The 57277-nt window shown below is 73.2% G+C and carries 49 protein-coding genes and 1 pseudogene (1 of these 50 cut by a window edge); 38 read left to right on the forward strand and 12 right to left on the reverse strand.

Translation table 11 applies throughout. The features are described from left to right. The first annotated feature begins 236 nt into the window (after positions 1 to 236). The 3 genes and pseudogenes from murC to AC067A_RS33765 all read left to right on the forward strand — a co-directional run. Complete coding sequence (gene murC / locus AC067A_RS33755; RefSeq protein ID WP_479246935.1) at positions 237 to 1637, forward strand: UDP-N-acetylmuramate--L-alanine ligase; 1401 nt, start codon at positions 237 to 239, stop codon at positions 1635 to 1637. A 17-nt stretch (positions 1638 to 1654) separates the two neighbouring features. After that, positions 1655 to 2062, forward strand: a complete 408-nt coding sequence (gene msrB / locus AC067A_RS33760) for a peptide-methionine (R)-S-oxide reductase MsrB (protein WP_479246936.1) — start codon at positions 1655 to 1657, stop codon at positions 2060 to 2062. A 30-nt stretch (positions 2063 to 2092) separates the two neighbouring features. Continuing rightward, a pseudogene (locus AC067A_RS33765) lies at positions 2093 to 2308 on the forward strand (SUKH-3 domain-containing protein); the annotation flags it as partial. A 216-nt stretch (positions 2309 to 2524) separates the two neighbouring features. On the opposite strand, the gene AC067A_RS33770 reads toward AC067A_RS33765, so the two are convergent. The 3 genes from AC067A_RS33770 to AC067A_RS33780 all read right to left on the reverse strand — a co-directional run bounded on the left by AC067A_RS33770 (position 2525) and on the right by AC067A_RS33780 (position 6012). Beyond that, positions 2525 to 3310 (reverse strand): SDR family NAD(P)-dependent oxidoreductase, encoded by a 786-nt coding sequence (locus AC067A_RS33770; RefSeq protein ID WP_479246938.1) that lies wholly within the window; start codon positions 3308 to 3310, stop codon positions 2525 to 2527. 132 nt (positions 3311 to 3442) lie between these two features. Further along, a complete protein-coding gene (locus tag AC067A_RS33775) occupies positions 3443 to 4705 on the reverse strand; it encodes an MFS transporter (protein ID WP_479246940.1) in 1263 nt (420 codons plus the stop codon). Then, positions 4702 to 6012 carry an ATP-grasp domain-containing protein gene (locus AC067A_RS33780; protein WP_479246942.1) on the reverse strand — a complete coding sequence of 437 codons (1311 nt, stop codon included), beginning with the start codon at positions 6010 to 6012 and terminating at the stop codon, positions 4702 to 4704. The genes AC067A_RS33775 and AC067A_RS33780 overlap by 4 nt, the downstream gene beginning before the upstream one ends. Positions 6013 to 6445: 433 nt before the next feature. Here AC067A_RS33780 and AC067A_RS33785 point away from each other — a divergent pair, with 433 nt between their 5' ends. From AC067A_RS33785 to AC067A_RS33870, 18 genes are all read left to right on the forward strand, one after another. Beyond that, on the forward strand, positions 6446 to 7600 hold the full coding sequence (locus AC067A_RS33785) for an ATP-grasp domain-containing protein (protein ID WP_479246944.1): 1155 nt from the start codon (positions 6446 to 6448) through the stop codon (positions 7598 to 7600). Positions 7601 to 7946: 346 nt separating this feature from the next. After that, complete coding sequence (locus tag AC067A_RS33790) at positions 7947 to 9086, forward strand: transcriptional regulator (RefSeq protein WP_479246946.1); 1140 nt, start codon at positions 7947 to 7949, stop codon at positions 9084 to 9086. Positions 9087 to 9164: 78 nt separating this feature from the next. Next, positions 9165 to 10073 (forward strand): phytanoyl-CoA dioxygenase family protein, encoded by a 909-nt coding sequence (locus AC067A_RS33795; protein ID WP_479246948.1) that lies wholly within the window; start codon positions 9165 to 9167, stop codon positions 10071 to 10073. A gap of 135 nt (positions 10074 to 10208) precedes the next feature. After that, entirely contained in the window at positions 10209 to 10712 is a 504-nt protein-coding gene (locus tag AC067A_RS33800) for a GNAT family N-acetyltransferase (RefSeq protein WP_479246950.1), read from the forward strand. Continuing rightward, complete coding sequence (locus AC067A_RS33805; RefSeq protein WP_479246952.1) at positions 10712 to 11641, forward strand: TauD/TfdA dioxygenase family protein; 930 nt, start codon at positions 10712 to 10714, stop codon at positions 11639 to 11641. Before AC067A_RS33800 ends, AC067A_RS33805 begins: the two co-directional genes overlap by 1 nt. 91 nt (positions 11642 to 11732) lie before the next feature. Continuing rightward, the gene (gene argE, locus AC067A_RS33810; protein ID WP_479246954.1) at positions 11733 to 12932 is read left to right on the forward strand and encodes an acetylornithine deacetylase; all 1200 of its coding nucleotides are present in this window, start codon (positions 11733 to 11735) and stop codon (positions 12930 to 12932) included. 63 nt (positions 12933 to 12995) lie between these two features. Beyond that, positions 12996 to 14438 carry a hypothetical protein gene (locus tag AC067A_RS33815; protein ID WP_479246956.1) on the forward strand — a complete coding sequence of 481 codons (1443 nt, stop codon included), beginning with the start codon at positions 12996 to 12998 and terminating at the stop codon, positions 14436 to 14438. Further along, entirely contained in the window at positions 14435 to 15691 is a 1257-nt protein-coding gene (locus AC067A_RS33820; protein ID WP_479246958.1) for a hypothetical protein, read from the forward strand. The genes AC067A_RS33815 and AC067A_RS33820 overlap by 4 nt, the downstream gene beginning before the upstream one ends. Positions 15692 to 15693: 2 nt before the next feature. Continuing rightward, positions 15694 to 17004: a cation:proton antiporter gene (locus AC067A_RS33825; RefSeq protein ID WP_479247028.1), complete on the forward strand. Its 1311-nt coding sequence runs from the start codon at positions 15694 to 15696 to the stop codon at positions 17002 to 17004. 44 nt (positions 17005 to 17048) lie between these two features. Further along, complete coding sequence (locus AC067A_RS33830) at positions 17049 to 17789, forward strand: hypothetical protein (protein WP_479246960.1); 741 nt, start codon at positions 17049 to 17051, stop codon at positions 17787 to 17789. Between the two features lie 81 nt (positions 17790 to 17870). Continuing rightward, positions 17871 to 19637, forward strand: coding sequence for a hypothetical protein (locus AC067A_RS33835; protein WP_479246962.1), 1767 nt, complete (start codon positions 17871 to 17873; stop codon positions 19635 to 19637). Between the two features lie 48 nt (positions 19638 to 19685). Continuing rightward, positions 19686 to 21332, forward strand: a complete 1647-nt coding sequence (locus AC067A_RS33840; protein ID WP_479246963.1) for an AMP-binding protein — start codon at positions 19686 to 19688, stop codon at positions 21330 to 21332. Beyond that, positions 21332 to 21928: a GNAT family N-acetyltransferase gene (locus AC067A_RS33845; protein ID WP_479246965.1), complete on the forward strand. Its 597-nt coding sequence runs from the start codon at positions 21332 to 21334 to the stop codon at positions 21926 to 21928. The genes AC067A_RS33840 and AC067A_RS33845 overlap by 1 nt, the downstream gene beginning before the upstream one ends. Before the next feature lie 53 nt (positions 21929 to 21981). After that, positions 21982 to 22740 carry an alpha/beta hydrolase gene (locus AC067A_RS33850; RefSeq protein WP_479246966.1) on the forward strand — a complete coding sequence of 253 codons (759 nt, stop codon included), beginning with the start codon at positions 21982 to 21984 and terminating at the stop codon, positions 22738 to 22740. 5 nt (positions 22741 to 22745) lie between these two features. Next, entirely contained in the window at positions 22746 to 23702 is a 957-nt protein-coding gene (locus AC067A_RS33855) for a cupin-like domain-containing protein (RefSeq protein WP_479246967.1), read from the forward strand. Between the two features lie 50 nt (positions 23703 to 23752). Then, positions 23753 to 24958: an ATP-grasp domain-containing protein gene (locus AC067A_RS33860; RefSeq protein WP_479246968.1), complete on the forward strand. Its 1206-nt coding sequence runs from the start codon at positions 23753 to 23755 to the stop codon at positions 24956 to 24958. Next, positions 24955 to 26214, forward strand: a complete 1260-nt coding sequence (locus AC067A_RS33865) for an MFS transporter (RefSeq protein WP_479246970.1) — start codon at positions 24955 to 24957, stop codon at positions 26212 to 26214. The genes AC067A_RS33860 and AC067A_RS33865 overlap by 4 nt, the downstream gene beginning before the upstream one ends. 117 nt (positions 26215 to 26331) lie before the next feature. Continuing rightward, positions 26332 to 27555, forward strand: coding sequence for an ATP-grasp domain-containing protein (locus tag AC067A_RS33870; protein WP_479246972.1), 1224 nt, complete (start codon positions 26332 to 26334; stop codon positions 27553 to 27555). Between the two features lie 160 nt (positions 27556 to 27715). Here the strand turns inward: AC067A_RS33870 and fusA are convergent, their stop codons facing one another. Further along, positions 27716 to 29722: an elongation factor G gene (fusA, locus tag AC067A_RS33875; RefSeq protein ID WP_479246974.1), complete on the reverse strand. Its 2007-nt coding sequence runs from the start codon at positions 29720 to 29722 to the stop codon at positions 27716 to 27718. A 273-nt stretch (positions 29723 to 29995) separates the two neighbouring features. Next, positions 29996 to 30403, reverse strand: a complete 408-nt coding sequence (locus tag AC067A_RS33880; RefSeq protein WP_479246976.1) for a VOC family protein — start codon at positions 30401 to 30403, stop codon at positions 29996 to 29998. A 178-nt stretch (positions 30404 to 30581) separates the two neighbouring features. Here AC067A_RS33880 and AC067A_RS33885 point away from each other — a divergent pair, with 178 nt between their 5' ends. Then, positions 30582 to 31217: a nucleoside/nucleotide kinase family protein gene (locus tag AC067A_RS33885; RefSeq protein WP_479246977.1), complete on the forward strand. Its 636-nt coding sequence runs from the start codon at positions 30582 to 30584 to the stop codon at positions 31215 to 31217. On the opposite strand, the gene AC067A_RS33890 is transcribed toward AC067A_RS33885, so the two are convergent. Continuing rightward, entirely contained in the window at positions 31214 to 31957 is a 744-nt protein-coding gene (locus AC067A_RS33890) for a CTP synthase C-terminal region-related (seleno)protein (RefSeq protein ID WP_479246978.1), read from the reverse strand. The genes AC067A_RS33885 and AC067A_RS33890 overlap by 4 nt on opposite strands. A 95-nt stretch (positions 31958 to 32052) precedes the next feature. On the opposite strand from AC067A_RS33890, the gene AC067A_RS33895 reads away from it, so the two are divergent. The 4 genes from AC067A_RS33895 to AC067A_RS33910 all read left to right on the forward strand — a co-directional run bounded on the left by AC067A_RS33895 (position 32053) and on the right by AC067A_RS33910 (position 35698). Continuing rightward, entirely contained in the window at positions 32053 to 32577 is a 525-nt protein-coding gene (locus AC067A_RS33895) for a tetratricopeptide repeat protein (protein WP_479246980.1), read from the forward strand. Between the two features lie 12 nt (positions 32578 to 32589). Continuing rightward, positions 32590 to 33471, forward strand: coding sequence for a LysR family transcriptional regulator (locus AC067A_RS33900; protein ID WP_479246981.1), 882 nt, complete (start codon positions 32590 to 32592; stop codon positions 33469 to 33471). A 49-nt stretch (positions 33472 to 33520) separates the two neighbouring features. Beyond that, the gene (locus tag AC067A_RS33905; RefSeq protein ID WP_479246983.1) at positions 33521 to 34480 is read left to right on the forward strand and encodes a DUF1444 domain-containing protein; all 960 of its coding nucleotides are present in this window, start codon (positions 33521 to 33523) and stop codon (positions 34478 to 34480) included. Positions 34481 to 34555: 75 nt separating this feature from the next. Further along, positions 34556 to 35698: an aminopeptidase P family protein gene (locus AC067A_RS33910; RefSeq protein ID WP_479246985.1), complete on the forward strand. Its 1143-nt coding sequence runs from the start codon at positions 34556 to 34558 to the stop codon at positions 35696 to 35698. Positions 35699 to 35752: 54 nt separating this feature from the next. Here AC067A_RS33910 and treZ read toward each other — a convergent pair whose 3' ends face one another. Continuing rightward, positions 35753 to 37504 carry a malto-oligosyltrehalose trehalohydrolase gene (gene treZ / locus AC067A_RS33915; protein ID WP_479247030.1) on the reverse strand — a complete coding sequence of 584 codons (1752 nt, stop codon included), beginning with the start codon at positions 37502 to 37504 and terminating at the stop codon, positions 35753 to 35755. Between the two features lie 61 nt (positions 37505 to 37565). Continuing rightward, entirely contained in the window at positions 37566 to 38573 is a 1008-nt protein-coding gene (locus AC067A_RS33920; protein WP_479246987.1) for a GNAT family N-acetyltransferase, read from the reverse strand. Positions 38574 to 38708: 135 nt separating this feature from the next. On the opposite strand from AC067A_RS33920, the gene AC067A_RS33925 reads away from it, so the two are divergent. From AC067A_RS33925 to AC067A_RS33935, 3 genes are all read left to right on the forward strand, one after another. Then, a complete protein-coding gene (locus AC067A_RS33925; RefSeq protein WP_479246988.1) occupies positions 38709 to 39257 on the forward strand; it encodes an FHA domain-containing protein in 549 nt (182 codons plus the stop codon). A gap of 139 nt (positions 39258 to 39396) precedes the next feature. Continuing rightward, positions 39397 to 40554, forward strand: coding sequence for a cytochrome P450 (locus tag AC067A_RS33930; RefSeq protein ID WP_479246989.1), 1158 nt, complete (start codon positions 39397 to 39399; stop codon positions 40552 to 40554). 102 nt (positions 40555 to 40656) lie between these two features. After that, on the forward strand, positions 40657 to 41145 hold the full coding sequence (locus AC067A_RS33935; RefSeq protein WP_479246991.1) for a hypothetical protein: 489 nt from the start codon (positions 40657 to 40659) through the stop codon (positions 41143 to 41145). A 69-nt stretch (positions 41146 to 41214) separates the two neighbouring features. On the opposite strand, the gene treY is transcribed toward AC067A_RS33935, so the two are convergent. Next, a complete protein-coding gene (gene treY, locus AC067A_RS33940; protein ID WP_479246993.1) occupies positions 41215 to 43596 on the reverse strand; it encodes a malto-oligosyltrehalose synthase in 2382 nt (793 codons plus the stop codon). A gap of 90 nt (positions 43597 to 43686) precedes the next feature. Between treY and AC067A_RS33945 the strand changes: the two genes are divergently transcribed. After that, complete coding sequence (locus tag AC067A_RS33945) at positions 43687 to 44922, forward strand: MFS transporter (protein ID WP_479247031.1); 1236 nt, start codon at positions 43687 to 43689, stop codon at positions 44920 to 44922. Here AC067A_RS33945 and glgX read toward each other — a convergent pair. After that, entirely contained in the window at positions 44891 to 47011 is a 2121-nt protein-coding gene (glgX, locus tag AC067A_RS33950) for a glycogen debranching protein GlgX (RefSeq protein WP_479246995.1), read from the reverse strand. The two genes, AC067A_RS33945 and glgX, sit on opposite strands and share 32 nt — an antisense overlap. A gap of 190 nt (positions 47012 to 47201) precedes the next feature. Here glgX and AC067A_RS33955 point away from each other — a divergent pair, with 190 nt between their 5' ends. The 4 genes from AC067A_RS33955 (at position 47202) to AC067A_RS33970 (ending at position 51586) form a co-directional block, all read left to right on the forward strand. Continuing rightward, positions 47202 to 48005 (forward strand): Tat pathway signal sequence domain protein, encoded by an 804-nt coding sequence (locus AC067A_RS33955; protein WP_479247033.1) that lies wholly within the window; start codon positions 47202 to 47204, stop codon positions 48003 to 48005. Positions 48006 to 48059: 54 nt separating this feature from the next. After that, the gene (locus tag AC067A_RS33960) at positions 48060 to 49394 is read left to right on the forward strand and encodes a copper amine oxidase (RefSeq protein ID WP_479246996.1); all 1335 of its coding nucleotides are present in this window, start codon (positions 48060 to 48062) and stop codon (positions 49392 to 49394) included. 110 nt (positions 49395 to 49504) lie between these two features. Next, entirely contained in the window at positions 49505 to 50773 is a 1269-nt protein-coding gene (locus AC067A_RS33965) for an SAV2148 family HEPN domain-containing protein (RefSeq protein WP_479246998.1), read from the forward strand. An 87-nt stretch (positions 50774 to 50860) separates the two neighbouring features. Then, the gene (locus tag AC067A_RS33970; RefSeq protein ID WP_479247000.1) at positions 50861 to 51586 is read left to right on the forward strand and encodes an exonuclease domain-containing protein; all 726 of its coding nucleotides are present in this window, start codon (positions 50861 to 50863) and stop codon (positions 51584 to 51586) included. Positions 51587 to 51888: 302 nt separating this feature from the next. Here the strand turns inward: AC067A_RS33970 and AC067A_RS33975 are convergent, their stop codons facing one another. Together AC067A_RS33975 and AC067A_RS33980 are read right to left on the reverse strand one after the other, a co-directional pair. After that, positions 51889 to 52719 (reverse strand): alpha/beta fold hydrolase, encoded by an 831-nt coding sequence (locus tag AC067A_RS33975; protein WP_479247001.1) that lies wholly within the window; start codon positions 52717 to 52719, stop codon positions 51889 to 51891. 45 nt (positions 52720 to 52764) lie between these two features. After that, positions 52765 to 53622, reverse strand: coding sequence for a phosphotransferase enzyme family protein (locus tag AC067A_RS33980; protein WP_479247002.1), 858 nt, complete (start codon positions 53620 to 53622; stop codon positions 52765 to 52767). 143 nt (positions 53623 to 53765) lie between these two features. On the opposite strand from AC067A_RS33980, the gene AC067A_RS33985 reads away from it, so the two are divergent. The 4 genes from AC067A_RS33985 to AC067A_RS34000 all read left to right on the forward strand — a co-directional run. Beyond that, positions 53766 to 54710, forward strand: a complete 945-nt coding sequence (locus tag AC067A_RS33985) for a carbohydrate ABC transporter permease (protein WP_479247004.1) — start codon at positions 53766 to 53768, stop codon at positions 54708 to 54710. Further along, positions 54707 to 55549: a carbohydrate ABC transporter permease gene (locus AC067A_RS33990; protein ID WP_479247005.1), complete on the forward strand. Its 843-nt coding sequence runs from the start codon at positions 54707 to 54709 to the stop codon at positions 55547 to 55549. Before AC067A_RS33985 ends, AC067A_RS33990 begins: the two co-directional genes overlap by 4 nt. After that, on the forward strand, positions 55546 to 56838 hold the full coding sequence (locus AC067A_RS33995; protein ID WP_479247006.1) for an ABC transporter substrate-binding protein: 1293 nt from the start codon (positions 55546 to 55548) through the stop codon (positions 56836 to 56838). The genes AC067A_RS33990 and AC067A_RS33995 overlap by 4 nt, the downstream gene beginning before the upstream one ends. A 140-nt stretch (positions 56839 to 56978) precedes the next feature. Continuing rightward, positions 56979 to 57277 carry the 5' portion of a DUF1697 domain-containing protein gene (locus tag AC067A_RS34000; protein ID WP_479247007.1) on the forward strand. The gene runs 256 nt beyond the window's last position, so only the first 299 of its 555 coding nucleotides appear in the window; the start codon lies at positions 56979 to 56981; its stop codon lies beyond the right edge, outside the window.

The raw sequence follows: 57277 nt of genomic DNA on the forward strand, positions 1-57277 counted from the left end.
CCGGGGCCCACCCCCTCCCGGGCCCCCCCCGCCCCTATGGGCCCTGGCGCTCCCGGCCCGCCCCCCCCCCCCCCCGCCCCCCCCCCCCGGGGGGGGCCCCCCCCCCGGGGGGGGGGCCCCCCCCCCGCCCGTCCGCCCGTCCGGGCGGGCGGACGGCGAGCCATTAGGGTGGGACCTGCCTGTTGCGTGCGCAACAGACGGACACGAGACGCAGACGCACCCGGGGAGAGAACCGCATGGCACCCGCCATTCCCGCCGCCATGGAACGGCCGCACTTCATCGGCATCGGCGGTGCCGGAATGTCGGGCATCGCGAAGATCCTGGCCCAGCGCGGCGCCAAGGTCGCCGGCAGCGACGCCAAGGAGTCCCCCACCGCGGAGGCGCTGCGGGCGCTGGGCGTGACCGTGCACATCGGGCACGCGGCCGAGCACCTCGCGGACGACGCCTCGGCCGTCGTCGTCTCCAGCGCGATCCGCGCCGACAACCCGGAGCTGGCCCGCGCCGCCGAACTCGGCATTCCCGTGGTGCACCGCTCCGACGCGCTCGCCTCCCTCATGGACGGGCTGCGCGCGATCGCCGTCGCCGGTACGCACGGCAAGACGACGACCACCTCGATGCTGGCCGTCGCGCTCACCGAGCTCGGTCTCGACCCGTCGTACGCCATCGGGGGCGACCTCGCGGGCCCCGGCACCAACGCCGCGCACGGCGCCGGCGAGGTCTTCGTCGCCGAGGCCGACGAGAGCGACCGCAGCTTCCAGAAGTACGACCCCGAGGTCGCGATCGTCCTCAACGTCGAGCTGGACCACCACGCGAACTACGCCTCCCTGGACGAGATCTACGAGTCCTTCGAGGCCTTCACCGCCAAGATCCGCCCCGGCGGCACCCTGGTCGTCGGCGAGCACGCGGGCGCCCGCGAACTCGCCCGCAGGGTCGCGGACCGCGACGGCCTGGACGTCGTCACGGTGGGAGAGTCCGAGGACTCCGACGCCCGCATCCTGAAGATCGTCCCGAACGGGATGAAGAGCGAGGTGACCGTCGCCCTCGACGGCGCCGAGCACACCTTCACCGTCTCCGTCCCCGGCCGCCACTACGCCCACAACGCCGCCGCGGCCCTCGCCGCCGGCGCCCGCGTCGGCATCGACCCGGCCGAGCTCGCCCAGGCCCTCACCGCCTACACCGGCGTCGGCCGCCGCCTCCAGCTCAAGGGCGAGGCGAACGGCGTCCAGGTCATCGACTCGTACGCGCACCACCCCACCGAGATGACCGCCGACCTGGAGGCCATGCGCGGCGCCGCCGGGGCCTCCCGCCTCCTGGTCGTCTTCCAGCCCCACCTGTTCTCCCGCACCCAGGAGCTGGGCAAGGAGATGGGCGACGCGCTGGCCCTCGCCGACGCCTCCGTCGTCCTCGACATCTACCCGGCCCGCGAGGACCCGATCCCGGGCATCACCAGCGAGCTGATCATCACGGCGGCCCGTGCCGCGGGCGCCGACGTGACGGCCGTCCACGACAAGGACGCCGTGCCGGACGCCGTCGCGGGAATGGCGGGCCCCGGCGATCTCGTTCTCACCATGGGCGCGGGCGACGTCACGGACCTCGGTCCGAGGATCCTGGACCGGCTCGCCCGCCCGTCGAGCTGAGCCGAGGGAGCGGAACGATGGCGTACGAGGTCGAGAAGACCGACGAGGAATGGCAGGCGCAGCTGAGCCCGTCGGAGTACCAGGTGCTCCGGCTGGCCGGCACGGAGCCCGCCTTCCGCGGTGAGTACACGGACACGAAGACCCAGGGCGTCTACTCCTGCCGGGCCTGCGGAGCGGAGCTCTTCACCTCGAACGAGAAGTTCGAGTCCCACTGCGGCTGGCCGTCCTTCTTCGACCCGAAGGACAGCGAGGCCGTCGAGCTGATCGCCGACACCTCCCACGGCATGATCCGCACCGAGGTGCGCTGCGCCCGCTGCGGCTCGCACCTGGGCCACGTCTTCGAGGGCGAGGGCTACCCGACCCCGACGGACCAGCGCTACTGCATCAACTCGATCTCGCTGCGGCTGGAGCCGAGCGAGGGCTGACGCCGCAGGAGAGCGGGCCCCGTGCCGCGCATGGAGACCGCGCAGGACGTCGACGCCTGGTTCGGGGAGCACGGATGGTTCCCCGGCCGGGACGTCGCCGGTCTCGTACCGGCGATCCTGGCGGAGGTCACCGAGGACTCCCGGCGGAAGGGCTTCCCCCTGGAGCCGTTCCCTTCCGCCACGGACTTCCTCACCGAGCACGCGGGCCTACGGCTGACCATCGACGCCCGGCGCGGCGACCACCTCCACCCGGCTCGACACCCTCAGCGTAGGCATCCACGGCAAGACCACGGGCAAGTCGACGAAGGCCGGCACCGTGCGCCACCACCGCACCGACCCCTCGACGTCAGCCACCTCACCCCCGAGCAGCGGCGCGAGACCCTCGTCCAGGAGGCCCGCCACCTCGCCGACCGCACGCGCCGAACGACCCGGCCTGATCCGACGGGAAGGGTCGGACGGGCCCTAGTGGACGGAGAAGCCGCCGTCCACGAAGAGGGAGTGGCCGGTGATGTAGGCGGAGGAGGGGCCGGCGAGGAAGACGGCGGCGCCGGCGAAGTCGCCGGGGAGGCCGTTGCGGCCGACCATGGTGCGGGCGGCGAGGGCGGCGACCTTCTCGGGGTCGGAGGAGAGGCGGCGGTTGAGCGGGGTCATGACGAAGCCGGGGACCAGGGTGTTGGCGGTGACGCCGTACGGGGACCAGGCCTCGGCCTGGGAGCGGGCGAGGGACTCGAGGGCGCCCTTGGAGACCCCGTACGCGCCGCTCTGGACGAAGGCGCGGTGCGCCTGCTGGGAGGTGATGTGGATGATCCGGCCGAAGCCGCGCTCGGCCATGCCGGGGCCGAACCGCTGACCGAGGAGGAACGGTGCCTCCAGGTTCACGGTCATCGTGGTGTCCCAGACGTCCTCGCCCAACTCGCCGAAAGGGGGCCGGAGGTTGACGCCGGCGGAGTTGACCAGGATGTCGGGCTCGCCGAAGACGGCGGCCGCCGCCTCCGCCCCGGCCCTGATCCCCTCGCGGGTGCTCAGGTCGGCGCTCACCCAGGCCGCCCGACAGCCCTCGGCCGTCAACTCGTCCACCGTCGCGACGAGCTCGTCCTCCCCGCGCGCCAGGACGACCACCGAGGCCCCGGCCCGGGCCAGCGCCCCGGCGACGGCCCGGCCGATGCCGGAACTGCCACCGGTGACGAGGGCGATGCGCCCGTCGAGCGAGAACAGCTCGGAGAGGTGGAGGGCGGGGGTGGCGGTCATCGTGTCGCTCCTGGTGTCGTACGTCACCGGCCCGTCCGTGTGCGGTGGAGGGCCGGTCCCGCATCTTGACACAGGGGCCCACGGACCGCGGACCTGCCCGGCCCGGAGGCGGCCGGCGGGGCGGAACGGACGTCAGGGGGAGAGGGATTCGGGGGCGAGGTCGTCGACGGGAGTGGGGCGCGGGGCCCGGTCGAGGAGGGTGATGACGGGGCGGACCAGGGCAGCGGCGAGGACGAAGAAGACGGCGAGCCCGATCCAGCCGATCCGGCCGGTGCCGATGACGACGGTGGTGACGATGCTGGGGCCGATGATGCCCTGGCCGGTCGAGCCGAGGTTGAAGACCGAGAGGTAGGTGGCCTTCTGCTCCTCGGGGGCGTAGAGGTAGGAGAGCTGCCAGCCGCCGACGGCCTGCCAGAGCTCGCCGAAGGTGAGCAGTACGCAGCCGGCGGCCAGTACCCCGACCGCCACGACGGCGCTCGTCCCCTGGGCCAGCGCGAAGGCGATGCAGCAGCCGGCCAGCGCCAGCCCGCCGCGCCACAGCGCCCGCCCCGCTCCGGTGGAGTCGTCGGCCCCCTTGGAGAAGGGGACCTGGAGGAGGACCGCGAGCACCGTGTTGGTGAACACCAGGATCGGGACGATCGCGGCGGGTGCCTTGGTGGCCTGGACGGTCCACAGCGGGATGCCGACCGAGAGGATGGTCATGTGCAGGGAGAGCGCGCCGTTGAGTCCGGCGAGGGTGACGTAGCGCCAGTCGCGGAAGCCGCGGATCGCGCGCAGTGCGCTGCGCGAGGAGCGGGCGACGGCACTCTTCGGCAGTCGCAGCCGCAACAGCAGCCCTGCGGAGATGAGGAACGCGAGCGCGTTGCCGAGCACGATGCCCCGGTACGCGGTGGTGCTGGAGGCGGACAACAGGGGAGCGGCGAGCAGCGCGCCGAGCGAGAAGCCGACGTTGCGGACGGTGCGGATGATCGCCATGGTGCGGACCCGGTCCTCGGGGCCGGTGGTCTCGGCGACCACGGCCTGGGTGAGGGGCGGGGTGGAGCCTTCGGCGGCGGCCATGCAGGAGGCGACGACGACGAAGGACAGCGGTCCGTCGACGAAGACCAGGCCGACGAAACAGCCCGCTCGCCAGAGTTGGGTGCCGATGAGCGTGCGGTGCGCCCCGAAGCGGTCGCCGATGACGCCGACCGGGACGGTGGCGAGGAAGCCGAAGCCGGCGGCGACGGCGAGGCCGAGGCCGATCTGGGCGTTGCTGAGGCCGACGTAGCGGATGAAGAAGACGGTGGAGCCGGCCAGGAAGAGGCCGGTGCCGACCGAGCTGATCAGCGCGGTGAGGGCGAAGGTCCGCCCGGCGGGGGTGGCCGGGACGTAGTCGGCGACGGAGGGCAGCTTCACGACCGGTCGCCCTCGAAGGCCGTGGGAGCGGAGCCGGAGACAGGAGCGGGCGCCTCCACCGAGCGGACGGTGATGCGGTCGGCCGCGGCCAGCGCGTGGGCGGCGGCCTCGGGCCCGTCCGCGCCGGTGGCGATGATCTGTCCGGCCCGCTCCCAGGAGCTGGTGGTGGGCCTGACGGTGTCGCCGGCGGCGACGGCCAGCTGGACCTGGTGCACGCCCTTGGCCTGCCGCGCCTCCTCCTCGCCCTGGACGGCCTCGACCAGGCCGGGGGCGGCGCTGAGGAAGCGCACCGCCGCTCCGGCCACCGGCTCCCGCGACGGGACCGGCCCGTGGCCTTCGAGCAGTCCGAGCAGGTCGCCGACGAAGTTGCCGCCGTAGGCGAGCGAGATGAGGACGGAGATGCCGTCCCCGGGCAGCCGGGCCGCGCACTCCACCAGGTAGGGGCCGCCCTCACCGAGTATCCACTCGGCGTGCAGCACGCCGTCGCGGAAGCCGGCGGCGGTGGCGAGCTGCTGGACGGCGTCGTGCAGCGCGGTCTCGGTGGCGGCGGGCAGTCCGGCGGGGACGGCGTGGGCCAGTTCGACGGGGTGGCGGGAGCCCTGGACGGTCTTGGCGGTGATGTTGCGGAAGCCGACCACGCCCTGATGGACGAGGGCCTCGACGCTGACCTCGGGCCCGTAGACGCGCTGCTCGACCAGGTAGCGGTCGGCGCCTTCGTACTGGGCGCGCTGGCGGGTCTCGCTGGCCCCGGCGGTGTGCTCCCAGAGGGCGTGGGCGTCGTCCTCGGGCTCGAGCAGCTGAACGCCGAGGCTGGCCTGGCGGTTGGCCGGCTTGATCACGCAGGCGGCGCCGTGCTCGGCGCGGAAGCGCTCCACCTCGTCGGGGCCGTGGACGGAGGCCCACCGGGGCTGGGGGATACCGGCCTCGTCGGCGACGGTGCGCAGCCGGGCCTTGTCGCGGAAGACCCGGGCGGCGGTGAGCCCGGCCCCGGGCAGACCCCAGGAGTCGGCGAGCGCGGCGGCGGCGACCACGGTGTACTCGACGGCGGGGATGACGGCCTGCACGTTCCGCGGCCGGGGAAGGGCGGCGACGAGCCGTTCCGGGTGTTCCTCGTCCTGGACCGGGGCCTCGATCAGGGCGGCCACGCAGCGGAATCGGGCGGCCAGTTCGTGTGCGCCGCGGGCGGCGATGACGCTCGGCTCCTCAAGGATCAGCACCGACCGCTCCGGGAGGCGTTCCTCGAGCTCGGGCAGGATCCAGGCGCCGTAGCCGACCAGTACATGGGTGACGGTGTCGCTCAGGGACATCAGGAGTGCCTCGGTCACTGGGAGGAAGGGCGGAGATCGGTGAGGAGCGGCTGTCACCACGCCGAGACGAACAGGAGTGGAGCAGCGCAGGGCGCGAACACTGCGGCAAGAGGGATTGCTGCGTCTCGGACGTGACGGTACGCCGGATGCGCCCCCGCGATCGTCCAGGACGGTACCTGAAACGGTCCGACCTCGACCAGGTTCGGTCAAGTCTGTCAGGTGTGCCCCCCGCCTCCGCCGCGTATCGGTGGAGCGCGCGGATCGCGTGGACTCCCGGGCTTCCCTGGAGAGGCCGGCGGTCGTTGACACCCGCTCCGCGCCACTGCTCTCATGACGCCGCGTCAACGGCTTCGAGCGATCGCTCGGCCGGACGGATCTCGAGAAAGCGTGTGTGGGGGATGTTTCGCAGTGCCCGAACCCGGAGGGTGTCGCCGTGACCCTGATCGTCATCGGGGCCAACCCGGAGGTCGCCCGGGCAGCCGAGACGCTGCCGGGTGACGTTGTTCACGTCCAGCTGCCCGGTACTCCCGCGCGGGAGGGGAGCGTGCCGTTCCTCACCGTCGACTTCCGACGGGATTCGGACTTTCGCGCGTTCGTGGATTCGACGCTCCGACCGCTGGCTCCGACCGCCGTGGTCTCGCTGACCGAGCTGGGTCTGGAACCGGCCGCGGTCGCGAACGAGCGGCTCGGCTGCCGCGGCTTCTCGCCGGCCGTGGTGCGCGCCACCAGGGACAAACTGGAGATGCGGCGCATCCTCGAGCGCAGGGCGCCGCACCTGAACCCGGCCTTCGCCGCCGGCGACGACGCCGAAGCGGTGGCTCGGCTGTTCGCCGGGCACCCGCTGGTGGTGGCCAAGCCGGTGGACGGCGCGGGCTCGATGGCGATCCAGCTGCTGGAGCGCTCCGAGCAGCTCGCGCCGGAGTGCCGCACCGGCGGGACCCTGCTGGAACAGTTCGTCGGCGGGCGTGAGTTCAGCGTCGAGGCCTTCTCCGAGGGCGGTCGGCACACCGTGGTCGGGATCGCCGAGAAGGGCACGACGGACGGCTTCGTCGAGGTCAGCCACCTGATGCCGGCGCCCTCGCTGGACGCCGCCGGCCGGCGGTCGGTGGAGCGCGCGGTGGCCGAGCTGCTGGACGCGGTGGGTCTGACGGACGGCCCGAGCCACACCGAGGTGAAACTCGACGGTGAGCAGGTCGTCGTGATCGAGACGCACAACCGGCCCGGTGGCGACGGCATCGCCGAACTGGTGCGGCTGACCACCGGGATCAACTGGCGGCGGACCGCGCTCGGCTGGCCGCTCGGCGAGGGCCTGCGCCGCGAGGAGGCCGCCGCGGCCGCCGCGGCCAAGGTGTTCTTCACCGCGGCGCCGGGCCTGGTGGAGCGGGTCGCCGAGCAGCCCGAGCTGGGCTGCGGCCGGGTGGTGGACTGGGAGGTCTCGGTGTCGGTGGGGGACCTGGTGCAGCCGCTGCGCTCCTCGGCGGACCGGCTCGGGGTGGCCACCCTGGCGGCTGACGGGGTGGCCGAGTGCGCCGCCGCGGTGGCCGAGCTGACCGCGGTCCAGGTGGTCACCACCCGACCGGTGGAGTGACTCGTCGGTAACAGATCAGGCTGAAAGCCGACTTGACGTTGTCTTGAACTCGGGCCTGCGCGGGTGTCGGTGTGCAGGATATGGATGTAGATCTCGACAACACCCGCACGAGAGAAGAACATGTGCAGGCTTCGTGCTTGTCGCGTGGGACTGGGGTGCGGGCCGATCGGCAGCCGGACAGCGCCACGCGACGGGGTGTGCCGGTCAGTTCCTCGACTCGTATGACCCGTCGGGCCCACAAGGCCCGGCGGGCGCAATCCCGCAATCGGCGGAAGAAAGGCGACAGCAATGCCGTGCCCGGAACTTTCGTGGCATCCAGCCCGTACCGACTCGCGGGGTGCGTGAAATGTCGCAGTCGCGCGCCGGGGCGCTCGTTCCGGCCTCTCTCGCACCGACGGGTCGTCAGGCCGCCGTCGCCGCACTGGCCGAGGTGCAGGCGGCGAGGGTGACCGCCGTCCCGGTGTCCGCACTGTTGCCCGGTGAGTCGCCGCGCTCGGACGGGCTCGACCGGGAGCACGCGCGTCGGCTCGCCGACGTGGACGGGCCGCTGCCGCCGATCCTGGTGCGCCGGTCCGACATGCGCGTCATCGACGGCATGCACCGCCTGCTGGCGGCCTGCGTCCGGGGGCAGGAGACCATCGACGTCGAGTTCTTCGAAGGGTCGGCCGAGGACGCCTTCCTGCGTGCCGTGGAAGCGAACACCGCGCACGGCCTGCCGCTCTCGCTGGCTGACCGGCGGGCGGCGGCCGAGCGGATCATCGCCTCGCACCCCCGGATGTCCGACCGTGCGATCGCCCGGGTGTCCGGGCTGGGCGCCAAGACGGTGGCCGGCATCCGGCTGCGTTCAACTGACGCAGATCCGCAGTTGAACACCCGCGTCGGGCGCGACGGGCGGGTCCGACCGCTCAGCAGCGCCGAGGGCAGGCGGCGGGCCGCCGAGTTCATCGCCGAGAACCCGCACGCCTCACTGCGGGAGATCGCCCTGGTCGCAGGGATCTCCCCGGCCACCGCGAGCGACGTGCGCAAACGCCTCCAGGCCGGCCGTCTGCCGGCCGGCGACGGCGAAGCGGGCACCGCGTCGCGCAGCGGCGGACCGCGGGACGAGGCGTCGGACCGCCCCGTGCCGACAGCGCTGCGGCCGAAGGACGCCTGGGTGCTCCGGGCGGCCCCGGCGCCGGTGGCGCTCGCCCCGGCCGCGCCCGCGCTGCCCCCGCCCACTCCCGCCCAACTGCTGGAGAAGCTGCTGCGCGACCCCTCGCTGCGGCTGAAGGAGGAGGGCCGGCACCTGCTGCGCCTGCTCCAGCAGAACGCCGCCGCCGAGTGGTCCGGACTGAGCTCCGCCGTCCCGCCGCACCGCGCCACGCTGGTGGCCGATCTGGCGTGGCAGTACGCCGCCAGTTGGCTGGAGTTCGCCCAGCAGTTGGCTCCTGCCCGTCCGGCCGACGATTTCCGAAAAATGCAGCGTCCGGGGGGGTTCCGGGATTAAACACGGAATCTTTCGTTCCCGTTGGGTCCGCTGATAATGTCGCGGAAGCGCCGGAAAAAAATTGGACGGGGAGCGGTCATGATCAACCCAGACTTCGCGATCAGCGACGAGGACGTAGAAAGCTTCAGGGAGCACGGATTCCTGAAGCTCAAGGGAATCTTCTCCCAGGAACTCGTCGAGCACATGCGGAGCCTCAGCGGTTCCCAGGTGACGTCGCCGACCGACAACTACGGCGCCGGCTTCAGCAAGCTGAAGTACGACATCGGGAACGACGACCCGACGATCCTCTCGCTCATGGGTGACCCGGCCTTCTCCGCCGCGATGAAGCAGCTCACCGGTGCGCAGCTGTTCTTCACCCAGGGCCTCGGATTCGAGCTGGAGAAGAACAAGAGCACCGGTTTCCCCTGGCACGTCGGAACCCAGAGCTTCGGCTTCCAGCGCCGCGAGGACCTCGGCTTCACCATCTGGACCCCGCTCACCGAAATCCGGGCCGATGAGCAGGCCGGCGGCATGAAGTACGTCTCCAAGAGCGTGTTCTCGGGCGAGTTCGTCTACCAGCACATCAACATGCTGCCGGACTTCATGCGCAACGAGATCGAGGCCGGCAAGGAAATCGGCTACGACGACTTCCACAAGCTGAAGAACAACCTCCTCAACTCGCCGGAGATCAAGCCGCTGCTCGACTTCTCCGCGGTCGAGGACGACTTCGCGCCCGGTGACGCGCTGATCTTCGACAAGTACGTGCTGCACCGCAGCGTCCCGCTGGGCGAGGGCCCCATCTCCTCCCGGCTGGCCTACGCGCTGCGCTTCTCCTCGATCGACGCCCGCTGGGACCAGTCCCGGGTCGAGGCGCTCGCCTTCCCGCGGGTGACCTTCGACTACAACGTGGGCAGCGACTTCAACGAGATCGTCGGCAAGGCGGACGGCGACCGGGTCTACGAGAGCCCGCACTTCGACGGCACCCGCGAGGCCCGCACCCTGGCCTGAGCCGCACCTCCCGCACGGGCATCGGGATCCCCCTCGGACCCCGATGCCCGTGCGGGCCGTCGCGCTGCCCGGAGAACGCCGCGAAACGTCGCCGAACACCGCGGACCGCCCCCAGAGACAAGGACTGGAAGACCCATGGCAAGCGTCGGGAACGGCACCCGGATCACGCTGCGACCGGCTGTGCCTGCCGACGGCGGGCAACTGGCCGAGATAGCGCGCGAGGCGTACGGGAAATACCTGGCCGAGCTGGACGAGCCGCCGGCGCCGATACTGCTCGACTACGAGAAGGTCGCCGCCGCGGGCCGCACCTATCTCGCGGTGGAGGCGGACGAGGTGCTCGGAATGGTGACGGTGGAGCCCAGTGATCCGCATCTGATCCTGCGCAATCTCGCCGTCCGGCCGGCCCATCAGGGGCGCGGAATAGGTCGGCGGCTGGTTTCCCTGGTCGAGGAAATGGCGCGGGACGAGAATCTGCGCGGGGTCCGGCTGTGGACCCGCGCCGAAATGAGCGACAACATAGCCTTTTATAAAGGGCTCGACTACGTGTACACGCATTCCGAGGAGACCGTGAATGCGCGTCGCGTCTTCTTCATCAAAGACCTGAACCCGGCTGCCGACCGAAACGGGAGTGCACAGTAGTGGCCCTCGAACACACGCCCATAGCGAACCGCCTCGCCGCCACCTTCGCCGCGGAGGTGAAGTCTCCGAACCTCACCTCGGAGACCATCCGAGAAGCGGGTCGGGCGATCTACGAGACGTACCTGGAGCACAAGGTCCTGGTGTTCCGCGCCCAGGACATATCGGCCCGCACTTTCGCCGAATTCGGCACCATCTTCGGGCGCCCGGAGGAGCACCACGTGCTCAAGCTCCGCCACCCCGAGGAGCCGACCCTCACCTGGCTGTCCAACCAGAACGAGCCGGGCCGGAACAAGGAGATGAAGACCTCCGGCCAGGGCTGGCACTCGGACTACTCGTACAAGCTGGTGCCCGGCAGCGCGACCATGCTGCACGGCCTGGAGATCCCCGACACCGCCGGCGGCGACACCCTGTTCGCCGACGCCGAGGCCGCCTTCGCGGCGCTGCCGGAGGAGCGCAAGGCGTACCTGCGCACGCTCCGGGTGCGCCACCAGTACCGCTGGTCGCCGGACCGCGAGGACCCGTGGGCCCGCTGGAAGTACATCGGCCCCGAGGAGCGCAAGCAGACCCCGGAGATCACCCACCCGCTGGTGCGCCGGCACCCGGACACCGGGCGCGAGACGCTGTTCATCCAGCCGCGCATCATCGGCAGCGTGATCGGCATCGAAGGCCTGCCGGAGGACGAGAGCACCGCGCTGATCGAGGAACTGATCGCCCACATCACGAGCGACGACTTCGTCTACCGCCACAGGTGGAGCCCCCTCGACGTGGTGGTCTGGGACAACCGCTGCGTGCTGCACTCGGCCACCACCAAGGACCTCGACGAGAAGCACGTCCGGCGGCTGCTGCGGCTGACCACGTCCGGTTCCGCGGTCACCCCCTCGCTCCCCGAGGTGGGCCACAGCCGGCGCTCGCCGAACTCCTCCGACTGACGGTCCGTCGGTCACCCCTGCGGGGCGCCCGGTTCCGGGCGGGTGCCCCGCTCCCCTCCTCAGTCCGTCCTCCACGCGTCAGCGAGTCATCATGTCTTCGGGATTCCCGGTCAAGTGCACCGACAACGAGCTGTACGACCGCATGCTCGGCATCCTCGAGCGGCTGGTGGGCTTCGACACCACGAGCCACCACTCCAACCTGGAACTGATCGGCTACGTCCAGGACCTGCTGTCGGCCAACGGCATCGAAAGCCACCTGCACTTCGACGAGGACCGGTCCAAGGCCAACCTGGTGGCCACGGCCGGCCCGGCCGGTGACGGGCGGCGCGGCATCGTCTGGTCCGGCCACACCGACACCGTCCCGGTGACCGGGCAGGCCTGGACGGCCGACCCGTTCACGCTGCGGGTGACCGAGGACCGGGCGATCGGCCGCGGCACCGCCGACATGAAGGGCTTCCTGGCCTGCTGTCTGGCGCTGCTGTCCACCGTCGACCAGCAGGCGCTGCCGATCCCGGTCACCCTGGTCCTCACCTACGACGAGGAGGTGGGCTGCGTCGGCGCTCGCAGCCTGGTCGAGGAGATGCGGACCTGGACCGGCGAGGTGACCGGCTGCGTGGTGGGCGAGCCCACCGGCATGCGGGTGGTGGTCGGCCACAAGGGGAAGCAGAACTACCGGCTGCGGCTGACCGGCGAGCCCAAGCACGCCGCGCTCGCCTCCCAGACCGCCAACCCCATCGTGTCGGCCGCCGAGTTCATCGGCTTCGCCGAGTCGCTCAACGAGCGCTTCCGCGACTCCGGTCCGTACGACGAGCGGTTCTCCATCGGCCACTCCTGGATCAACGTCGGCCGGATCGACGGCGGCCTCAAGGCCAACATCGTGCCGGGCGGCTGCACCGTGGAGCTGGAGATCCGCAACGTGCCCGACCACCCCTGCGCGGACATCGCCGAGGAGCTGCGCCGGTACACCGAGGGCGAGTTGCTGGCCGCGATGCGCAAGCGCTACGCGCCGGCCGAGGCCGAGCTGGAGCAGCTCTCCGACACCCCCTCCTTCGCGATGGAGCCGGACCACGCCTTCATCGCCCGCGCCTCGGCGGCGGCCGGGCAGGACACCGCGCCGGAGTACGTGCCGTTCGGGACCGAGGCCGGGCTGATCCGGGGCATCGCCGGGCTGCCGACCGTGGTGTGCGGCCCGGGCTTCATCAGCGAGGCCCACACCGCCGACGAGTTCGTCCCGCTGGATCAGCTGCGGCGCTGTCTGGCGCACCTGCAGGCGATCGCGGCGACTCCCTGAGCGGAGCCCCCGCGCCGTACCCCGGTGCCCCGTACCGCCAAGCCGACCGAGAAGAGAGCCCCCATGACCCAGCCTTCGCACGCCCCGCTCGTCCCCCGTTCCGGGCTGGGCGCGGACTACCTGGCGCACCTCGCCCGGCATGGCGCCGGCCCCGAGGAGCTGATGCGGCAGGTCGTCGCCGACGAGCTGGTCGCGGTCGCCTACCGGGGCCGTTACCTCCCCGCCCCGGTCTTCGTCTCGGCCGCCGAACGGGCCCGGCTGGCCGCCGACCTGGGCACCGTGCACACCCTGCTGACCCAGCTCCCCGAGCGGCTGTTCGGCGGCGACGCCGGCGCCCTGGCCCGCGCGGTCGGGATGACCGAGACCCAGGCGTCGGTGGTCGAGCGGGCCACCAAGGCCGGGCAGCCGCTGCTCCCGTTGGCCCGCTCCGACTGCTACCGCGACGCGGACGGCTTCAAGCTGCTGGAGCTCAACATCACCAGCGCGCTCGGCGGCTTCGAGAACGCCGACATCTGCCGGGCGATGCTGGCCCACCCGGCGCTGGCCGAGTTCGCCGCCGAGCACCGGCTGGACTACGTCGACACCCTGCACGGCATCGTGCAGACCCTGTTCGCCGAGTGCGCCGCGCACATGGGCGACGGCAGCCGTCGGCCGGTGGTCGCGCTGGTCGACTGGCCGGAGAGCTTCAAGAGCTACGAGCCGCGGCTGAAGGTGATGGCGGCGCTCTTCGACGGCTTCGGCATCGACGCCGTCCCCTGTCACGTCGGGCAGATCACCGAGCGCGGCGGGCGCTTGGAGGTGCACGGCCGGACCATCGACGTGGCCTACCGCTTCTTCCTGGTCGAGGAGATCGCCACCCCCGCCGACGCGGAGCTGGTCGCCCCGGTGCTCCGCGCCTTCGAGGAGGGCAGGATCGGCATGTTCAGCCGCCTCGACGCCGAGCTGTACGGCAACAAGGGCGCGCTGGCGATGCTCTCCGACGACGAGAACCGGCACGCCTACTCGGCCCAGGAGCGGGAGGTCGTCGACCGTTTCCTGCCCTGGACCCGGCACGTGCGGCGCACCGCCACCGACCAGGCCGGCCAGGAGATCGACCTGGTGGCGCACGCGGTGGCCGAGCAGCACGACCTGATCCTCAAGCCGACCCTCCTGCACGGCGGCACCGGCGTGGTGCCCGGCTGGACGGTCTCCGCCGAGGAGTGGCGGGCCCAGCTGGCGGCCGCCGTGGACGGCCCGTACGTGGTGCAGCGGCGGATCCGCCCGGTGCCCGAGCTGTTCCCCGCCAACGAGGGCAGCGGCTCGCAGGAGCTCTACCTCAACTGGGGCGTCTTCGCCACCGACCCCCAGGTCACCGGCGGTGACGGCTACAACGGCTGCCTGGTGCGCGGCAGCACCAACCCGGAGGTCGGCGTGGTCAGCATGAACGGCGGGGCCCGGGTCGCCTGCTCCCTGTTCCAGAAGGGTGACGAGGACGAGTCCTCGGAGCCGGGCGGGCCGACGTCATGAGGATCGCGGTCGTCGACGGCTACTCGACCGGACGCGCGCTGGTGTCCGCGCTGCGCAACCGGGGGAGCGCCTGCGTCCATGTGCAGAGCTCGCCGCAGATGTCGGAGTACTTCACCCGGGGGTTCGAGCCCGGGGACTACGAGGCCACCCTGGCCGGCGACGGCGAGCCGTCCGAGCTCGCCGCCGAACTGACCCGGTTGGGCGTCGGCAGGGTGGTGGCGGGCACCGAGTCCGGGGTGATCCTGGCGGACACCCTCGCCCACCTGATGGGCTTGCCGGGCAACCGCCACGAGACCATCGCCGCCCGCCGCGACAAGGTGCTGATGGGCCGGGTCGCGGCCGCCGCCGGGGTGGCCACCCCGCTCGGCGAGGCCTTCGACGACGCGGCCGAAGCCGAGGCCTGGTACCTGGAGCGCGGCCTGAGCGAGGCCGTGGTGAAGCCGCCGAGCAGCGCCGGAACCGACAACGTCCGCTTCTGCCGCACCCCGGCCGAGGTGCGCGAGGCCTGCCGGGTGGTGCTCTCCGCCGCCAACCTCTACGGGCAGCGCAACGCCGTGGTGCTGGTCCAGGAACGGGTGCGCGGCGTCGAGTACTACGCCAACACCGTCTCGCACGAGGGCGTGCACCGGGTGGCCGAGCTGTGGCGCTACACCAAGCGGACCGGCGGCTCCGGCTTTCCGATCTACGACTACGAGGAGCCGGTGCCGGTCGGCTCGGCCGAGGCCGCGCCGCTGCGCGCCTTCGTCGCCGCGGCACTGGACGCGCTGGGCGTGGTCTCCGGGGCCGCCCACACCGAGGTGATGATGACCGCCCGCGGGCCGGTGCTGATCGAGACCGGCGCCCGGCTGGGCGGCGGCACCTCGCCCGCCCTGGTGGAGAAGTTCTCCGGGACCTCGCAGACCGCGCTCTTCGCCGACTCGCTGATCGACCCGGACCGGCTCGCCGCCTTCGACGACAGCGCCGTCACCTGGTCCCGCGCGGTGCGCAACGTCGCCCTGATCAACCACGAGGCGGGGGAGGTGCGCTCGCTGGACTGGACGGCGGAGCTCGAGGCGCTGCCCACGCTGGTCGGCCTCACCCACGGCGTCCGGCCCGGTGCGCTGCTGGAAGCCACCACCGACCTGATCAACTCGCCCGGATACGTCTACCTCGCCGCTGAGGACCCGGCGGACGTGGACCGCGACTACCACGCGCTGCGGGCCTTGGAACAGGGCGGCCTGTACCTCGGCGCGCCGGTGCGGAGAGGGGTGTGACGATGCTCGCCATCGCGCCTGTTCCCGGCATCGACCACCACCACATGCTGGTGCTGCTGCTGCAGATCGGCCTGTTGCTCGGGGTGGCGACCGGCCTCGGCCGGCTTGCCGTCCGGATCGGCCTGCCCGCCGTGGTGGGCGAGCTCACCGCCGGTGTGCTGCTCGGCCCCTCGCTGCTCGGCAACCTGGCCCCCGGCTTCTCCGACTGGCTGCTGCCCCGCGACCCCGGCCAGATGCACCTGCTGGGCGCGGTCGCCCAGTTCGGCGTGCTGCTGCTGGTGGGGATCACCGGCGCGCACATCGATCTGGGGCTGCTGGTCCGCCGTCGGCGGGCGATCGCCTGGGTGAGCGCCGGCAGCGTGCTGCTGCCGCTGGCGCTCGGCTTCGGCCTCGGCTTCGTGCTTCCCGCGGCGATGCTGGGGAACCCGGGGGACCGGCCGACCTTCGCGCTGTTCATGGGCGTGGCGGTCGCGGTCAGCGCCCTTCCGGTGATCGCCAAGACCCTGCTGGACATGGGGCTGCTGCACCGCAACGTCGGCCAGATCATCATCGGTTCGGCCGCGGTCAGCGACATCGTCGGATGGCTGCTGCTGTCCGTGGTCGCGGCGATGGCCACCTTCGGGCTGCGGATGAGCGTGGTCGCCGAGTCGGTCGGCTACCTGCTGCTGGTGCTGGCCGTCGCCGCCTTCGTCGCCCGCCCGCTGATCCGGCGGATCCTGCGCCCGGTGGAGCGCGCGGCCGGGCGGGAGCTCAGCGTCGCGGTCATCGTGGTGCTGATCGTGCTGTCCTCCGCGGGCACCCACGCGCTGGGCATGGAGCCGATTCTCGGCGCGTTCCTGTGCGGCATCGTGATCGGTTCGCTCGGCACGGAGAGCCGCCGCTCGCTGGACTCCATGCGCACCTTCGTGATGGCCGTCCTCGCCCCGATCTTCCTCGCCACCGCCGGCCTCCAGGTGGACCTCTCGGCGCTGCGGGACCCGCAGGTGCTGCTGGCCGGCGCGGTCACCCTGCTGGTCGCCATCGGCGCGAAGTTCGCCGGCGGCTACCTCGGCGGCCGGGCCGGACGGCTCGACCGCGCCGAGTCGCTGGCCGTCGGCGCGGGGCTGAACGCGCGCGGCGTGGTGGAGATCGTGCTCGCCTCGGTGGGCCTGCGGATCGGCGTGCTCACCTCGGCCTCCTACAGCATCGTGGTGCTGGTCGCGGTGGTCACCTCCGTGATGGCGCCGCCGATCCTGCGCCGCACCACAGGCCGGATGGCCAAGACCACCGCCGAGATCGAGCGGGAGCGGGAGTTCACCGCCCAGCCCGCCTGAACATCCGTCGGACCCACCCCCCGCCTGCAAGGAGCCGTGACCCCGTGACGGTCGAGGACATCGCGTACGTAGAGCTATACGCCAAGGACAAGGTCCGGGCGGTCCGGCACCTGGTGTCGGCGCTGGGGTTCACGCGGGTCGCCGACTGCGTGGAGGTGGACCGCAGTTCGGTACTGCTCCGGCAGGGCACGGTCCAACTGGTCGTCACCTCCGGCCGGGGCACCTGGCGGTTCCTGTCCGAACACGGGGAGGGCGTCGCCGACATCGCCCTGACCTGCCGCTCCGTCGGCGCCGTCCAGAGCGCCGTGCTGGCGGCCGGCGCGAGCGTGCGCCGCTCGGCGCACGGCAACGCGGTCGTGGCCGGAGCCGCCGTCTTCTCCCACACCCTGCTCCCGGCGAGCCCGGACGGCGGCCTCACCCTGCCCGCCGGGCGGCGCTGGGCCGCCACCCCGGGCGCACCCGCCCACCCGACCGGCCCGGTGCACGGGCTCGACCATCTGGCGATCCGCTGCCCGGCCGATCGCCTCGAAAGCTACGCGGCCTTCTGCGAAGGGGCGCTGGGCCTCGCCCGGACCGCCCCGGCGGAGCGGGACGCCGCCGGTTCCACCGTGCTCACCGGCGGCTCCGGCCGGGCGAGCCTCGTTCTCGGCGTCGCCGACTGGAGCGAGCCCGGAGTCCACCGGATCGTCTTCAGGAGTGCACCTTCCGATCTTTCGACTCCACTGGAAGGCAGGGAAAATGGTGACCTCTGGAGTTACCTGTTCGAGCACCACGCGCTTGTCTAGTCTCGTCGTCGTGGCCGACCGCAGCGCGGCCGGTCCTTCCACCGATACGCCTGTCGGACCACACGCACGGGGAGGAGGGTCGTGATTCCGACGACCTCCGGGGACGCCCTCACCGCCGTCTCGCCGGCAACCGCCACACTGCTCGCCGAACTCACCAGGAACGGACGGATACCCCTCCGGCTCGCCTGGTCCCGGCTGACCGCCTGGGAGTCGATCCTGGTGCAGCACGTGCTGGGCCGGTCGGACGTCGAGTTCGTCGCCACCGCCGAGCCGCCCGCACCGGGCCTGGTGCCGGTCACCCGGTCACCGTTGGCCGGACTGAACCTCTGGGGGCCCGGCGAGCTGCCCGAAGCGGGTGCCGAACGCCTCGGCGGCCTGCGGGTGCCGCAGGAACTCCTCGACATGGTGGCCGAAGAGGCCCGGGTGGTCGAAGCCCGGGAAGCCGCCGACCGTGCCGAGGTCGAGGCGCTGCTGCGCGAGTGGGAGAAGAACGGCGAACTCGACGGCCGCCTGGCCCGGCTCGCCGACTGGGTCGAGCGGGTCGAGACGGTGTACATCCTGATCGGCCGCGAGGTCTTCTCGAAGTCCGACGCGGGAACGAACACCCTGACCAGGGAAGGCCTGCTGGCGAATCTCCGGGAATGTCCGGTCGACACCTGGCGACCGGCCGACCGGCTGTTCGTCGTCCTGGCCCACGCGCTGTTCCTCAGCGGCCGGGCGGTGCGGTTCGAGGAGTTCAACGGACGTCAGCTCTCCGCCACCGGAGTGCGGGAGTTCCTGCTCAACCGCAACGCCCAGTACTGCGCCGCCCTGGAGCGCGATCCCGGCAACCCCGCTGCCCTGCCCCTGCTGGAACTCGCGGAGCTGATACGCGAGTTGATGTACGAAGTCGACCGCTCGCAGCTGATGCGCTACCGGCGCATCAACGGCCTGACCTTCGTCAAGAACGAGCACATGCTGGAGTTCCCGCTCCCGCGCGACCCCCAGGTGATGCCTGATCTCATCGCCCGGCACGGTCGGTTGAATCTCGGCATCACGCCGAGCGGCAATGTCCGCGAGGACCTGCGGGCGATGACGGTGGCCGCTGTCGCCCTCGACGCCGACGCCGCGGCCGAGGAGGACAGCCGGGAGCACAGCACGGTCGGCGAACTGCTGGGCGCGATCGTGCTGTCGGCGATCGTGACCACCGAATCCGACTACGGCATGAGCAGCTCGGTGCGCGACCTGAACGGGCTGCGCGGCGCGCAGCCGGGCGGACCGGACGGCGTGCTGGCGCTGAAGAAGAACGACTTCTTCTGCTGCTGCCTGCCGAGCCCCACCCGGATGGCGCACGTCGGCGAGGAGACCACCCCGATCATCTGGCGGGCCGCCCAGCGGATGATGTACAACCGCTGGCACTTCGCGCCCGGCGAGTACGACCGGACCGAGATCCCGGAGAAGCGGCACTACTTCTTCCCGCCGCAGATCCCGGACATCGCGGAGCACTCCGAGTTCCACCACGGGGGCCACGTCGCCTCCCGGGTGCGCCACACGCTCCGCGCGCCCGGCGCGCAGGTCTGGCACCCGCCGTTCAGCGTGTTCGGCCGCGGCTACCGGGGCTGCTACGACATCCGGCTGGTCCGGATGGAGGGCCCCCCGTTCACCATGACCGAGCTCGTCGACGCCGTCCGGCACTGCTCGCTGGTCGACGAGATGTGGCGCACGCTCGCCCAGGGCCTGCAGGACGGCACCCTGCCGGTCGGCCCGGTCGGCGGCTTCGACAAGGCCTGGTACGCGTCGCAGGCCTGGGAGCGGCTGCGCCCGTACGCGCTGGCCGCCGGCGACCTGGCCGGTGTACCGGCCGCCTGACCGCAGCACCGACCCATCCTCTCCCCACCCTCCAGGAGGACCAGCACCGTGGCCGATCAGAGCGCGGGCTCCACTCTCGACCTCACCGCGCCCGTCCCCGACACGCTCAACACCGTCGCCATGACGGAGTGCCGGGACGGCGTGCACCGGATCAGGTTCCGGGCCGGCGACGAGATCCGTTCGCTGACCCTCGCCGAACTGGACCGCGGCGCGGCCCGGGTGGCCTGCCACCTGCACGCCGCCGGGGTGAAGGCCCGCGACCGGATCGGGATCATGTCCCGCAACCGGATCGAGTGGGTGCTGCTCGACCTGGCCGCGGTCAAGCTCGGCGCGGTGGTGGCCGGCCTTGAGCCCGGCCGCTACCGGCCCGAGCAGGTGATCGCCGACTTCGGTCTCACCCTGCTGTTCGCCGAGAACGGGCCGGAGGAGGGCGGCGTCCGGGACATCGCCACCGTGGCGGCCTGGGCCGAGGACGCCGGGGCCGACCCGGCGTCGCTGCCGGCCCGCCGGCCGTACGATCCGGCGGACGTCTTCGCGATCAAGCAGACCTCGGGCTCCACCGGCGTGCCCAAGGGCATCGAGGTGACGGTCGCCAGCGTCAACCGGTCGATCGCCGCCGTCCAGGAGATGTTCGATCACCGCGACGGCGACAACGTGCTGGTCTTCCTGCCGGTGCGCTTCCTCCAGCAGCGCTACTGGATCTACTCGGCGCTGGCCCACGGCCACGACCTGACCCTGGCCGACCGGGCCGACGTGATCGAGGTGGCGCAGGCCACCGGCCCGACCGTGATCATGGGCGTTCCGGGCTTCTACGAGCAGGTCAAGGCCCGGCTCGAGGCAGCCGGCGTGCCCGCCGACCCGGACGGCCGACGGGCCGCGGTGCAGGCCGCACTCGGCGGCCGCATACGCTACCTGTGGACCGGCTCGGCGCCGGCCGGCCGGGCCGTGCTGGACTTCTTCAACGACTGCGGCGTCCCGCTCTACGAGGGCTACGGCCTCAACGAGACCTGCATCGTGGCCAAGAACCACCCCGGCGCGTACCGGGTCGGCAGCGTCGGCAAGGTGCTGCCGCACAAGCGGATCCGCTTCGACCAGGACGGCATCCTGATCGTCGGCGGCCTCGACCCGGTGAACACCCGCTACACCTGGTGCGGGCCGGGCGTCAACGAGAAGACCTACCTGCCCACCGGCGAGGTCAAGACCTTCGACATCGGCCACGTCGACGAGGACGGCTTCCTCTACATCGACGGCCGGGTGGACGACATCGTCACCCTCAGCGGGGCGCTGAACATCCTCGTCCCGGCGGTCGAGGAACGGCTGCGCGAGCTGCCCGAGGTCCACGACTGCGCGGTCTTCGGCGACGGCAAGCCGTACCTGACCGCGGTGGTCTCGCCGGCCACCGCCGACACCGACCCGCAGGCGCTGGCCGCCGCGGTCGGCCGTCTGAACGACGAACTGCGCTACGAGCAGCGGATCTACGGCGTGGTGGTCGCGGGGGAGCGGTTCTCCGTCGACAACGGCCTGCTGAACGCGCAGTTCAAACTGGTACGCAAGGAGATCGGCCGGGTGTACGGCGACGATCTCGACCTGGTGTACCGGAAGCACACCGTGTACAACGACGGCACCGAGGACGGACTGCCCGTCCTGGTGACCGCCGCGGTCGGCCGACCGCGCACCGACAAGTCGGAGGAATGATGGGCTGGGAGAAGCTGGCGGACACGGTGCTGTCCAACGACCGGGTGACGCTGCGGCGGGTCCGGATCGGTGACGTCGAGGAGTTCTCGCGGATCGTCTACGAGCCCGAGACCTGGGAGTACTTCGTCACCCGGATCGCCACCCCGGAGGACCTCGACGGCTTCGTGGAGGCCGCGGTCAAGGACAGCCTGAACGGCACCCGGATCGTCTACGCCATCGTCGACAACGCCACCGGCCGGATCGTCGGCTCCAGCGCGTACGGCAACCTGGCCAAGGCGGACCGCCGGATCGAGATCGGCTGGTCCTGGGTCTGCTCGGCCGCCCGGCGCACCGGGATCAACCGGTCCGCCAAGCTCGCCCTGCTCGACCACGCCTTCGGCGAGCTCGAGTGCGAGCGCGTGGAGTTCAAGACGGACGTGCTGAACACCGGGGCCCGCCGCGGGCTGGCCGGGATCGGCGCGACCGAGGAGGGCGTGCTGCGCAGCTTCAACTACATGCCCGGCGGCCGGCGCCGCGACGTCGTCTACTACAGCATCCTTCGCGACGAGTGGCCCACCGTGCGCAGCGAGCGCTTCGGCGGCCTCACCCGGGGCTGACCCGGCTCCTGCCAGACATCTCACCGCAGTTCACCGAGGGGGACGAGCACACCGTGGACACCGAGGACTTCGTCTTCGAGGGCAACGGCCAGAAGCTGGCCGCGACCCGGACGGCTCCGGCCGACGGCTCGCGACCAGCCCTGCTGGCCCTGCACGGCCTCGGCGCGACGTCGAGCCGCCACCGGATCCGCTACCTGCTGGAAGACCTGGAACCGGCCGGCCTCGGCTGGCTCAGCTTCGACTTCTCCGGCAACGGGGACAGCACCGGACTGCTGCGTGAGTCCACCCTGCGCGGGCGGCTGGCGGAGACCCGGGCCGCCGCCGCCCACCTGGACCAGGACCGTGCGCCCGTGCTGATCGGCACCAGCATGGGCGCGCACCTGGCCGCCACCCTGACGCCGCAACTGCGTCCGCGCGCACTCGTGTTCTTCTGCCCCGCGGCCTACCCGGCGTCCGCCGCCGACTCGCCCTTCGACGGCAGCAGCCTCGCCCGGCCCGGCAACCACCCCGACTCGCCGGCCTACGCGGGCCTGGCCGAGTTCGACGGCGACCTGCTGATCATCGGCGCCGCCGAGGACCAGGTGGTCGCCCGGACCGTGGTCGAGGGCTACCTGGACAGCGCCGAGCGGGCCCGCTCGACCGAGGTCCTCTGGCTGGAGGGCTACGACCACTTCGTCCACCGCCGGCTGCCCGACGAGCCCGCCGACCGGGAGCGCGTGGTGCGGACGATCGCGCGCGTGCTGTCGGGCTCCCCCTCGATCCCGGCGCCCAGGCCGGCGACCGACCCGGCAACCGACCCGCAGAGGAGCTGACCACGATGGCGACCGAACCCAACTACCTGAAGCGGCGAGACCTGGACAGCCTTCGGGCGGTGGAGGCGGCGTTCACGTCCGGACCGCTCGCCGACGCACTGGAGAGCGCGCCCGACATCGAGCGCCGCACCGGTCTCACCCCCGAGGAGTTCGCCGCCGAGTACCGCGCCAAGGGCCGCCCGGTCGTCCTCGAGGGTTACGCCGCGAACTGGCCGTCGGTGCGCAACTGGACCTTCGACAACCTCGCCGAGCGCTGCGGTGACGTCCCCGTCGTGGTCGACAGCTACAGCAGTGCGGCGGCGAGGAAGGCCACCTTCGCCGAGTTCGTCACCATGCTCAAGGAGAGCGCCGGCACCGGCGCGGCCCCGATCTACCTCCAGGAGTGGTACTACAAGACCAGCACCCCGGAGCTGGCCGAGGACATGCCCGAACTGGACATCGCCCAGTACGACTTCCGGCGCAGCCTCTACGGCGACGCGGCCTCCACCAACCACCAGCTGTGGCTCGGTCAGCAGGGCGGCATCACCCGGCTGCACCAGGACTCGTACTCCGTCGACGTGCTGCACGCCCAGATCGTCGGCGAGAAGCTCTGGTACGTCATGGGCCCCGACGCCGAGCTGCTCCCCGGTCCGGACGGCGAACTCGACGTCCGGTCCCTGCTCGACTCGCCGGCCACCCGGCTCACCCGCTTCGTGCTCAAGCCGGGCGACGTGCTCTACCTGCCGGCCTGGTGGTTCCACCGGATCGTGCTGCTGAGCGACTCGATCGGGCTCGGCCGCAAGGCCCTGGACGAGGCCAACCTGCGCCTGCACGTCCGCCAGCGGATCGGCGAGCTGCTCGCCCTCGCCCTCAACCCCGAGGAGCTGAAGGTGACCCACTCGGAGCTGTTCGACGTGGTGATGGCACGCGGCCGGGCGCTGGCGCACCAGATGGACATCGACCTCTCCCGCCTGCGCCAGTAGGACCCGGGATCCCGAAATCCGAGTAGTCGAGTTCCGGAAAGGCGGTTCCCGTGACGGGACGACACGTACTGTTCGTCGGCGGGCCCGGGCACGAGGTGCCCAAGGCCCGTCGGCTGGGTCTGCGTTACTCGATGATCCAGATCCCCGAGCGGGACGACGCCGACCACCGGGCGGGCGCGGAGAACTATGCCGTGCTCGACTACCGGCAGTGGGAGGAGATCCTGCCGGTGGTCCGGGAGTGGCACGCCGCCGACCCCTTCGACGCGGTGCTGTCCTTCACCGAGTACGGCCTGGAGCCGGCCTCCCGCTGCGCGATCGAACTCGGCGTGGCCGGCGACAACCTTCAGGCGGTCCTGGCGACCCGGGACAAGACCCGCACCCGGGAACTGCTCGACCGCCACGGCCTCAGCCCGGTCCGCCACCGGGTGTGCACCGATCCGGCCGAGGCCGGCGCGTTCATGGCCGCCCTCGGCGGCGGACCGATCGTGCTCAAGCCCACCGCCGGCGGCCTCAGCGAGGGCGTGTACCTGGTCACCGAGGACAGTCAGGTCGCCGAGCGCTGGACCTGGACCACCCGCTGGACGGACGGGCCGGTCCTCGCCGAGGAGTACCTCGACGGGCCCGAGTACAGCGTCGAGTCCCTCTCCCGGGACGGCAAGCACGAGATCGTCATGGTGACCGAAAAGCTCACCACCGGCGCCCCCGGCTTCGTGGAGCTCGGCCACCAGCAGCCCGCCCGGCTCGCCCCGGACGTGCGCGAGGCGATCGACGCGCTGGTGCTGCGCTTCCTCGACCTGATCGGGCAGCGCACCGGCCCGGTCCACACCGAGCTGCGGGTGACCGCGGCGGGCCCCCGGCTGATCGAGGCGCAGACCCGGGCCGGCGGAGACCAGATCTGGGAGTTGACCGAACTGGTCACCGGCGTGGACGTGATCAGTGAGACCTTCGCCGGTCTGCTCGGCCTGCCCGCGCCCGCCCGCACCCCGCGCGCCCAGGGTGCCGCGATCCGCTTCCTCGCTTTCGAGCACACCACCGTCGGCGAGGTCCACGGGATCGAGGACGCCCGGCAGGCACCCGGCCTGGTCCGCCTGGTCTCCACCCTGACGCCCGGCCGGGTGCTCACCGACCTGGCCTCCTCGGACGCCCGGCAGGGCTACGTGATCTGCCGGGGCGAGTCCACCGCCGACGCGGTCGCCAAGGCCGAGGCCGCCCGCGACCTGGTCCGGGTCGAGCCCGCCGCGCAGCAGGCCGTATGAGCGAGCCGACCCCCGCCGACGCTGCCTCCGCGGCCCGCAGCAGCACCCGTTCCATCACGCTGCACTACTTCATGACCAACATGGGCCTGTTCGGCCTGCTCTCCACGCTCGCGGTGTCGCTGACGGCGGCCGGCTTCAGCGGCGGGCGGACCGGCTTCCTGATCCTGGTCTTCACCATCGCCAACAAGGTCTCCAAGGTGCCGCTGGCGCGTTGGCTGGACCGGATCTCGGCGGCCCTGTCGGTGCTGCTCGGCTGCCTCACCGCGGCGGTCGGCTTCACCGGACTGAAGATCGCCGACGGACTGCCCGCCACCGCCGCCACCCTCGCGCTGGCGGGCCTGGGCGTCTCGGTCAACGCCCTCGCCAGCAAGCAGCTGGCCGCCGAGGCCAGCGACCGCAGCGGGGACCGCGCCCGGCTGTTCTCGCTGGTCAACATCGCGGTCAACGTCGCCTCCGCACTGGCCGCCCCGGTGGCCCTGCTCTTCGTCCAGCGCCACCAGCACGGCCTGGTGCTCAGCGGAGTCTCGGCGGTCTACTGCCTGGCCGGCCTGACCACCTTCCTCAACTACCGCCGCCTGCGGATGGACAGCCGGGTCCGCGCCCCCGACTCCTCGCTGCGCGGCTACCTCGACATCCTCGCGCTGCCCGGCATGCGCTCGTTCATGCTGATCAACCTGCTCGGCTGGTGCTGCTACGGCCAGCTCTTCAACGCGCTGGCCCTGCACGTCTCCTCCGACACCAGGGCCACCGACCGCCTCGGCTGGCTGTACACGCTGAACGCGCTGCTCATCGTGGTCGCCCAACTCGGCGTCACCCGGCTGGCCGAGAAGCTCTCCAAGGGACGACAGACCGTCACCACGGTCGCCGCCTACAGCACCTTCGCGCTGGCCTTCACCACCGTCTACCTGATCCCCGGTTACCCCGGCGCGGTGGTCGGCGTGGTGCTGTTCACCATCGGCGAGATGATGTTCGTCCCCACCATGGACGTGCTGCTGCTCCGGCTGCTCGGCGACCGGAGCCGCGCCCTCGGCTACGGCGTCTTCTCGATCGGCAACGCCCTCGGCGAAGCCGTCGGAGCCGGCCTCGGTGTGGCGGTCTACCGTTGGCTCGGTGACGGCGGGCACGGCGCCGACTTCTGGCTGCTCGCCGCGGGGCTCGCCCTGGCCTCCGCGCTGCTCACCCAACGGCTGCGGGTGAGCAGCCCCGGCCTGCGCGCGCTCGCAGGCGACACGAAGCCCGCGGCGGCCGTCGACTGACGATCCGTCCGGGGCGGGCCGTCCGGGGCGGCCCGTCCGGGGTGAACGGCCGGCTGATGTTCCACCGGTTCCCGCCCCCCGCGGCACCGAACAGCTCCACAAGGCGAAGGACGCGAGATGCGAGTACTGGTGGTGGGCACCAACCGGATGTGCCACGACCGACTGCACGACCTGGGACACGAACTGGTCCTGCTGATGCCCCGTGACCGGGCCCGCCCCGAGGACGCCACCGGTGCCTACCGGCACACCGTCGTTCTCGACGCCGCCGACCCCGAGCTGTGGGTCGCCGTCGCCGAAGTACTGCACGTCGCGGCCCCGTTCGATGCCGTGGTCGCCTTCAACGAGCACACCTACCGGATCGTCAGGGCCGTCGCCGACCGGCTCGGCATCCCGACGGTGGTCGACGTCGAACTCTTCGACCGGGTCCTCGACAAGTCCCGCACCCGGGAGATCCTCGACCGGCACGGTGTCCCCGGCTGCCGTCACCGGCTCGCCCGCGACCACGAGTCGGTCCGCACCGCGGTCACCGCGGTCGGCTTTCCCTGCATCGTCAAGCCGGTGGACGGCGAGGCCAGCGCCGGCGTGGCCCGGATCGACACCGCCGACGACCTGGACGCCGCCCTGCAGCGCCTCGGCGGACAACTGGAGCGCGGTGTCATCGTCGAGGAGTTCCTGGTCGGCGAGGAGTTCAGCGTCGAGGCCGTCTCGACCGGCACTCGTCACCACATCCTCGCGATCACCAAGAAGTACAAGGACGCCCGGACCTTCGTCGAACGCGGCCACCTCGTCCCCGCCCCGCTCGCCCCGGCCGCCGAGGCCGCGATCACCGAGTACGTGCAGCGGGTGCTGGACGCCCTCGGCTTCCACGACTGTCCCTCGCACACCGAGCTCGTGCTCACCGCCGACGGCCCGCGGGTCATCGAGACCCACAACAGGATCGGCGGTGACTCGATCATGGACCTGGTCGAGCTCGCCACCGGCGTCGACGTGCACGAGCTGGTGGCCCGTCAGGCAATCGGCGAGGACGTGTCCCCGCTGTTGGCCGCCGCCGGCACCGAAGCGCGCGCGGCCGCCGTCTGGTTCGCCGACCCGTCCGGACCCCCGAGCAACACCCTCACCGAGATCCAGGGCGTGGAGGAGGTCCGCCGCCTGCCGCACGTCCACCGGGTCGACCTGCTCAAGCGACCCGGCAGCCCGCAGACCACCGTCCGGCAGAGTTCCGACCGCTCGGCCGCCGTCCTGACCGTCGGCGCCACCGCGGCCGAGGCCCTGCGACACGCCCAGGACGCGGTCGCCGCCCTCCGCTTCCGCTACACGTGGACGCCCGAGGCGAACGACTGACCCTCCGTACGCCGGGGGCCGGGGCCGGACCGGAACCGGGCGGTCATGGCCGGCCCCGAGGGCGACGCGTTCCGCGTCATGCGCACCCTGGCGGCGCGGAGCGGGGCCGCCGCACGTTCGGCCCGCACCCTGGGCGCGGGCCGAACGGCGTCGGACGGTCCTACGGGGCCGGGGCGTACCCCGCCGGCCGGGTGGTGAACGTCCCCCGGCCCTGGGTGCGGCCGCGGAGGCGGGTCGCGTAGCCGAAGAGCTCGACCAGCGGGACGGTCGCCGAGACCACGGCCGTACCGGAGCGGGTCGTGGAGTCGGTGACCCGGCCGCGGCGGGCCGCGAGGTCGCCGAGGACGGAGCCGACCGACTCGCCGGGCACGGTGACCGTCACCTCGGCCACCGGTTCCAGGAGGGCCATGACACTCGCGCGGAGCGCCTCGCGCAGGGCGAAGCGGCCCGCCGTGCGGAACGCCATCTCCGAGGAGTCCTTCGGATGGGTGGCGCCGTCCGTGAGGGTGACGCGGACGCCCGTGACCGGGTGGCCGCCGAGGGGGCCGTCCAGGAGGGCGTCCCGGCAGCCCGCCTCGACCGCGCGGACGTACTCCTGGGGGACACGGCCGCCCGTGACGGTGGAGCGGAACGCGAACTCCTCGTCCGCGTCGGACCCCAGCGCTTCGACGTCGATGACGACGTGGGCGAACTGGCCCGCGCCGCCGTCCTGTTTGACGTGGCGGTACAGCAGGCCGGTGACGCCCTTCGTCACCGTCTCCCGGTAGGCGACCTGCGGACGGCCGACGGTCACCTCCAGACCCCGGTCGCGCCGCAGCTTCTCCACCGCGACCTCCAGGTGGAGTTCGCCGAGGCCGGACAGGACCGTCTGGCCCGTCTCGGGGTCGGACCGCACGACCAGCGACGGGTCCTCCTCCGTCAGCCGGGCGAGGGCCGTCGCGAGGCGGCCCGTGTCCGTGCCGCGGCGGGCCTCGACGGCGACCGAGACCACCGGTGCGGCGGTCGAGGGCGGTTCGAGGACGAGCGGCGCCTCCGGGGCGCACAGGGTCGCGCCGGCGCGGGCGGTCTTCGGCCCGACGACGGCGACGATGTCACCGGCGCGGGCCGAGTCGAGCTCCGTCGCCCGGTCGGCCTGGACCCGCAGGATGCGGGCGATCCGCTCGGTGCGGCCCGCGGTCGTGTCCAGCACGGTGTCCCCCTTCCCGATCGTGCCCGCGTAGACGCGGAGGTAGGTCATGCGGCCGGTGGCGGTCGCACTCACCTTGAACGCGAGCGCGGTGAACGGAGCCTCCGGGTCCGCCGGCACCTCGCCGCGCACGGGAGGCATGTCCGACGGCGCCGGGAGGTACGCGACGACGGCGTCGAGCAGCGGTTCGACGCCCCGGTTGCGGTACGCCGAGCCGCACAGGACGACCACGGCCTCGCCGGAGAGGGTGAGGTCCCGGAGCGCGCCCGTGAGCGTCTCCTCGGTGAGCGTGCCGCGCTCGCAGAACTCCTCCAGGGCGCCCGGATGCAGCTCCGCGACCGTCTCCTCGAGGCGTCGCCTGCGGTGGCGGGCCTCGTCCCCGAGGTCGTCCGGGACCGGCTCGTCCGTGTACGAGTCGGCGCCGTCGGCCCACACGTACGCCCGCGTCCGGACCAGGTCCACGACGCCGGTGAAGCCGTCCTCGCGTCCGATGGGGAGCTGGACGGGGAGCGGAACCGTGCCGAGGCGCGTCCTGATCGACTCGACGGCGGCGTCGAACTCGGCGCCCGCCCGGTCCAGCTTGTTGACGAACGCGAGGCGCGGTACGCCGTGCCGGTCGGCCTGCCGCCACACCGTCTCGCTCTGCGGCTCGACGCCCGCCACGGCGTCGAAGACGGCGACGGCGCCGTCGAGGACGCGCAGCGAGCGCTCGACCTCGTCGGAGAAGTCGACGTGGCCGGGCGTGTCGATCAGGTTGATCCGGTGGCCCGCCCAGTCGCAGCTGACGGCCGCCGCGAAGATCGTGATGCCCCGGTCCCGCTCCTGCGGGTCGAAGTCGGTGACGGTCGTGCCGTCGTGGACCTCGCCGCGCTTGTGGGTGGCGCCGGTGAGGTACAGGACGCGTTCGGTGACGGTGGTCTTGCCGGCGTCGACGTGGGCGAGGATGCCGAGGTTGCGGATGCCGGAAGTGGTGGTACGCACGGTGTCGTGCCTTTCGCTGCTGCGTGGAGTACGGGGCAGCGCGATTCCCGGACGTCCCTCAGGAAGAGCGGTACGTCACGGGTCGGCGATGGCGGGCGCGCAGCCGCCACCGGCCGGCACGAGAGGCGAGGATCACGTCGAAGCGGCGGGCACGGGGAACGGACGGGCGGCAACGCACGGTCGGCTCCCCTCGGTCGATGTGACGGCACGGCCCACCGGTCGGTGCGCCGTGCCGCGAGTGTAGGGAGCGCCGCCGCGCGGGCGACACCGAATTTACGCCGCCGGCTGGAGGAGGTCCCAGCGGTTGCCGTAGAGGTCCTCGAAGACGGCGACGGAGCCGTACGGCTCGTGGCGCGGTTCCTCCAGGAACTTCACACCGGCGGCCGTCATCCGGGCGTGGTCGCCGGCGAAGTCCTCGGTGTGGAGGAAGAAGCCGACACGGCCGCCCGTCTGGTTGCCGACCGAGGCGGACTCGGCGTCGTTCTTGGCACGGGCCAGGAGCAGGCCCGCGTTGCCGAGGCCGCCGACGCCGGCCGCACCGGGCGGCCGGACGACGACCCAGCGGCTTCCGTCGCCCCGGTCGGTGTCCTCGACCAGGTCGAAGCCGAGGGCGTCGGTGTAGAAGGCGAGGGCCTCGTCGTAGTCGCGGACGACGAGGGTCACAAGTGCGATGGACGGCATTACCCCAACGTAATACGCGGAACCGGTGGGAACTATCCGAGTCGACCCGCGTCGCGGCCGGCCGGACCCTCGGCGTATCGAGGGTCGGATGGAGGGTCGGGGGAGGGGCGCGGGAGAGGGTCCGGAGGTCTTGCGGGGGCGGGCCGGGCGCTGCCGCAGCCGGGCGCGCGGTGCGACAATGCCCCGCATGGACGCACAGGGGTTCGACCGGCTCGTGGCCCGCGCGCGGGCCCTCGCCGAGCCCGGCGGTCGTCGTGTCCTCGGCCTGGCCGGTGCGCCCGGTGCCGGGAAGTCCACGCTCGCCGGACGGCTCGTCGCGCGTCTCGACGGGCTCGCGGTGCTCGTCCCGATGGACGGCTTCCACCTGGCGCAGGCCGAGCTGGCACGCCTCGGCAGGGCGGGCAGGAAGGGCGCGCCGGACACCTTCGACGCCGCCGGGTACACCGCGCTCCTCGCCCGCCTCCGGCCGCCCGTGCCCGGCACCACCGTCTACGCCCCGGCCTTCGACCGCGCCCTGGAGGAGCCGGTCGCCGGGTCGATCGCGGTGCCGCCCGACGTGCCGCTGGTGATCACCGAGGGCAACTACCTCCTGCACGACGAAGGGCCCTGGGCCGCCGTCCTGCCCCTTCTCGACGAGGCCTGGTACCTCGACCTGGACGCCCGCCGCCGAGTCCCCCGGCTGATCGAGCGCCATGTCCGCTTCGGCAAGGACCGGGACCGCGCCGAGCGCTGGGTCCACGACTCCGACGAGGCCAACGCCCGCCTGGTGGCCCGCGGCCGGGACCGCGCCCACCTCGTCGTGACCATGAGCTAGGGGGTGCTTCCCGCGTGCTCCGTCGCCGCGACGGCCAGGGCCCGGATCAGGGGGTGCGGGCGGGTGCCGTCGCCGGCGAGCTCGGGCTGGAAGAGGGTGGCGAGGAAGAAGGGGTGCGAGGGGAGTTCCGCGACGCGGACGCGGCCCTCCTCGTCGGCGCCCGTGAACCGCAGGCCGTGGGCGCGGAGGGTGTCGAGGTGACGGCTGTCGGGGCCGTAGCCGCAGTGATAGCGCTCGGTGGTGCGCTCCGCGCCGAGGGCCCGCTCGGCGAGCGAGCCCGGGGTGACGCGTACCGGACCCTCGTGGCCGACCAGGGAGCAGGAGAGCGGGGCGATGAGGAGGTCGCCGGGGTCCGCCGCCGGGTCGTTCTCGGCGTGCGCGGCGCGCTCCAGGCCGCAGACGTTCCGGGCGTACTCCAGGAGGGCGTGCTGGAAGCCGCCGCAGGTGCCGAGGAAGGGGACGCGGTCCTCGCGGGCGGTACGGATCGCGGCGAGCGCCCCCGCCTCGCTGGCGTACGGGCTTCCCGGCAGCACCCACACCGCGTCGAAGCCCTTCACCGCGCCCGGGGCCTCCGCGTCCCCGGTCGGGATCCAGTAGGCGTCGAGGGCGAGGCCGTCGCGCTCGGCGAGGGCGTCGAGGAGGACGGGGATCCGGACGTGCGACCTGAAGTGCGGGGAACGGTCGCCGACCAGGGCGATCCGGGGGGTGTGGGACGCGGGGAGCGGGGGGTTCGTGGTCATGCGCTCATGCTGGGCGGCGCCCGGGGTTCACGTCCAACGATGATTCCTGCACCGGGCATCACGAATGCTTATGCCCGGCTGGATAGGCTGGCCGCATGACGAACGATCAGGACTGGGAGCGCCGCGTCGCCGCGCTCTGGGAGCGGCTCGACGACCACGAACCCGCCGCGTTCCGGGCCCGGGTCGCCGAGCTCGCCGCCGAGCGGCCCGAGGACGACGCGGCCGCGCTCTTCGAGCAGGGCGCGGCCCACGACTCCACCGGTCTGCCCGAGGAGGCGGTCGTGCTCTACCGGCGCGCGCTCGACCGCGGTCTCACCGGGCTGCGCCGCCGCCGGGCCGTCATCCAGCTCGCCAGCAGCCTGCGCAACCTCGGCCGGCCCGACCGCAGCGTCGAACTGCTCACCGCCGAGCGGGCGATCCCCGCCGGCCGGCTCGACGCCGACGAGGCCGCCCTCGCCGGAGCCGTCGACGCGTTCCTCGCGCTCGCCCTCGCCGACACCGGCCGTGACCGCGAGGCCGCCTCCCTCGCCCTCGGCGCCCTCGCCCCGCTGCTGCCCCGCTACAACCGCTCCCTCGCCCACTACGCCCGCGCCCTGCTCACCGCCCCCGACGGGTCCTGAGCCGCGCCCCCCATGGACCCGCACCTGCTCCGCACGTACGTCGCCGTCGCACGGCTCGCCTCCTTCTCCGACGCGGCGCGCGAACTCGGCTACACCCAGTCCGCCGTCTCCCAGCACGTCGCCGCCCTGGAGGCCGACCTCGGACTGCCGCTGCTCACCCGGCGGCCCGTCGCGCCCACCCCGGCGGGCGAGCGGCTCCTCGAACACGCCGGGGCGCTGCTGCTCCGCCTCGACGCGGCCCGCGCCGACCTCGACCGGTTCGCGGCCGCGCCCCGCGCGACCCTGACCGTCGCCGCGTCCCCGCTCGCCCTGCACCCCCGTACCCTCGCCGCGCTCCCCGCCACCGGCGTCACCCTGCGCGCACTGCCCCGCGACCGGGTGCCCGCCGCCGTCGCCACCGGCGAGGCCGACGCCGGGCTCGTCGACGGGATCGCCGCACCCAGCGACCCCCTGCGGCTGCCCGACATCGCGCCGCTCGCCGCGACGGGCGTCGCCGAGGAACCGCTCGCGGTCGTCCTGCCCGCGACCCATCCGCTCGCCGGACGCGCCGGGGTCCGCCTCGACGACCTCGTGGACGCCCGGTGGCTCGACGCCCCCGCCGCCGGAGTCCCCCTCGGCGAGCTGCGGGCCGTCCACGGCGGCCCCGCGGGCCGGGGCTTCCGCACCGCCCTGCGCTACGAGGGCACCGACACCCGCACCCTCGCCGCGCTGGCCGCCGCCGGCCACGGCCTCGCGCTGCTGCCCCTCCCCGTGGCCGGCGGGGTCCCCGGCGCCGCGGCCGTCCCGCTCGTCGCACCCCGGCTCGTGCACCGCACCGAACTCCTGCTCGCGGCCGGCACCCGGCGCGAAGCGGCCGGACCCGTGGCCGAGTTCAGCCGACGGCTCAGGAGCTGACACCCGCACTCGCTACCCTGTGCGCAACGGCGACGGAAGGCGGGCGGGCGTGGGGTGGCTGCGACGAGGACCCAGGCGGGACGGCGACGACGCACCGAGGGACCCCGGGTTCGCGTACTTCTCCCAGCGCGAGGCCGCGGTCTTCCGGGGCCGGGTCCGTGAGACCTTCGCCGAGCTCGGCCTGGAGGTCACGGTCTACGCCGACCACGTCGTCGACGACAAGGGTCGGCGGTTCGGTCTTGGAAACCTCGCCGCCGTCTGCCACCAGGACCGCCGCGGCCCGCGCGTCTGGCCCGGCATGATCCACCGGCACATCGGCCTCGTCGTCCGCGCCATGGACGGCCCGTCCGCCCTCGACACCCTGCCGCCCGAGCAGATCCGCGCCCAGCTCTACCCCCGGGTCGTCAGCGGCGACGGCATCGACGCCGGAGCCTTCGGCTACGCCAGGACCGTCGCCCCCGGGCTCTACGAGATCCTCGCCCTCGACCTCCCGGAGAGCGTCATGATGCTCACCGACGAGGCGCTCGAACGGCTCGGCGACCACGCCCAGCTCCGCGACCGGGCCCTGCGGAACCTGCGCGGGCTTCCCGTCGAGGAGCACGAGACCGTCCGCGACGCCGACGGCATGTGCTTCGAGATCATTCTCGGCGACTCCTTCTACACCGCGAGCCGCGTCCTCGACCTCGACGGCGTCGTCCGGCGCGTCACCGGCCTGCCGCTCGGCGAGCACGGCGCCCTCGTCGCCCTGCCGTTCCGGCACCAGCTCGCCTTCCACCCCATCCGGGACACCTCGATCATCCCGGCCCTCGGCGCGATGGCCTCCTTCGCCGCCGCCGGGTACGAGGACGTGCCCGGCGCCATCAGCCCGTACGTCTTCTGGTGGCGCGACGGCACGCTCACCCAGCTCAGCGAGCACGACGCGGAGGAGGGCGACCTGCGGATCGTCGTCGGCGACGACTTCCACGAACTCCTGGAGCGGCTCATCGCCCAGGGCCCGGACCGCCGCTGATCCGGTCGCGGCCCGTGCCGGTGCCCGGCAGGATGCTGTACGACGCATCGGACGAGGACGCCGAGGAGAAGCCCCATGCCGAGCAGCCACGCCCCCGACGAGGTCGTGCCCTTCACCGCGGACGACTACCGGGCGCGGATGGCCCGAGCCGCCGAGTCCGCCGCCGACGCCGGGCTCGCCGGGGTGCTCGTCGCCCCGGGCCCCGACCTGGTCTACCTGACCGGCTACCAGCCCACCGCCGTCACCGAGCGGCTCACCGTCCTCGTCCTCTCCGCCGGACAGGACCCGGTCCTCGTCGTCCCCACCCTGGAGGCGCCCGACGCGGAGCGGGCCACCGGGGCCGCCGCGCTCACCCTGCGCGACTGGACCGACGGCAAGGACCCCTACGCCGTCACCGCCCCGCTCCTCGACGCCGACGGCCGCTTCGGCGTCAGCGACAACGCCTGGGCCATGCACCTCCTCGGACTCCAGCGGGCCCTGCCCGGCACCACGTACGTCTCCCTCACCGAGGCGCTGCCGATGCTCCGCGGCGTCAAGGACGCGCACGAGCTGGCCCGGATCGCCGCCGCGGGGGCCGCCGCAGACCAGGCGTACGGCGAGATCCTGGGGGTCCGCTTCGCCGGCCGCCGGGAGACCGAGGTCGCCGCCGACCTCGCCCGGCTGCTCATGGAGTTCGGGCACTCGCAGGTCGACTTCACCGTCGTCGGCTCCGGGCCCAACGGCGCCAACCCGCACCACGAGGCCGGCGACCGGGTCATCGAGCGCGGCGACATGGTCGTCCTGGACTTCGGCGGCCTCAAGCACGGCTACGGCTCCGACACCACCCGTACGGTCCACGTCGGCGAACCCACCGACGAGGAGCGGCGCGTCCACGACCTCGTACGCGAGGCCCAGCAGGCCGGCTTCGAGGCCGTCCGCCCCGGCGTCGCCTGCCAGGACGTCGACCGCGCCGCCCGCAAGGTCATCACGGACGCCGGCTACGGCGAGTACTTCATCCACCGCACCGGCCACGGCATCGGCGTCACCACCCACGAACCCCCGTACATGATCGAGGGCGAGGAACTCCCCATCGTCCCCGGCATGTGCTTCTCCATCGAACCCGGCGTCTACCTCCCGGGCCGCTTCGGCGTCCGCATCGAGGACATCGTCACGGCCACGGACGACGGCGCCGGCCGCCGCTTCAACAACACCCCGCACGAGATGGCGATCGTCGAGTAGCCCCGGGGGCGCCCTGCCGGTCGGGCCGGGCCCGGTCGCCCCCTGACGGCCCGGTCAGCCGTCCGTGAGGACGATCGCGGACTCGCCGGGCAGGCGCAGCAGACCGTCCGCGCCCGGCGCGTCGATCGGATCCCAGGAGGCGAGGACCCGGTCGCGGCCGTTGGTGCCGAGCGGGATGGCGGCGGGCTCCTTGCCGAGGTTGACCGCCACCCGCAGGTCGCCGCGGCGGAACACCAGCCAGCGGGCCTCCTCGTCGAAGGCGACCTTGACGCCCGCCAGGTCGGGATCGGTGAGGTCCGGGTGGGTGCGGCGCAGCGCGATCAGTTCGCGGTGCCAGGCGAGGAGCCGCCGGTGGGGGTCGCGTTCGCGTTCGGCGCGGTCCAGCACGGAGCGGTCGCGGGTGGCGGCCTCCTGGGGATCCGGTACGTCGTTCTCGGCCCAGCCGTGCGCCGCGAACTCCCTCCGCCTGCCGCGCCGTACGGCCTCGGCGAGCTCCGGGTCGGTGTGGTCGGTGAAGTACTGCCAGGGCGTCGTCGCCCCCCACTCCTCGCCCATGAACAGCATCGGCACGGACGGCCCGGTGAGGACCAGGGTCGCCGCGCAGGCCAGCAGGCCGGGGGAGAGGGACGCCGAAAGGCGGTCGCCCAGGGCCCGGTTGCCGATCTGGTCGTGGGTCTGGGAGTAGCCGAGGAAGCGGTGGGCGGGAGTGCGCTCGCGGTCCACCGGCCGGCCGTGGCGGCGGCCCCGGAACGAGGAGTAGGTGCCGTCGTGGAAGAAGACATGGGTGAGCGTCTTCGCGAGCGCCGCCATCGGGGCCCGCGCGAAGTCGCCGTAGTAGCCCTGGGACTCACCGGTCAGCGCGGTGTGCAGCGCATGGTGGAAGTCGTCGTTCCACTGGGCGTGGACGCCGAGACCGCCGAGCGTGCGCGGCGTCGTCATCCGCGGGTCCGCGAGGTCGGACTCGGCGATCAGGAAGTGCTGGCGGCCCTGCTCCTTCGCCAACTCGTCGACGGCGGAAGACAGTTCCTCCAGGAACGTGAGGGCGCTCGTGTCGGCGAGCGCGTGCACGGCGTCCAGCCGCAACCCGTCGATCCGGTAGTCCCGCAGCCAGGCGAGCGCGCTGCCCAGGAAGTACGCGCGGACCTCGTCCGAACCCGGCGCGTCGAGGTTCACGGCCGCGCCCCACGGCGTGTGGTGGGTCTCCGTGAAGTACGGCCCGAAGGAAGGCAGATGGTTCCCCGAGGGGCCCAGGTGGTTGTGGACCACGTCGAGCACCACGCCCATGCCGAGCCCGTGCGCCGTGTCGACGAACCGCTTCAGCGCCCCGGGACCGCCGTACGGCTCGTGCACGGCCCACGGCGCCACCCCGTCGTACCCCCAGCCCCGCACCCCGGGGAACGGGCACAGCGGCATCAGCTCCACATGGGTGACGCCGAGGCCCGCGAGCTCCCCGAGGCGCGCGGCCGCCGCGTCCAGGGTCCCCTCCGGGGTGAAGGTGCCGACGTGCAGCTCGTACAGGACGGAGCCGCGCAGCCTGAGGCGGGGCGACTCGTGGCGCCAGGTGTACGCGGAGTGGTCGACGACCGCGCTCAGGCCGTCCGGTCCGTCGGGGAGCCGGCGCGAGCGCGGGTCGGGCAGCACGGGCCGGTGGTCGAGGGCGAAGCCGTACCGGTCGCCGTCCTCGGCGGGGACGGTACCGGTCCACCAGCCGTCCCGCCCGGTGTCCCTCTCCAACGGGTGGTCGGTGCCGTTCAACGCCAGCACCACCCGGTCACGGGCGCTCGGCGCCCACACCTCGAAGAGCACGGGAATCCCCTCGTCGACGGACCAGCCACTCACCGCATGACTACCGCGTCCATCCTGGCAGTCAGGACCCCGACGCGCCCGGCACGTCCCACACGTAGTTGATCGCGCGCTCGAACGTGACATAACCCGTCCGGGCGAACGCCGCCGCCATCGGCACGTTCCCCAGGTCCGTCGCGGCCCGGACGCGGGGGACGCCCTCGGCGGCCAGGACCCGGGTGCCCTCCGCCAGGATGTCGTCGACGTGGCCGTGGCCCCGGTGGGCGGGCAGCACGCCGATGTACGCGATCGTGTGGTGGTAGTTGTTGCGCGCCGGGACGACGAAGCCGACGGGCTCGCCGCCCCCCGGCAGCCGGGCCACCCGCCACCACGCGCGCGGCGAGGAGTAGTGCGCGAACTCCTCGTCGTAGTGCAGCTCCGCCGCCTCCCGCGGCGACATGCCGGACGCCAGGTCGGCCTTCCCGTGCGCGTCGAGCGTGCCCTCCATCACCGGCGTCATCAGGGACACCAGGTCCTCGCGGTCCCGCACCGGACGGAACTCCAGGCGCCCCGACGGCTCCGGTACGGGGGTGCCCGGCAGCCACTCCAGCCGCAGCCGCTCGACCAGGGGGCGGGCCCCGGTGCTCTCCAGGACCCCGAAGACCGACTCCAGGACGGAGCGGGTCTCCGGCACGTCCCGCCAGTCCGCCGGCATGTACCGCGAGAACTCGGGGGGACGCGTGCCGGCCGGGATCACGACGGCCGCGGCGGTCTCCAGGAGCCGCAGGCCCACCTCGGCGCGCTCCTGCGGCGACAGCCCGGGGTCGAGGTCGAGGAAGTCGAGCGCCTGCGGTGCGGAACCGGCCGTGCCGGTCCACCAGGAGAGCCGGCCGAGCAGCCGGTCGCCGTCGAGCGCGACCCACATCCACTCCGGCAGGCGGCGGCCGGTGGCGAGGTCGTCGGCGAGCTCGTGGTCGAGCGAGTAGGCGAGGCGGAGGAACAGGTCGAGTTCCCCGGGCCCGGCGAGCGGACGTATCACGAGGTCGCGCCCGGACGGAGCGGCGGACGGAGAAGAAGTGGAAGGCGTGGTCACGTCGGGTGTTCCCCCTGGGAATCCGTGGTCTGGAGACAGCGGACCGTAGCAGTGGCCCCGGGCCGGCCGGTACGGGATTCCCGGGCCGGGGGCCCTTCTGGACACTGCGGGCCCGGCGGACGGACAATCACGTGTGTGACCACCCCTTTCGAGCTTCCGGCGAACTCCCCTCGGCTGACCGACGCCGAGCGGGACCGCGCGCTGGTGCTGCTCCGCGAGGGAGCCGCGCAGGGCCGCATCTCGCACGACACCTTCGTCTTCCGGATGGAGCGCGCGCTCCAGGCCCGCCGTCCGGACGAGCTCCACCTGCTCACCGCCGACCTGCGGACCGAGGGCACCTGGACGCGGCGGGTGGTGGGCGCGGTCGAGCGGATGTCCGCCTTCACGGCCCGGCTGGGCCGTGCCTGGCACGCGGAGCGGCTGCCCAAACTGCTGATGCCCCGCCCGGGTCCGCACCCGCTGCGGATCGGCCGAGACCCGGTCAACGGGCTGCGGCTCAGCCACGAGACCGCCTCCCGGCTGCACGCCGAACTCTCCCTCCAGGGCGGGATGTGGGTGCTGCGGGACCTCGGCTCCACGAACGGCACCACGGTCAACGGCCGCCGGGTCACCGGCGCCGTCGTCGTCCGCCCGGGCGACGTGGTCGGCTTCGGTCAGATGAGCTTCCGCCTGTCCCACGACTGAGCCGGCCCGTCCGACCCGCCACCTGCTTCACCCGTTCGGCGGTATGCGGTGGGCGGCCGGCCCCCTTCGGTGGTGGGCTGGGGGGACGCGCGCCATGTTCTCCGGCCGCGGCACCCACCGCCGATCGACAGGGGGCGCGATGAGCGACGAGCCGAACCGGGGCATGGGGAAGGACCTGCCGGACCGGACGGGGGACCCGCGCGCGGGGGCGTCCGACGACCCCTGGACCCGGATCCCGTCCATGGCCCAGGCGGCACCCTCGGCCGTGAGCCCGGACGCGCCGCGCGCCGCCACGCGGGCCGGCGCCCCGCTCCGCACCCCCGTGCCGGGCCGCGTGCGGACCGCGGTCGACCCGGCGGCCGCCGGGCCCGCGGGCCCGACCGGGCGGACCGTCGCGCCGAGCCCCCTCGACCCGGGTGCCTCGCGCGACCCGCACGCGATCCACCGGACCCTGCGCGAGGAGTTCCCGCTCACCTACGACCCGCTGCTGCGGGCCTGGGTCCTCAGCCGCTACGCGGACGTCGCCGCGGCCCTCACCGACAGCCGCTTCACGCACGGTCACCGGCCCGGCGACCCGCCCTGCGACGAGGCCCACGTCGACATCGGCGTCGCCGCGCTGAGCGCCGTCGCGGAACGCACCGCGTACGTCCTCGCCCGCCGGATCGCCGAACGTCAACAGGCCGACCTGGTCGCCGACTTCTGTCACTGGCTGCCCGCCGGGACCGTCGCCGCCGCCGTCGGCGTGCCGTACCGCGACATGATGCGGCTGGTGCGCGGTCGGGCGGCCGGGGCGCTCGCGGGGGAGTGCGGCGGGCAGATCGCCGTAAGGGAGAAGGCGCTCGCGTCCTTCCTCGCCAACGTCCTCACCGACCCCGACCGGGTCGCCGCACTCCGCGACGCCCCCGCCGGGCTCGTGGCCCGCGCCTGGACCGAGTCGCTGCGCCGCGATCCACCGGTGCAGATCGCCATGCGCCGCACCCGCACCGAGGTCGTGGTCAGCGGCGGCACCGTCCCGGCGGGCGCGTCCGTGGCCCTGCTCATCGGCTCGGCGGGCCGGGACCCCGAGCGGTTCCGCGATCCCGACCGCTTCGACCCGTTCCGGGACGACGCCGACCAGCTCACCTACGGGAGCGGGCGCTGCCCGGCCGTCCTGCTCGCCGGCCTGGAAGCCGAGTTCGCGGTGCGCGCCCTGTTCGCGGCCATGCCCCGGCTCCGCCTCGCCGACGGCTTCCGTCCCGTCTCCACCGGCCTCATCACCCGGTCCCCGCGCAGTCTGATCGTCCGTCCGGGCGGCTGAGCCGGGTCCCGGGCGGGGGACGGGCGTCCTCCGAACCGCTGTTAGGGTGACGTGCGCTCGTCAATGAGCGCTTGCTCTACCACTTTCAACGGGGATTCAAACATGAAGATTCGTCATGTCCGCGCGATCGCGGTCTTCGGCATCGCCGTCGTCGCCCTGACCGGTGCCCGCGGCTCCCACGGCGGCAGCTGCGGCGGCAGCAGCTCCGGCAGCAGCTCCTCCAGCGGCGGCAGCAACCACAGCGACAACGACGGCGGCTCGGGCAGCTCCTCCGGCGGCTCGGTACCCGGCGGCTCCAGCAGCGCCAACAAGGCCGAGCGCGACGTCACCATCGACGAGTGCACGTACGACTCCGCGACCAAGAACCTCGTCGCCCGCGTCAGCGTGAACAACGACGGCGTGCTCGACTACGACTACAGCATCACCATGAGGTTCACCGGCGGCACCGCCACCCCGGCCACCGCGACCAAGACGGGCATCGCCGTCGCCGCCGGCGCCACCGAGAAGGCCGAACTCACCACCCCGTACACCGGATCCGGCGACGGCTCCGAGTACACCAAGTGCGAGGTCTCCCGGGCCTCCCGCTCCTGACGCCGACGGCCGCCCCGCCCCGGAACGGGGACGGGCGGCCGTCCGCGGGGCGCACCGGGCGGAGCGGCCTCACCCCGTCCGCACCAGAAGGGCCACCGGGCGGTCCGCGAAGAGTTCGGCGAGCTTGAGCTCGGTGGCGGCGCCGCCGGTGAACTCGCGCACGCCGTCCAGGACGTCCGACCAGCACCCGTCCGGAAGGACGAGCTCGGTGTCCTGCCAGCCGCCCGCCTCGGCGAGGCGGAGGGACAGGCGGGTGACGGCGGTCACCACCGTGTCCGAGCGCGAGAAGGCGAGGCAGTGGTCCGCCGCCGGGCCGGTCGCGGTCAGCGGGACGTACGTGCCGCCGGGGCCGAAGGCCTCCGGGCGGGCGCGGCGCAGCCCGAGCGCGGCGCGGACCAGGGCGGTCCGGTCGTCGTCCGGGCCGATCGCGAACGGGGCGCGGTTGTCCGGGTCGACGAGGGCGCGGTACTCCCGCTCGGTGTTCTGGTAGAGCTCCGGAACCCCCGGCATCGTCAGCTGCGCGAGGGCCGCTCCGAGCGCGTGCGCGCGGATGTGGGGCTCCAGGGCGAACGCCGCCTCCGAGGCCGCCCGCAGCGGGATCCGGCCGGGCCCGGCCGCGGCGAAGTCGGCGACGGCCCGCTCGTACGCCGGATCGGGCTCGGTCCAGCTGGTCCGCAGCCCCGCCTCGCGGACGGACTTGAGGATCGCGGGGACGAGCCGGTCCGCGTCCGGTGCTCCGAAGCCGAAGGCCGTCTGCCAGGCCGTCCACGCCACGTGCGGATCGGGTGCCGGCACCCCCGCGACCTCCGCGAGGAGGTCCGCCCACACCCGCGGGCACTGGGCGAGCACCGCGACGGCGGCCCGGACGTCCGCGCTGCGCTTGGTGTCGTGCGTGGAGAGCACGGTGCCGGTGGCGGGCCAGTCGCGGGCGATCCGCAGGCAGTACGCGTGGAACTCCTCCACCGACACGGCCGGGTGGCCGGCGTCGCCGCCCACCTCGTTGGCCGACAGCAGCGGCGTGTAGCGGTAGAAGGCGGTGTCCTCCACCGACTTGGCCCGCAGCGCCGAAGAGGTCTGGGCGAACCGCGCCCGGAACGCCCGGTGCTCGAGCCCGTCACCGCGCGCGCCGAGCGCCAGGTCCCGTACGACGTCGACCGCCGCCGCCTCCTCGGGCACCGCGAACGCGGCCTTCGCGCCGCGCGCGGCCTCCGGGGTCAGCACCTCCTCGCCGCCGGTCCGGTAGGTGCGGTAGACCGGGACGCGGACGAGGAGTTCGCGGATCGCGGTGGCGAGCGCCCAGGGGGCATGGTCGCGGAGCGCGGGGTCGGCGGCGCAGATCCGGTCCGCGACGCGGGTCAGCGCGGCCGTCTCGGAGGCCAGGTCATGGGTGACGACCTCGTACGCGGCGCGCCGCGCGGTCGCCTCCCAGTGGCCGCCCCGGTCCGCCGCCTTGCCGACGAACTCACGGTAGAGGTCGGCCAGTTCCTCGGCGCCGACGGGGTCGGTGAACACGCCGTCGAGCTGTCGGAGCGCGTCGTATCCGGTGGTGCCGGCGACGGGCCAGGCGGCGGGCAGGGTCTCCGGTCCGGTGAGGATCTTCTCGACCACCGTCCAGCAGCGGCCGCCGGTCGCCGCCGCGAGGTCCTCCAGGTAGCCCTGCGGGTCGGCCAGCCCGTCCGGGTGGTCGATGCGCAGCCCCTCGACCACCCCGTCCGCGACCAGCTCCACGATCTTCGCGTGGGTCGCCGCGAACACCTCGGGGTCCTCCACCCGCACCCCGATGAGGTCCGAGACGGTGAAGAACCGCCGGTAGTCGAGCTCGGTGCGGGCGAGGCGCCACCATCCGAGCCGGTACCACTGGGCGTCGAGCAGCTCGTCGAGCGGCATCGCCTCGGTGCCCGGCCGCAGCGGGAACTCCTGCCCGTCCAGGTGCAGGGAGCCGCCGGAGACGCGCATCCGGTCGCGCACCTCGGGGAGCCGTGCGGGCAGCACCGGGAGCAGCATCCGGCCGTCCCCGGCCCGCCAGTCGATGTCGAACCAGCGGGCGTACGGCGAGTCGGGGCCGTCACGGAGGACGGCGCGCAGCGCGGGGTTGTGCCGGGGGGAGGCCGCCATGTGATTGGGCACCAGGTCCACCACGAGGCCGAGCCCGTGCGCCCTGGCGGTCGCGGACAGCGCCCGCAGCCCTTCCTCGCCGCCCAGCTCGGCCCGTACGAACCGGTGGTCGGTCACGTCGTAGCCGTGGGCGGAGCCGGGCACGGCCTCCAGGACCGGCGACAGGTGGAGGTGCGAGACCCCGAGCCCGGCGAGGTGCGGCACGGCACGCTCGGCGGCCTCGAAGGGGAACTCCGGCTGGAGCTGGAGGCGGTAGGTCGCGGTGGGGACGGGGACGGGGACGGGGGCGCCGGCGGGCGGCGGGGGCGGGGCGGACGGGACCGGGAGGAAGGTCATGCGAACGTACGTACCCCGTCGGAGGGCTTCTGTGTCATCGCCCCATGCACCCGTTCGTGTGCATCGCGTTACGTTCGCGTGATGCTCCGGATGTATCGCGACACGCTGTCCCTGCTCGGAACGGCCCTGCCGGTCCTCTCCTTCCTCGGCCGGCTGCCCACCGCCATGTGCCAGCTCGGCAGCCTGCTCCTGGTCGCCGAGACGAGCGGCTCCCTCGCCACGGCGGGTCTCACGGGCGGCGCCCTCGCGGCCGGGCAGACCGCCGCGGGGCCACTCGTCGGACGCCTCGCCGACCGGCACGGGCAGCGCGGGGTCGTCCTCGCCGCCTCCCTGGCGAACGCGGTCGCCGTCGCCGCCCTGGTCCTCGCCGCGCTCGCCCGGGCGCCCACGGCCGGGCTGATGGCGCTCGGCGTCCTCGCCGGCGCCACCGTCCCGCAGGTCGGACCCCTCGCCCGGACCCGGTCGGTGGCCCTCGCCCGCCGGTCCGGGGCGGACGACCGGCTCGTCGGCGCGGTGCTCTCCTTCGAGGGGACCCTCGACGAGGTGTCCTTCGTCCTCGGCCCGGCCTTCGTCGGCCTCGCCGCGGCCCTCGCCCACCCGGCCGCCGCCCTCCTCGCGGCCGCGCTCCTGCTCCTCGTCTGCGGCTCCGCCTTCGCCCTGCACCCCACGGCCCGGGCCACCGCCCCCGAGCCGTCCGCTTCCACCCGGAAGAGTGCCGCCGAACGGACGCGGCTGCCGGCATCGGCGTACGCCCTGCGGGGCACGATGGTGCTCCAGGGCGCCATGTTCGGCGCCTCCCAGGCCGGGATCACCGCGTTCACCGAGGAGCTCGGCGCGCCCGCCCAGGCCGGCCTGGTCTACGCGGCCATGGGCGTGATGAGCGCCGCCGTCGGGCTCTCGATGGCCGCCGTCCCCGCCCGCGTCGGTCCGGCGACCCGCTGGCGCGCCGCCACCGCCGGGCTCGTCGTGCTCTCCGTGCCGCTGCTGTTCGTCGGCTCCCTCGGCGCGCTGTACGCGGTGGTCGTCGTCCTCGGCGCGGCCTACGCCCCGCACCTCATCACCGTCTTCGGACTGACCGAGCGGACCGTGCCCGCCACCCGGCTCGCCGAGTCCATGGCGTTCCTGACCAGCGGGATCGTCGGCGGTCAGGCGCTCGCCCTGGCGCTCTCCGGCCGGCTCGCCGAGGGCCACGGAGCCCCCGCCGCCTTCGCGGTGGCGGTGGGGGCGGCCGTGGCCTGCGCGGTGCTGTCCTGGTCGGTACGGGTGCCGGCCCCCGCCACCGTCGTACGCGAGGTCAGGCCGGCCGCCGCAGAACGGTCAGGCTGAGCGGCGCCAGCGTCACGCGCTCGCCGCCCGCGAGCTCCGGGCCCTCCCGGGGCGGCATGCCCTCCGGGTCGGAGGTGTCCACGACCGTCCGCCAGCAGCGGCCGTGGCCGTCCGGGACGGCGAACTCCAGCTCCTTCGCCGAGGCGTTGAACATCAGCAGGAAGGAGTCGTCGGCGATCCGCTCGCCCTGGGGACCCGGCTCCGAGATCGCGTTGCCGTTGAGGAAGACGGTCAGCGCCTGGGCGTGCGCCGCCTGCCAGTCGCGGGACGTCATCTCCTCGCCCTCGGGCGTGAACCAGGCGATGTCGGTGAGCTCGTCGTGGGTGCCCTCCACCGGCCGCCCGTGGAAGAAGCGGCGCCGCCGGAAGACCGGATGGTCCCGGCGCAGCCGGACCATCGCGCGCGTGAAGCGGAGCAGCGTGCCCTCGGTCTCGCTGTTCTCCTTCGGCCAGCGCACCCAGGAGACCTCGTTGTCCTGGCAGTACGCGTTGTTGTTGCCGCCCTGCGTCCGGCCGAACTCGTCGCCGTGGCTGAGCATCGGCACGCCCTGCGACAGCATGAGCGTCGCGAGGAAGTTGCGCGTCTGCCGGGCGCGCAGCTCGGCGATCCCGACGTCCTCGGTCTCGCCCTCCGCCCCGCAGTTCCAGGAGCGGTTGTGACTCTCGCCGTCCCGGTTGCCCTCGCCGTTCGCCTCGTTGTGCTTGTCGTTGTACGAGACGAGGTCGCGCAGCGTGAAGCCGTCGTGGCAGGTCACGAAGTTGACCGAGGCCAGGGGGCGCCTGCCGTCGTCCTGGTAGAGGTCGGACGAGCCGGTCAGCCGGGACGCGAACTCGGCGAGCGTGCGCGGCTCGCCCCGCCACAGGTCCCGCACGCAGTCGCGGTACTTGCCGTTCCACTCGGTCCACAGCGGCGGGAAGTTGCCGACCTGGTAGCCGCCCTCGCCGACGTCCCACGGCTCGGCGATCAGCTTCACCTGGCTCACCACCGGGTCCTGCTGCACCAGGTCGAAGAACGACGACAGCCGGTCCACCTCGTGGAACTGGCGGGCCAGGGTGGCCGCCAGGTCGAAGCGGAAGCCGTCCACGTGCATCTCGGTCACCCAGTACCGCAGGCTGTCCATGATCAGCTGGAGCACGTGGGGGGAGCGCATGAGCAGCGAGTTCCCCGTGCCGGTGGTGTCCATGTAGTAGCGGGGGTCGTCCGCGAGCCGGTAGTACGAGGGGTTGTCCAGGCCCCGCATGGAGAGCGTCGGGCCCAGGTGGTTGCCCTCGGCGGTGTGGTTGTAGACCACGTCGAGGATGACCTCGATCCCTGCCTTGTGCAGGGCCCGCACCGCAGACTTGAACTCCAGGACCTGCTGGCCCCGGTCGCCCCAGGACGCGTACGCGTTGTGCGGGGCGAAGAAGCCGATCGTGTTGTAGCCCCAGTAGTTGGAGAGCCCCGCGTCCACCAGCCGGTGGTCGTTCACGAACTGGTGAACGGGCATCAGCTCCAGCGCCGTCACGCCCAGTTTCTTCAGATGGCCGATCACCGAGGGGTGCGCGAGCCCGGCGTACGTGCCGCGCAGCTCCTCGGGGAGGTCCGGGTGGAGCATCGTCAGGCCCTTCACATGGGCCTCGTAGATCACCGTGTGGTGGTACTCGGTGCGCGGGCGCCGGTCGTCGCCCCAGTCGAAGTACGGGTTGACCACGACCGAGGTCATCGTGTGCGGGCCCGAGTCGAGGTCGTTGCGCGCGTCCGGCCGCCCGAACGGGTAGCCGTACACCGCCTCGCCCCACTTGACCTGCCCCGACACCGCGCGCGCGTACGGGTCGAGGAGCAGCTTCGCCGCGTTGCACCGCAGCCCGCGGTCCGGGGCGTACGGGCCGTGCACCCGGAACCCGTACCGCTGACCCGGCATCACGCCCGGCAGATAGGCGTGCCGGACGAACGCGTCCGTCTCGCGCAGCTCCACCGCCGTCTCCGAGCCGTCGTCATGGAGCAGACACAGCTCGATCCTGTGGGCGGCCTCCGAGAAGACCGCGAAGTTGGTGCCCGCTCCGTCGTAGGTGGCGCCCAGGGGGTACGCCTTTCCCGGCCAGACCTGCATGGATACGAATCTTCCTCTTCTGTCCGGGTTGATGAAGTGCTCTTCGGCCAGATCCTGCCCGAAAGAGGGGCAACCTCCTAGGACTTCGCCCCGTCCTACCGGGTGACCGTAGGACCAAGAGGGGGATAGAGGGGGAAGTGTGTACGAAATAGCACGCCGCCACCTGGGGAAGGTGGTGGCCGGAGCGGCCATGGCGGTGACGGGAACCGCCGTCGCGGTCGCGGTCACCCTGCCGGCCTCGGCGGGGGCCGAGGGCACGCCGGGCGGGCGCGGCACCGCCGCGGTGGGGGCGGACACGGCCGGGACGTCCGGCGCCGCCTCCGCAGGCGCGTCCACCGGGCAGGGCGAGGCGGGCGCGCGGGCCGCCGGCTCCGCCCCGCCGCCGGCGACGGTGGCGCCGCCGCCGGTCGAGGGGGCCCGGGGAGTGGGCAGCGACCCGCTCACCGACGACGAGCTCGCCCGGGCCGAGGCGCTGGCGCTGACCCCGCCCGCGGCGGCCGCCCAGGAGAACGTCGAGGGCGGCCGCGGGCCGCAGCACCTCACCACCGAGCTCGCCGACCCGCAGCCGGGCGACGACACGCGCCGCGCCGACGTGCGCTTCTACGACTACGCGCGCGACGAGCTCATCACCCGGACCGTCAACCTCGACACGGGGAAGGTCGAGAAGTCCGGTGCGCAGAAGGGCGTCCAGCCCTCCGCCCACCCCGAGGAGCTGCGCGAGGCCCTGGAGCTGATCCTCGCGAGCCCGCTCGGCAAGGGCGTCAAGGAGGACTACAAGGACGCCACCGGCAAGGAGCTCACCTCCACCGCCCAGCTGTGGTTCAACGGCGACGCCTACCGCCCCTACCGCGAGGCCGACGTGCCCCCGCAGCTCGTCCGCTGCGGTGAGCACCGCTGCGTCCGGCTCGTCACCAAGGTCCTCAACGGGGCCTGGATCGACACCCGGAACCTGATCGTCGACCTCTCCGCGAGGACCGTCACCCGCGTCGGCTGACCACCGCCGCCCCGGCCCTCTCCTGCCGCCTTCCGTACGAGGGAGTACGTTCCCATGTCCACCCAGCACAGCCCGGCCACCCGACAGACGCGACGCGTCCGCGGGCGGGGCGCCGCCCTGACCGCGGCCGCCCTGCTCGGCACCGCCACGGCCGCCGCCGGCCCCGCGACCGCCGCACCCACCCCGCCCCCGCCCCGCACCGCGTACGCGGCGGGTCCCGACTGCTCCTCCGCCTACCGCATCATGCAGAAGCTCGACGGCGGTGCCAGCTGGCGCATGTGCTGGCGCTACAGCACCGACGCCGGTCTCGTCCTGGACAAGATCACCTACCAGCCGCCCGGCACGGCCGCCCCCGTCAAGGTCCTCGCCAGCGCCCGGCTCGCCCAGATCCACGTGCCGTACGACGACGGCGTCTCCGAGTACGACGACCTCACCGGCGCGGGCTTCGGCTGGGGCCTGCAGGCCCTCAAGCCCGCCGAGTGCCCCGGCGGCACCCTCACCACGATCAAGGTGCCCGAGGCCGGCGACGTCAAGGGCCTGTGCACCACGACCCGGGCCCGCGGCCACGCCTACCGCATGGCCAGCGACAGCGGCTCCAAGGTCTGGCACGCCCAGGCCAAGGACCTGCTCGTCTACACCGTGAACAAGGTCGGCTGGTACGAGTACATCACCGAGTGGCGGTTCTCCGCCGACGGCACCATCGGCGCCAACGTCGGTGCCACCGGCAGCCTTTCTCCGGTCGACTACAACGCCACCGACGGCCGCGGCTGGCCCCTCGGCAAGGGCGCCCGCGGCTACGCCACCAGCCACGCCCACAACGTCTTCTGGAAGCTGGACTTCGGCCTCGACGGCTCCACCAAGGACCGGATCGAGCAGTTCGACTCCACCGTCACCCCGGCCCCCGCGGGCGGCGGCGGACCGACCGTGACGACCAAGCGCACCGTCGTCACCAAGGAGCTCGCCGGGGACGCCAAGAACATGCGCTGGTGGCGCGTGGTCAGCGGCACCGGCACCAACGCCGACGGCCACGCCCGCTCGTACGAGATCGTGCCCGGCCACAGCGACACCCACGCGGGCCGCGGCTTCACCAAGCACGACGTGTACTTCACCCAGGCCCGCGCCTGCGAGCAGTACGCGAGCGACAACATCGGCAACTGCGCCCCCAACGCCGGTAACAGCGTCGACAAATGGGTCAACGGCGAGACCCTGACCAAGCCGTCCGTGTGGGTCAACATCGGGTTCCACCACATCGCCCGGGACGAGGACCAGCAGCCGATGCCGGTCCACTGGCAGGGCTTCCAGCTCGCGCCCAGGGACCTAACCGCTATGAATCCGCTCACTCCGTCCGATCTCGCCTCACAGAACGGACAGCCCGATCTGGGCAGTTGAGCAAGCAGCCTGACGATCCTGCTGCACCGCCTCCCGCTCCCGGAGTACCCTTCCTTGATCGTTGTCAGAGTGGTCGAAACGGGCTTCCAGGAGCAGAAGGCGGTGCGCGGGTGAGCTCGGGAGGTCTGGAGCTGCCCCCAGGTGACGCGGGTCACGAAGGGGGGCCGGCCGACCCCGCCGAGGCGCCGACCGGAACGGTCGCACCGCCCGGCGCGGTCACCGTCGCCCGGCCGGTCGAGATCGGCGCGGAACTCGACTGGGGCGCCGAGGCCTGGAGCGAGGTGCGCACCCGCGCCCAGCGGGCCGGGCGCGCCTACATCTGGCTGAACCTCGTCGAACAGCGGCTGCGGGCCGTGGTCGCCGCCGTCCTGCGACCCGTGTACGAACCCGTGCACGGCGAGGAGTGGGTGGTGGCCGCGGCCGGACCGGCCGGCCAGGAGTGGGTCCAGCGCGCGGTCGCCGTCCGCGAGGTCTCCCGGCGCAAGGGCTACCTCCTCGACCCGGCCGACGACAACGTGCTCAGCTTCCTGACGCTGCCCCAGCTCCGCGAGCTGATGGTGCAGCACTGGCCCTGCTTCGAGCCCTACTTCGACGACCGGCGCGAGGTCGAACTCGCCCTCGACGAGCTGGAGGTCACGCGGAACGTGGTCTCCCGCAACCGGGCCCTGTCGCTCACCGTCCTCGCCCAGTCCGAACGGGCCTCCGCCCGCATCCTGGAGATCCTCGGCAGCGGCGCCGGAGTGCCGTCCGCCGACCGGCTGCCCGTGGACGCCGTCGAGGACCTCGTCGGCGACCGGTACGCCGACGTCGTCTCCGTCCACCCCGACCGGGTCCGGCTCCAGCGGCAGCTGCCCGCAGAGGACCTCTTCGGCGGCGCCCGCCGCCTCGACGCCACCGGCATAGGCCTCAACCTGCTCGTGCAGAACTTCTCCGGCCGCCGCATGGTCCGGCTCGCCGAGTCCGGCTGCCGGGTCCGGCTCCTCTTCCTCAACCCGGCGAGCAGCGCCGTCAAGCGGCGCGAGCGCGAGCTCGGCCTCAAGAAGGGCGAGCTGAGCCGCTCCGTCGAGATGAACATCCTGCACATGCGCCGGGTCCGCTCGAAGCTGCGCGACCCGGGCGCCTTCCAGATCCACGTCTTCGACGAGACCCCCCGGTTCACCGCCTACCTGGTGGACGGGGACGGCCCGGACGGCGTCGGCGTCGTCCAGTCCTACCTGCGCCGGGCCCGCGGCATGGAGGCACCGGTCCTCGTGCTGCGCGGCGGCGGCCGGAACGTGGTCCGGCACGGGCAGGCCTCCCGTGACGGGGATCACGGCCTCTTCGAGACGTACCGGGAGGAATTCGAGTCGGTCTGGCTCGACTCCCGCCCCGTCTCCTGAGCCCCCGCCGGGGGCAGCCGGAGGCGTTGTCAGTGGTGCGTGCGAGGGTGGTCAGCACCACGGGGGAGATCACGTAAGGAGGACCCGATGGCTTGGCACGACGACACGCTGGTCGGCTTCGACCTGGAGACGACCGGCACCGAACCGCTGGAGGCCCGTATCGTCACGGCCTCGATCGTCGAGGTCGACGGCGGGGGGCGGGTCACACGCCGGCGGGACTGGCTCGCCGACCCGGGCATCCGCATCCCGGAGCAGGCCACCGCGATCCACGGCATCAGCACCGAGCGCGCGGCGGCCGAGGGCCGGCCGGTGCGCGAGGTCGCCGACGAGATCGCGAAGGCCCTCGCCGAGTACTGGGAGGACGGTGTCCCGGTCGTGGCGTACAACGCCTCCTTCGACCTCACCCTCCTCGCCGCCGAGCTGCGCCGCCACGGACTGCCCTCCCTGGAGGAGCGGCTGGGCGGGACGGCCATCGGCCCTGTCGTCGACCCCTACACCATCGACCGCGCCGTCGACCGCTACCGGCGCGGCAAGCGGACCCTGGAAGCCGTCTGCGCCGAGTACGGCGTCGTGCTCGAAGCCGCCCACCAGGCCGCCGCCGACGCGCTGGCCGCCGTCCGGGTCGCCGTCGCGATAGCCGAGCGGCACCCGCAGGTGGCCGGCCTCGACCTCGCCGAGCTGCACGACCGCCAGATCGGCTGGTACCGCGCCTGGGCCGAGAACTTCCAGGCCTTCCTGCGCGGCAAGGGCGACGCGGAAGCCGTCGTCGACCCCACGTGGCCCCTGCGCGCGGCGATCGCGGCGGCGGTCTAGAGACCCCCTGGGACACCCCCTGGGACACCCCCTGGGACACCCCCGGGAGCCTCCAGGCGGCGGTGCGGGCCTCGCCGGGGGCGATCCGCCAGGGTGAGCGGCTCGTGGGTGATGACGCGGCCGTGTCGTCGGGGCCGACGTCGAAGAGGCAGGCCACGAGCGTCGCCGAGGCCGCGGACGGTGAGCGTGAGCTCGGGGGTGCCCCGGACGCGACGGGCCGGACCGCCCGCGCCGGCCTGGAGGGGGCGCTGGTCCGGACGGCGAGGTGCCGCCGGTCGCCGACGGACCCGGGAGCCGAGCCGTCAGGAGTTCTCCTTGAGAAAGGACAGCAGCAGGTCGCTCACCCGCTCCGGCTGGTCCAGCTGGAGCCAGTGACCGGCCTCCTCGACACGCTCGTAGCGCCAGGACCCCTGGACGAACTCGCCCGTGCCCTCCATCGACCGCTCGGTCAGGAAGCGGTCGCCGGTGGACCACAGGCCCATGACCGGCAGGGTCGTCGGCAGCGGGACCACCGGCGGGCCGGCACCGAACTGGACCTCCGGCGGGAGACCGGCGCGGTAGATGTCCAGTGCGGCCGTGAGGGCGCCGGGGGCGCGCAGCGGCTCGATCACGGCCTCCGCGTCGGGATGCTCGGCCAGCATCTCGCGCAGGTTGGCGAAGTCGTCCCGCGCCAGCCAGTCCTCGGCGACCCCGGCCAGCTGGAACAGCAGCATGTACCAGGACCGCTGCCTCTGCTCCCAGCCGGCGGCCCGGAAAGAGCCCAGGTGACCCACCGACAGCAGGCTCAGGCTGCGCACCCGGTCCGGCACCACACCGGCGAGACCCTGGACGATGCCGGAGCCCCAGTCGTGGCCGACCAGATGGACCCGGTCGAGGTCCAGCCGGGCGAGGAGCTGGAGCAGGTCGCCGACGTGCTTCGCCGGGTGGAACGCCTCCGGGCCGCCCTCGGGACGGTCCGACGCGCCGAAGCCCCGCAGCGTCGGCGTGACGCACCGGAATCCGGCGGCGGTGAGCGCCGCGACCTGATGGCGCCACAGGTGGTGGCTGTCGGGGAAGCCGTGCACGAGCAGCACGGCGGGCCCCTCGCCGCTCACCTCGACGTCGAGGGACACCTCGGACAGTTCGACACGCATCTCGACACCCCGTTCATCGGGCCGGATTCGGCACCGGCCATGATGTCAGAACGGGTACCAGCGGACCTCGGCGTCGCCCTCCCGCAGCGAGGCCACCCGGCGCTCGAATTCGGCCAGCGCCTTCGGATTGACCGGCGCGTGCTGCGCCACCCACGCACAGCTCGCGGTCTCCCGCGCGCCGCGCAGCACCGCGCACCCCTCCCACTCCCGGACGTCCCAGCCGTACGCCTCCGTGAAGGCGTCGTAGGCGGCCGGGTCGAGGCCGTACCGGTCCCGGGAGAGGGCGAGCACCACGAGGTCGTGCTCGCGCAGATCCGACGAGAAGGTCTCCAGGTCCACCAGGACCGGGCCGTCCGGGCCGACGTGAACGTTCCGGGGGAGGGCGTCGCCGTGGACCGGGCCCGGCGCCAGACGCGGGGTCAGGGCGGCGGCCGCCGGGGCGAAGGAGTCGCGCCGCTCCCGCAGGAACGCGGCGTCCGCCGGATCGATCGCGTCGCCCGCGAGCCGCAGCCACCGCTCGACCCCGCCGAGCAGGTCACGGCGCGGAAGGGCGAGGTCCGCCGGCTCGGGCAGCGCGTGCACCGCCCGGAGCAGCGGGGCCAGATCGCGCGGCTCGGCCGGCCGGACCGCGTCGGGCAGCCGGTGCCAGACGGTGACCGGGTGCCCCTCGACCAGACGGGGCTTCTCCTCGGCGGCCCGCACGGCAGGCACCCCCGCCGCCTCCAGCCACGACGCCAGCGCCAGTTCCCGCTCCGCCCGCCCGAACAGCTCGGCGTCCCGGCCCACTTTCACCACCAGGCCGCCCACCGCGAAGACCGCGTTCTCCCCCAGGGCGAGCAGCCGCGCCTCCGCGACCGGCAGCCCCGCCGCCGCCAGGATCTCCCGCGCCCGAGCCTCGTCCATCGACCTCTCCCTCACCCGTGTGTTTGCGCCAAAGTCTCGCATCCGCGCAGCTCACGGCGTAGCTCGCCTTGACGGGCCGACGGGCCGTCAGGACCATGGCGGGGTTCCCACGGCGGCCGAGGCAGCGGACGGGGGTCGGATCGATGAGCTCGCTGACCGCGACGAAGCGACCGGGCAGGACGCGCCCCTCGCGCGCCGCCCGTGACGGACGCCCCCGCGGGCCCGACCTCGGCGCCTGGTTCCTGGTGCTCCCGGCCCTCCTGCCGATCCTCGTGCTCAGCGTCGGCCCGCTGCTCTACGGCATCGCGCTCGCCTTCACCGACGCCCAGTCGGGCCGCACCCGGGCCACCCAGTGGGTCGGCACCCTCAACTTCCAGGACCTGCTGCACGACACCCTCTTCTGGGACTCCTTCCGCATCGGGCTGCTCTGGGCCGTCGGTGTCACCGTCCCCCAGTTCCTGCTCGCCCTCGGCCTCGCCCTGCTGCTCGACCAGAAGCTCCGCTTCCGCCCGCTGGCGCGGGCGCTTGCCATCGTGCCCTGGGCGATGCCCGAGGTCGTCGTCGGCATCATGTGGCGGCTCGTCTACCACCCCGACGCCGGCATCCTCAACGAGACCCTGCGGAACCTGGGCCTCGGCGAAGGCCACGACTGGCTCTCCGGCCTCGCCACCGCCCTCCCCGCGGTGCTCGTCGTCGGCGTCTGGGCCGGGATGCCGCAGACCACCGTCGCCCTGCTCGCCGGACTCCAGAACACCCCGCGCGACCTCCACGAGGCCGCGGCCCTCGACGGCGCCGGCGCCTGGCGCCGCTTCCGCGCCGTCACCTGGCCCGCGCTGAGACCGGTGGCCCTCGCCATCACCGCCCTCAACCTCATCTGGAACTTCAACTCCTTCGCCCTGGTCTACGTGCTGACCAGCGGCGGCCCGGGCGGCCGGACCCGGCTGCCCATGCTCTTCGCCTACGAAGAGGCCTTCCGCTACGGACAGTTCGGGTACGCCGCCGCGATGGGCTGCGTCATGGTCGCCGCCGTCTCGGTGCTCATCGCCCTCTCCCTCGTACGCCGTCTGAAAGGGGACCAGGACCGGTGAGCACCCTCAAGGCGGGCGGACCCGCGCGGATCGGCCAGTACCTCGCCCTCCTCGCGTACCTGGTCTTCCTCGCCTTCCCCTTCCTCTGGCTGCTCTCCGCCGCCTTCAAGCCCGCGCCCGAGCTGGCCTCGCTGCACCCCACCTGGATCCCGCGGGACCCCACGCTCGCCAACTTCCGGCAGGCCTTCGACGAGCAGCCGCTGCTCAGGGCCGCCGGGAACAGTCTGGTGGCGGCGGTCGCCGCGGCCGTGATCGCGGTGGCCGTGGCGACACCGCTCGCCTACGTGACGGCCCGGCACCGCGGCCGGCTCGCCTCGGCCGCCACCGGCTGGGTGGTGATCAGCCAGGCCTTCCCCTTCGTCCTGGTGATCATCCCGCTCTTCCTCGTCCTCAAGAACCTGCGCCTGGTCGACAGCGTCGCCGGCCTCGTCCTGGTCTACGTGGTCTGGTCGCTGCCCTTCGCCCTCTGGATGCTGACGGGGTACGTACGGGCCGTCCCGGCCGAACTGGAGGAGGCCGCGGCCGTCGACGGCGCCGGCCGGCTCCGTACCCTCGTCTCGGTCACCGCCCCGCTGCTCGGCCCCGGGATCGTCGCCACCGCGCTGTTCGCCTTCGTCACCGCGTGGAACGAGTTCTTCTTCGCCCTCGTCCTCCTCAAGTCCCCGGAGAAGCAGACCCTGCCGGTCGTCCTCACCCACTTCCTCGGCGCCGAGGGCGTCGCCGACCTCGGACCGCTGGCCGCGGCGGCCTTCCTCGCGACCCTGCCGTCCCTCGTCGTCTTCGCCGTCCTCCAGAGACGGATCACGGGCGGGATGCTCGCCGGGGCGGTGAAGTCATGAGACGCGCCCTCGCCCTTCTCGCCCTCCTCGCCCTGCTGGTGACCGGCTGCGGCGCGGGCTCCGACGGCCCCGACGACGGGGTCGTGCGGCTCCGCTTCCAGTCGCTCGCCTGGCAGAAGGAGTCCGTCGACGCCAACAGGCAGCTGGTGAAGGAGTGGAACGCCGCCCACCCCGGCATCCAGGTCGAGTACGTCCAGGGCAGCTGGGACTCCGTCCACGACCAGCTCCTCACCTCCTTCGAGGGCGGCGAGGCGCCCGACATCATCCACGACGCCTCCGACGACCTCGGCGACTTCGCGTACGGCGGGGACCTCGCCGACCTGCGCCCGCTGCTCTCCGCGCGGCTGCTCGCCGACATCCCCGCCCGCAGCTGGGAGACCACCACCTTCGGCGAGGGCGTCCACGGCGTGCCCTTCCTCCAGGAACCGCGCGTGATCATCGCCAACCGCAGGATCCTGGAGTCCTCCGGCGTCCGCGTCCCCACCCCGGAACACCCCTGGACCTGGACCGAGTTCCGCCGGATCGCCCAGGACCTCACCCGGGCCATGGGCCCCGGCCGCCACGCCGTCGCCTGGCCGCTCAAGGAGCCCGTCTCCGTCAGTCTCAACCTCGGGCTCTCGGCGGGCGGCCGGCTCTTCCACCGGGGCGAGGACGGCCGGGTGACCGTCGACCTCGCCGAGGCCGACACCGTCGTCCCCGACACCATCCACGACCAGGTGGTCACCGACCGCACCGCCCCGCGCACGACGCTCGGCAGCGGCGGATCCGACACCCTGCCCGGCTTCTTCGCCGGCGAGTACGCCATGGTCCCGCTGGGCTTCGCCTACCGGCAGCAGATCGCGCAGCAGGCCCCCGCGGGTTTCGAATGGACCGTGCTGCCCGCCCCCGCCGGCAGCGCCGGACTCGCCCAGGGCGTCTCCCCGCAGACGCTGTCGATCGCCCAGGCCAGCCCCCACAAGAAGGAGGCGGCCGCGTTCCTCGACTTCTTCCTGCGTCCGGAGAACATGGTGCGGCTCGCCCGGGGCGACTGGATGCTGCCCACCGGCACGGCCGCGCTCGCCGATCCCTCCCTGCACACCGCACGCGACGGCTGGGCGGTCGGGGCCGCGGTCGCGCCGCATCTGCGGCCCGCGCCCGCGCAGGCGGTGCGCGGCTATCCGGAATGGAAGGACAAGGTGGCCACCCCGGCCTTCCAGGAGTACTACAGCGGAGCCGTCGACGCGGGCGAACTGCGCCGACGGCTGGTCACGGACGGGAACCGGGTCCTCGCCCGCTATCACCGCAAATGATGGATTCGCGATTACGAAACCTTGTTGAATAAGTCACAGATGGGTGAAGGGTCTTCTCCGCGATCCCCTTCATCGGCCAGTGTTCGAACCGGCCACCGTGCCGCCCCCCACGAGGCGCGGTGGCCGCCTAGATTGAGGCCATGACGAAGACGTACGCCGTGCTGCTCCGCGGCATCAACGTGAGCGGGCACCGGAAGGCGCCCATGGCGGAGCTCCGCGCGCTCCTCGAAGGCCTCGGGTACGGCGCCGTCCGCACCTACCTCCAGAGCGGGAACGCCGTCTTCACCACCGACTCGGGCGCCGGCGAGGACGAGCTCCGGGACGCCGTCGAGGCGGCGGTCGAGGACCGCTTCGGCTTCCGCGTCGACTGCCTCGTCCGCGGCGCCGACTACCTCGCCGCCGTCGCCGAGGCCTGCCCCTTCCCGGCCGCGGACCTCGA

The organism is Streptomyces sp. NPDC043176, from assembly GCF_056436715.1.

Excerpts from the sequence above, each read along its gene's own strand:
- AC067A_RS33930 (WP_479246989.1), top strand. The coding sequence starts at position 39,397 with ATGAGCGACGAGCCGAACCGGGGCATGGGGAAGGACCTGCCGGACCGG.
- AC067A_RS33815 (WP_479246956.1), top strand. The coding sequence starts at position 12,996 with ATGACCCAGCCTTCGCACGCCCCGCTCGTCCCCCGTTCCGGGCTGGGC.
- AC067A_RS33995 (WP_479247006.1), top strand. The coding sequence starts at position 55,546 with ATGAGACGCGCCCTCGCCCTTCTCGCCCTCCTCGCCCTGCTGGTGACC.
- AC067A_RS33880 (WP_479246976.1), bottom strand. The coding sequence starts at position 30,403 with ATGCCGTCCATCGCACTTGTGACCCTCGTCGTCCGCGACTACGACGAG.
- AC067A_RS33910 (WP_479246985.1), top strand. The coding sequence starts at position 34,556 with ATGCCGAGCAGCCACGCCCCCGACGAGGTCGTGCCCTTCACCGCGGAC.
- AC067A_RS33870 (WP_479246972.1), top strand. The coding sequence starts at position 26,332 with ATGCGAGTACTGGTGGTGGGCACCAACCGGATGTGCCACGACCGACTG.
- AC067A_RS33895 (WP_479246980.1), top strand. The coding sequence starts at position 32,053 with ATGACGAACGATCAGGACTGGGAGCGCCGCGTCGCCGCGCTCTGGGAG.
- AC067A_RS33900 (WP_479246981.1), top strand. The coding sequence starts at position 32,590 with ATGGACCCGCACCTGCTCCGCACGTACGTCGCCGTCGCACGGCTCGCC.
- AC067A_RS33865 (WP_479246970.1), top strand. The coding sequence starts at position 24,955 with ATGAGCGAGCCGACCCCCGCCGACGCTGCCTCCGCGGCCCGCAGCAGC.
- argE (WP_479246954.1), top strand. The coding sequence starts at position 11,733 with ATGTCTTCGGGATTCCCGGTCAAGTGCACCGACAACGAGCTGTACGAC.
- AC067A_RS33820 (WP_479246958.1), top strand. The coding sequence starts at position 14,435 with ATGAGGATCGCGGTCGTCGACGGCTACTCGACCGGACGCGCGCTGGTG.
- AC067A_RS33800 (WP_479246950.1), top strand. The coding sequence starts at position 10,209 with ATGGCAAGCGTCGGGAACGGCACCCGGATCACGCTGCGACCGGCTGTG.
- AC067A_RS33855 (WP_479246967.1), top strand. The coding sequence starts at position 22,746 with ATGGCGACCGAACCCAACTACCTGAAGCGGCGAGACCTGGACAGCCTT.
- AC067A_RS33980 (WP_479247002.1), bottom strand. The coding sequence starts at position 53,622 with ATGGACGAGGCTCGGGCGCGGGAGATCCTGGCGGCGGCGGGGCTGCCG.
- AC067A_RS33845 (WP_479246965.1), top strand. The coding sequence starts at position 21,332 with ATGGGCTGGGAGAAGCTGGCGGACACGGTGCTGTCCAACGACCGGGTG.
- treY (WP_479246993.1), bottom strand. The coding sequence starts at position 43,596 with ATGACCTTCCTCCCGGTCCCGTCCGCCCCGCCCCCGCCGCCCGCCGGC.
- AC067A_RS33935 (WP_479246991.1), top strand. The coding sequence starts at position 40,657 with ATGAAGATTCGTCATGTCCGCGCGATCGCGGTCTTCGGCATCGCCGTC.
- murC (WP_479246935.1), top strand. The coding sequence starts at position 237 with ATGGCACCCGCCATTCCCGCCGCCATGGAACGGCCGCACTTCATCGGC.
- AC067A_RS33970 (WP_479247000.1), top strand. The coding sequence starts at position 50,861 with ATGGCTTGGCACGACGACACGCTGGTCGGCTTCGACCTGGAGACGACC.
- AC067A_RS33985 (WP_479247004.1), top strand. The coding sequence starts at position 53,766 with ATGAGCTCGCTGACCGCGACGAAGCGACCGGGCAGGACGCGCCCCTCG.
- AC067A_RS33780 (WP_479246942.1), bottom strand. The coding sequence starts at position 6,012 with ATGTCCCTGAGCGACACCGTCACCCATGTACTGGTCGGCTACGGCGCC.
- msrB (WP_479246936.1), top strand. The coding sequence starts at position 1,655 with ATGGCGTACGAGGTCGAGAAGACCGACGAGGAATGGCAGGCGCAGCTG.
- AC067A_RS33955 (WP_479247033.1), top strand. The coding sequence starts at position 47,202 with ATGGCGGTGACGGGAACCGCCGTCGCGGTCGCGGTCACCCTGCCGGCC.
- AC067A_RS33770 (WP_479246938.1), bottom strand. The coding sequence starts at position 3,310 with ATGACCGCCACCCCCGCCCTCCACCTCTCCGAGCTGTTCTCGCTCGAC.
- AC067A_RS33825 (WP_479247028.1), top strand. The coding sequence starts at position 15,694 with ATGCTCGCCATCGCGCCTGTTCCCGGCATCGACCACCACCACATGCTG.
- AC067A_RS33975 (WP_479247001.1), bottom strand. The coding sequence starts at position 52,719 with ATGCGTGTCGAACTGTCCGAGGTGTCCCTCGACGTCGAGGTGAGCGGC.
- AC067A_RS33890 (WP_479246978.1), bottom strand. The coding sequence starts at position 31,957 with ATGACCACGAACCCCCCGCTCCCCGCGTCCCACACCCCCCGGATCGCC.
- glgX (WP_479246995.1), bottom strand. The coding sequence starts at position 47,011 with ATGCAGGTCTGGCCGGGAAAGGCGTACCCCCTGGGCGCCACCTACGAC.
- AC067A_RS33790 (WP_479246946.1), top strand. The coding sequence starts at position 7,947 with ATGTCGCAGTCGCGCGCCGGGGCGCTCGTTCCGGCCTCTCTCGCACCG.
- AC067A_RS33885 (WP_479246977.1), top strand. The coding sequence starts at position 30,582 with ATGCCCCGCATGGACGCACAGGGGTTCGACCGGCTCGTGGCCCGCGCG.
- AC067A_RS33960 (WP_479246996.1), top strand. The coding sequence starts at position 48,060 with ATGTCCACCCAGCACAGCCCGGCCACCCGACAGACGCGACGCGTCCGC.
- AC067A_RS33795 (WP_479246948.1), top strand. The coding sequence starts at position 9,165 with ATGATCAACCCAGACTTCGCGATCAGCGACGAGGACGTAGAAAGCTTC.
- AC067A_RS33945 (WP_479247031.1), top strand. The coding sequence starts at position 43,687 with ATGTATCGCGACACGCTGTCCCTGCTCGGAACGGCCCTGCCGGTCCTC.